Source organism: Croceitalea rosinachiae (assembly GCF_031846445.1).
Lineage (GTDB): Bacteria > Bacteroidota > Bacteroidia > Flavobacteriales > Flavobacteriaceae > Croceitalea > Croceitalea rosinachiae.
This window is the reverse complement of record NZ_JAVRHR010000002.1, coordinates 173,015-230,685: the sequence shown is the minus strand read 5'-3', so window position 1 is coordinate 230,685 and position 57,671 is coordinate 173,015. Positions and strand designations below refer to the sequence as shown.

Annotated in this window: 64 protein-coding genes (2 of these 64 running past the window's edge); 39 read left to right on the top strand and 25 right to left on the bottom strand. The window is 35.5% G+C overall.

The features are described 5' to 3' along the window. On the top strand, positions 1-576 hold the 3' portion of the coding sequence (locus RM706_RS08795; protein ID WP_311350686.1) for a superoxide dismutase family protein. The gene continues 9 nt to the left of window position 1, outside the view; 576 of the gene's 585 nt are visible here — the last part of the coding sequence; the start codon falls outside the window, past its left edge; its stop codon occupies positions 574-576. Between the two features lie 69 nt (positions 577-645). Here RM706_RS08795 and RM706_RS08790 read toward each other — a convergent pair whose 3' ends face one another. Together RM706_RS08790 and RM706_RS08785 are read right to left on the bottom strand one after the other, a co-directional pair. Next, positions 646-3,147 (bottom strand): ABC transporter permease, encoded by a 2,502-nt coding sequence (locus RM706_RS08790; protein ID WP_311352007.1) that lies wholly within the window; start codon positions 3,145-3,147, stop codon positions 646-648. Positions 3,148-3,197: 50 nt separating this feature from the next. After that, positions 3,198-3,887, bottom strand: a complete 690-nt coding sequence (locus RM706_RS08785) for an ABC transporter ATP-binding protein (RefSeq protein ID WP_311350685.1) — start codon at positions 3,885-3,887, stop codon at positions 3,198-3,200. A gap of 72 nt (positions 3,888-3,959) precedes the next feature. Here RM706_RS08785 and RM706_RS08780 point away from each other — a divergent pair, with 72 nt between their 5' ends. Genes RM706_RS08780 through RM706_RS08750 form a run of 7 tightly spaced genes read left to right on the top strand, consistent with a single transcriptional unit; the run spans position 3,960 to position 7,984 of the window. Then, positions 3,960-4,649, top strand: coding sequence for an arylesterase (locus RM706_RS08780; protein ID WP_311350684.1), 690 nt, complete (start codon positions 3,960-3,962; stop codon positions 4,647-4,649). A 50-nt stretch (positions 4,650-4,699) separates the two neighbouring features. Continuing rightward, on the top strand, positions 4,700-5,071 hold the full coding sequence (locus tag RM706_RS08775; protein ID WP_311350683.1) for a VOC family protein: 372 nt from the start codon (positions 4,700-4,702) through the stop codon (positions 5,069-5,071). A gap of 44 nt (positions 5,072-5,115) precedes the next feature. Then, a complete protein-coding gene (locus RM706_RS08770; RefSeq protein ID WP_311350682.1) occupies positions 5,116-5,646 on the top strand; it encodes an RNA polymerase sigma factor in 531 nt (176 codons plus the stop codon). Continuing rightward, the gene (locus RM706_RS08765) at positions 5,647-6,450 is read left to right on the top strand and encodes an anti-sigma factor (protein ID WP_311350681.1); all 804 of its coding nucleotides are present in this window, start codon (positions 5,647-5,649) and stop codon (positions 6,448-6,450) included. Between the two features lie 6 nt (positions 6,451-6,456). Beyond that, entirely contained in the window at positions 6,457-6,867 is a 411-nt protein-coding gene (locus RM706_RS08760; protein ID WP_311350680.1) for a GNAT family N-acetyltransferase, read from the top strand. After that, a complete protein-coding gene (locus RM706_RS08755; RefSeq protein ID WP_311350679.1) occupies positions 6,864-7,430 on the top strand; it encodes a cysteine hydrolase family protein in 567 nt (188 codons plus the stop codon). Before RM706_RS08760 ends, RM706_RS08755 begins: the two co-directional genes overlap by 4 nt. Then, a complete protein-coding gene (locus RM706_RS08750) occupies positions 7,427-7,984 on the top strand; it encodes a sugar O-acetyltransferase (protein ID WP_311350678.1) in 558 nt (185 codons plus the stop codon). The genes RM706_RS08755 and RM706_RS08750 overlap by 4 nt, the downstream gene beginning before the upstream one ends. Before the next feature lie 97 nt (positions 7,985-8,081). Here the strand turns inward: RM706_RS08750 and RM706_RS08745 are convergent, their stop codons facing one another. Both RM706_RS08745 and RM706_RS08740 read right to left on the bottom strand, forming a co-directional pair. Then, entirely contained in the window at positions 8,082-9,077 is a 996-nt protein-coding gene (locus RM706_RS08745) for a VOC family protein (RefSeq protein ID WP_311350677.1), read from the bottom strand. Further along, positions 9,074-9,793 carry a glycosyltransferase gene (locus RM706_RS08740; protein WP_311350676.1) on the bottom strand — a complete coding sequence of 240 codons (720 nt, stop codon included), beginning with the start codon at positions 9,791-9,793 and terminating at the stop codon, positions 9,074-9,076. Before RM706_RS08740 ends, RM706_RS08745 begins: the two co-directional genes overlap by 4 nt. A 134-nt stretch (positions 9,794-9,927) precedes the next feature. Here RM706_RS08740 and RM706_RS08735 point away from each other — a divergent pair, with 134 nt between their 5' ends. Beyond that, the gene (locus RM706_RS08735) at positions 9,928-10,686 is read left to right on the top strand and encodes a DUF547 domain-containing protein (RefSeq protein ID WP_311350675.1); all 759 of its coding nucleotides are present in this window, start codon (positions 9,928-9,930) and stop codon (positions 10,684-10,686) included. A gap of 456 nt (positions 10,687-11,142) precedes the next feature. Here RM706_RS08735 and RM706_RS08730 read toward each other — a convergent pair whose 3' ends face one another. From RM706_RS08730 to RM706_RS08720, 3 genes are all read right to left on the bottom strand, one after another. Continuing rightward, positions 11,143-12,420: a tetratricopeptide repeat protein gene (locus RM706_RS08730; RefSeq protein ID WP_311350674.1), complete on the bottom strand. Its 1,278-nt coding sequence runs from the start codon at positions 12,418-12,420 to the stop codon at positions 11,143-11,145. Positions 12,421-12,510: 90 nt separating this feature from the next. Continuing rightward, complete coding sequence (locus RM706_RS08725) at positions 12,511-13,293, bottom strand: DUF4331 family protein (protein ID WP_311350673.1); 783 nt, start codon at positions 13,291-13,293, stop codon at positions 12,511-12,513. 20 nt (positions 13,294-13,313) lie between these two features. Next, positions 13,314-13,997 (bottom strand): DUF4331 family protein, encoded by a 684-nt coding sequence (locus tag RM706_RS08720; RefSeq protein WP_311350672.1) that lies wholly within the window; start codon positions 13,995-13,997, stop codon positions 13,314-13,316. Between the two features lie 177 nt (positions 13,998-14,174). On the opposite strand from RM706_RS08720, the gene RM706_RS08715 reads away from it, so the two are divergent. After that, complete coding sequence (locus RM706_RS08715) at positions 14,175-15,368, top strand: LETM1-related biofilm-associated protein (RefSeq protein WP_311350671.1); 1,194 nt, start codon at positions 14,175-14,177, stop codon at positions 15,366-15,368. 76 nt (positions 15,369-15,444) lie between these two features. Here RM706_RS08715 and RM706_RS08710 read toward each other — a convergent pair whose 3' ends face one another. The 9 genes from RM706_RS08710 to RM706_RS08670 all read right to left on the bottom strand — a co-directional run bounded on the left by RM706_RS08710 (position 15,445) and on the right by RM706_RS08670 (position 22,264). Then, positions 15,445-16,200 (bottom strand): LytR/AlgR family response regulator transcription factor, encoded by a 756-nt coding sequence (locus tag RM706_RS08710; protein WP_311350670.1) that lies wholly within the window; start codon positions 16,198-16,200, stop codon positions 15,445-15,447. Between the two features lie 50 nt (positions 16,201-16,250). After that, positions 16,251-16,589 (bottom strand): 2TM domain-containing protein, encoded by a 339-nt coding sequence (locus RM706_RS08705; RefSeq protein ID WP_311350669.1) that lies wholly within the window; start codon positions 16,587-16,589, stop codon positions 16,251-16,253. 8 nt (positions 16,590-16,597) lie between these two features. Then, positions 16,598-16,945 (bottom strand): 2TM domain-containing protein, encoded by a 348-nt coding sequence (locus tag RM706_RS08700; RefSeq protein ID WP_311350668.1) that lies wholly within the window; start codon positions 16,943-16,945, stop codon positions 16,598-16,600. Continuing rightward, positions 16,942-17,265, bottom strand: coding sequence for a 2TM domain-containing protein (locus tag RM706_RS08695; protein WP_311350667.1), 324 nt, complete (start codon positions 17,263-17,265; stop codon positions 16,942-16,944). The genes RM706_RS08700 and RM706_RS08695 overlap by 4 nt, the downstream gene beginning before the upstream one ends. A 2-nt stretch (positions 17,266-17,267) precedes the next feature. After that, positions 17,268-17,570 (bottom strand): 2TM domain-containing protein, encoded by a 303-nt coding sequence (locus RM706_RS08690; protein WP_311350666.1) that lies wholly within the window; start codon positions 17,568-17,570, stop codon positions 17,268-17,270. Between the two features lie 34 nt (positions 17,571-17,604). Next, positions 17,605-17,883 carry a 2TM domain-containing protein gene (locus tag RM706_RS08685; protein WP_311350665.1) on the bottom strand — a complete coding sequence of 93 codons (279 nt, stop codon included), beginning with the start codon at positions 17,881-17,883 and terminating at the stop codon, positions 17,605-17,607. A gap of 172 nt (positions 17,884-18,055) precedes the next feature. Beyond that, positions 18,056-19,378 carry a 2TM domain-containing protein gene (locus RM706_RS08680; protein ID WP_311350664.1) on the bottom strand — a complete coding sequence of 441 codons (1,323 nt, stop codon included), beginning with the start codon at positions 19,376-19,378 and terminating at the stop codon, positions 18,056-18,058. Positions 19,379-19,381: 3 nt separating this feature from the next. Further along, positions 19,382-20,005, bottom strand: coding sequence for a tetratricopeptide repeat protein (locus RM706_RS08675; RefSeq protein ID WP_311350663.1), 624 nt, complete (start codon positions 20,003-20,005; stop codon positions 19,382-19,384). 99 nt (positions 20,006-20,104) lie between these two features. After that, on the bottom strand, positions 20,105-22,264 hold the full coding sequence (locus tag RM706_RS08670; protein ID WP_311350662.1) for a TonB-dependent receptor: 2,160 nt from the start codon (positions 22,262-22,264) through the stop codon (positions 20,105-20,107). 165 nt (positions 22,265-22,429) lie between these two features. Between RM706_RS08670 and RM706_RS08665 the strand changes: the two genes are divergently transcribed. From RM706_RS08665 to RM706_RS08605, 13 genes are all read left to right on the top strand, one after another. After that, positions 22,430-23,731, top strand: coding sequence for a DEAD/DEAH box helicase (locus RM706_RS08665; protein ID WP_311350661.1), 1,302 nt, complete (start codon positions 22,430-22,432; stop codon positions 23,729-23,731). A gap of 130 nt (positions 23,732-23,861) precedes the next feature. Continuing rightward, entirely contained in the window at positions 23,862-24,419 is a 558-nt protein-coding gene (locus RM706_RS08660; protein WP_311350660.1) for an HD domain-containing protein, read from the top strand. 65 nt (positions 24,420-24,484) lie between these two features. Beyond that, positions 24,485-25,081, top strand: a complete 597-nt coding sequence (locus RM706_RS08655) for a Pycsar system effector family protein (RefSeq protein ID WP_311350659.1) — start codon at positions 24,485-24,487, stop codon at positions 25,079-25,081. 111 nt (positions 25,082-25,192) lie between these two features. Next, on the top strand, positions 25,193-29,563 hold the full coding sequence (locus RM706_RS08650) for an ATP-binding protein (RefSeq protein WP_311350658.1): 4,371 nt from the start codon (positions 25,193-25,195) through the stop codon (positions 29,561-29,563). Positions 29,564-29,593: 30 nt separating this feature from the next. Beyond that, positions 29,594-29,971, top strand: a complete 378-nt coding sequence (locus RM706_RS08645) for a response regulator transcription factor (RefSeq protein WP_311350657.1) — start codon at positions 29,594-29,596, stop codon at positions 29,969-29,971. Positions 29,972-29,980: 9 nt separating this feature from the next. After that, positions 29,981-31,666, top strand: a complete 1,686-nt coding sequence (locus tag RM706_RS08640) for an adenylate/guanylate cyclase domain-containing protein (protein WP_311350656.1) — start codon at positions 29,981-29,983, stop codon at positions 31,664-31,666. A gap of 317 nt (positions 31,667-31,983) precedes the next feature. Next, positions 31,984-32,487, top strand: coding sequence for a nuclear transport factor 2 family protein (locus tag RM706_RS08635; RefSeq protein WP_311350655.1), 504 nt, complete (start codon positions 31,984-31,986; stop codon positions 32,485-32,487). A gap of 717 nt (positions 32,488-33,204) precedes the next feature. After that, entirely contained in the window at positions 33,205-34,257 is a 1,053-nt protein-coding gene (locus tag RM706_RS08630) for a glycoside hydrolase family 113 (protein WP_311350654.1), read from the top strand. A gap of 2 nt (positions 34,258-34,259) precedes the next feature. Further along, entirely contained in the window at positions 34,260-34,382 is a 123-nt protein-coding gene (locus RM706_RS08625; protein WP_311350653.1) for a hypothetical protein, read from the top strand. 32 nt (positions 34,383-34,414) lie between these two features. Next, complete coding sequence (locus RM706_RS08620; protein WP_311350652.1) at positions 34,415-35,026, top strand: FMN-binding negative transcriptional regulator; 612 nt, start codon at positions 34,415-34,417, stop codon at positions 35,024-35,026. After that, the gene (locus RM706_RS08615; protein ID WP_311350651.1) at positions 35,023-35,484 is read left to right on the top strand and encodes a GNAT family N-acetyltransferase; all 462 of its coding nucleotides are present in this window, start codon (positions 35,023-35,025) and stop codon (positions 35,482-35,484) included. Before RM706_RS08620 ends, RM706_RS08615 begins: the two co-directional genes overlap by 4 nt. A gap of 137 nt (positions 35,485-35,621) precedes the next feature. Next, positions 35,622-36,041: a DUF2141 domain-containing protein gene (locus tag RM706_RS08610; RefSeq protein ID WP_311350650.1), complete on the top strand. Its 420-nt coding sequence runs from the start codon at positions 35,622-35,624 to the stop codon at positions 36,039-36,041. Positions 36,042-36,179: 138 nt separating this feature from the next. Next, positions 36,180-37,118 (top strand): LysR substrate-binding domain-containing protein, encoded by a 939-nt coding sequence (locus RM706_RS08605; protein WP_311350649.1) that lies wholly within the window; start codon positions 36,180-36,182, stop codon positions 37,116-37,118. A 1-nt stretch (position 37,119) separates the two neighbouring features. On the opposite strand, the gene RM706_RS08600 is transcribed toward RM706_RS08605, so the two are convergent. After that, positions 37,120-37,539 carry a lipocalin-like domain-containing protein gene (locus RM706_RS08600; protein WP_311350648.1) on the bottom strand — a complete coding sequence of 140 codons (420 nt, stop codon included), beginning with the start codon at positions 37,537-37,539 and terminating at the stop codon, positions 37,120-37,122. Between the two features lie 85 nt (positions 37,540-37,624). Next, complete coding sequence (locus RM706_RS08595; RefSeq protein ID WP_311350647.1) at positions 37,625-37,822, bottom strand: hypothetical protein; 198 nt, start codon at positions 37,820-37,822, stop codon at positions 37,625-37,627. A gap of 86 nt (positions 37,823-37,908) precedes the next feature. Here RM706_RS08595 and RM706_RS08590 point away from each other — a divergent pair, with 86 nt between their 5' ends. Continuing rightward, on the top strand, positions 37,909-39,243 hold the full coding sequence (locus RM706_RS08590; RefSeq protein ID WP_311350646.1) for a D-alanyl-D-alanine carboxypeptidase: 1,335 nt from the start codon (positions 37,909-37,911) through the stop codon (positions 39,241-39,243). On the opposite strand, the gene RM706_RS08585 is transcribed toward RM706_RS08590, so the two are convergent. Beyond that, complete coding sequence (locus RM706_RS08585; protein ID WP_311350645.1) at positions 39,240-39,833, bottom strand: NUDIX domain-containing protein; 594 nt, start codon at positions 39,831-39,833, stop codon at positions 39,240-39,242. The two genes, RM706_RS08590 and RM706_RS08585, sit on opposite strands and share 4 nt — an antisense overlap. A 172-nt stretch (positions 39,834-40,005) precedes the next feature. Between RM706_RS08585 and RM706_RS08580 the strand changes: the two genes are divergently transcribed. Beyond that, on the top strand, positions 40,006-41,517 hold the full coding sequence (locus tag RM706_RS08580; protein WP_311350644.1) for a M81 family metallopeptidase: 1,512 nt from the start codon (positions 40,006-40,008) through the stop codon (positions 41,515-41,517). A 19-nt stretch (positions 41,518-41,536) separates the two neighbouring features. Here the strand turns inward: RM706_RS08580 and RM706_RS08575 are convergent, their stop codons facing one another. The 4 genes from RM706_RS08575 to RM706_RS08560 all read right to left on the bottom strand — a co-directional run bounded on the left by RM706_RS08575 (position 41,537) and on the right by RM706_RS08560 (position 43,975). Next, entirely contained in the window at positions 41,537-41,902 is a 366-nt protein-coding gene (locus tag RM706_RS08575; RefSeq protein WP_311350643.1) for a hypothetical protein, read from the bottom strand. A gap of 2 nt (positions 41,903-41,904) precedes the next feature. Continuing rightward, the gene (locus RM706_RS08570) at positions 41,905-42,558 is read right to left on the bottom strand and encodes a DUF2461 domain-containing protein (RefSeq protein WP_311350642.1); all 654 of its coding nucleotides are present in this window, start codon (positions 42,556-42,558) and stop codon (positions 41,905-41,907) included. Positions 42,559-42,643: 85 nt separating this feature from the next. Further along, positions 42,644-43,441: a TIGR00266 family protein gene (locus tag RM706_RS08565; protein ID WP_311350641.1), complete on the bottom strand. Its 798-nt coding sequence runs from the start codon at positions 43,439-43,441 to the stop codon at positions 42,644-42,646. A 78-nt stretch (positions 43,442-43,519) separates the two neighbouring features. Beyond that, positions 43,520-43,975 (bottom strand): DUF4442 domain-containing protein, encoded by a 456-nt coding sequence (locus RM706_RS08560; RefSeq protein ID WP_311350640.1) that lies wholly within the window; start codon positions 43,973-43,975, stop codon positions 43,520-43,522. A 169-nt stretch (positions 43,976-44,144) separates the two neighbouring features. Here RM706_RS08560 and RM706_RS08555 point away from each other — a divergent pair, with 169 nt between their 5' ends. The 5 genes from RM706_RS08555 to RM706_RS08535 all read left to right on the top strand — a co-directional run bounded on the left by RM706_RS08555 (position 44,145) and on the right by RM706_RS08535 (position 48,349). Next, positions 44,145-44,627 (top strand): DUF4870 domain-containing protein, encoded by a 483-nt coding sequence (locus tag RM706_RS08555; protein ID WP_311350639.1) that lies wholly within the window; start codon positions 44,145-44,147, stop codon positions 44,625-44,627. A gap of 174 nt (positions 44,628-44,801) precedes the next feature. Next, complete coding sequence (locus RM706_RS08550; RefSeq protein WP_109662348.1) at positions 44,802-45,131, top strand: PadR family transcriptional regulator; 330 nt, start codon at positions 44,802-44,804, stop codon at positions 45,129-45,131. A 10-nt stretch (positions 45,132-45,141) separates the two neighbouring features. Further along, a complete protein-coding gene (locus tag RM706_RS08545) occupies positions 45,142-46,935 on the top strand; it encodes a PspC domain-containing protein (protein ID WP_311350638.1) in 1,794 nt (597 codons plus the stop codon). A gap of 99 nt (positions 46,936-47,034) precedes the next feature. Further along, positions 47,035-47,757 (top strand): head GIN domain-containing protein, encoded by a 723-nt coding sequence (locus RM706_RS08540; RefSeq protein WP_311350637.1) that lies wholly within the window; start codon positions 47,035-47,037, stop codon positions 47,755-47,757. A gap of 142 nt (positions 47,758-47,899) precedes the next feature. Further along, positions 47,900-48,349, top strand: a complete 450-nt coding sequence (locus tag RM706_RS08535) for a hypothetical protein (protein ID WP_311350636.1) — start codon at positions 47,900-47,902, stop codon at positions 48,347-48,349. An 82-nt stretch (positions 48,350-48,431) separates the two neighbouring features. On the opposite strand, the gene trxB is transcribed toward RM706_RS08535, so the two are convergent. Continuing rightward, positions 48,432-49,400 (bottom strand): thioredoxin-disulfide reductase, encoded by a 969-nt coding sequence (gene trxB, locus RM706_RS08530; protein WP_311350635.1) that lies wholly within the window; start codon positions 49,398-49,400, stop codon positions 48,432-48,434. Between the two features lie 408 nt (positions 49,401-49,808). Between trxB and RM706_RS08525 the strand changes: the two genes are divergently transcribed. The 9 genes from RM706_RS08525 to RM706_RS08485 all read left to right on the top strand — a co-directional run bounded on the left by RM706_RS08525 (position 49,809) and on the right by RM706_RS08485 (position 57,261). Beyond that, positions 49,809-51,596, top strand: coding sequence for a helix-turn-helix domain-containing protein (locus tag RM706_RS08525; RefSeq protein ID WP_311350634.1), 1,788 nt, complete (start codon positions 49,809-49,811; stop codon positions 51,594-51,596). Between the two features lie 20 nt (positions 51,597-51,616). After that, positions 51,617-52,180: a Crp/Fnr family transcriptional regulator gene (locus RM706_RS08520; protein WP_311350633.1), complete on the top strand. Its 564-nt coding sequence runs from the start codon at positions 51,617-51,619 to the stop codon at positions 52,178-52,180. A gap of 126 nt (positions 52,181-52,306) precedes the next feature. Beyond that, on the top strand, positions 52,307-52,759 hold the full coding sequence (locus RM706_RS08515) for a carboxymuconolactone decarboxylase family protein (protein WP_311350632.1): 453 nt from the start codon (positions 52,307-52,309) through the stop codon (positions 52,757-52,759). Between the two features lie 177 nt (positions 52,760-52,936). Further along, the gene (locus RM706_RS08510; protein ID WP_311350631.1) at positions 52,937-53,335 is read left to right on the top strand and encodes a DoxX family protein; all 399 of its coding nucleotides are present in this window, start codon (positions 52,937-52,939) and stop codon (positions 53,333-53,335) included. Positions 53,336-53,353: 18 nt separating this feature from the next. Next, the gene (locus tag RM706_RS08505; RefSeq protein ID WP_311350630.1) at positions 53,354-54,214 is read left to right on the top strand and encodes a hypothetical protein; all 861 of its coding nucleotides are present in this window, start codon (positions 53,354-53,356) and stop codon (positions 54,212-54,214) included. A 111-nt stretch (positions 54,215-54,325) separates the two neighbouring features. Further along, positions 54,326-54,529 (top strand): tautomerase family protein, encoded by a 204-nt coding sequence (locus RM706_RS08500; protein ID WP_311350629.1) that lies wholly within the window; start codon positions 54,326-54,328, stop codon positions 54,527-54,529. Then, on the top strand, positions 54,526-55,269 hold the full coding sequence (locus RM706_RS08495) for an SDR family NAD(P)-dependent oxidoreductase (RefSeq protein ID WP_311350628.1): 744 nt from the start codon (positions 54,526-54,528) through the stop codon (positions 55,267-55,269). Before RM706_RS08500 ends, RM706_RS08495 begins: the two co-directional genes overlap by 4 nt. Before the next feature lie 10 nt (positions 55,270-55,279). Further along, positions 55,280-55,648 carry a nuclear transport factor 2 family protein gene (locus RM706_RS08490; RefSeq protein ID WP_311350627.1) on the top strand — a complete coding sequence of 123 codons (369 nt, stop codon included), beginning with the start codon at positions 55,280-55,282 and terminating at the stop codon, positions 55,646-55,648. Between the two features lie 53 nt (positions 55,649-55,701). Then, complete coding sequence (locus RM706_RS08485) at positions 55,702-57,261, top strand: amidohydrolase family protein (RefSeq protein ID WP_311350626.1); 1,560 nt, start codon at positions 55,702-55,704, stop codon at positions 57,259-57,261. A 37-nt stretch (positions 57,262-57,298) separates the two neighbouring features. On the opposite strand, the gene RM706_RS08480 is transcribed toward RM706_RS08485, so the two are convergent. Beyond that, positions 57,299-57,671, bottom strand: partial view of an adenylate/guanylate cyclase domain-containing protein gene (locus RM706_RS08480; protein WP_311350625.1) — the 3' end only. Its footprint extends 743 nt past the window's final position; 373 of the gene's 1,116 nt are visible here — the last part of the coding sequence; its start codon lies off the right edge, out of view — the gene reads right to left on this strand; its stop codon occupies positions 57,299-57,301.

Below are 57,671 nucleotides of genomic sequence, written 5' to 3'. Positions count from 1 at the left end.
ATACAAGCAACACTAATAGGTATTTTACTAGTGACTGCATTTAGCTGTAAAGAAGTAAAAAAAGATACTGACGCAGCCAAAGAAGAAATAGAAGAGGTAGAAACCGAAGTAGAAATGGCTAAAAACGAAGCCATTACTTTTAAGTTAGAACCCAAGAGCGATAGTAGTGTGTCTGGTGAAGTTACCTTTTCGGAAGAAGGTGGAACGGTCAGCATGTCTGCTTCTTTAACTGGTCTTACAGAGGGCGAACATGCAATTCATATTCATGAAAAAGCAGATTGCTCTTCAGCAGATGGAAAATCAACTGGTGGACATTGGAACCCCACTTTTCAACCCCATGCCAAATGGGGGGCAGAAGGAGGTTATCATAGAGGTGATATAGGTAATTTTAATGCAGATGAAAACGGTAATGCCTCTATATCGTTTGCTACAAATGAATGGTGTATTGGATGCGATGATGAAACTAAGAACATTATTGGTAAAGCAATTATTGTACATCAAGGTGTAGATGATTTTACCTCTCAACCAAGTGGTGCTGCAGGAGCACGTGTTGCTTGTACTGGTATTATCCAATAAATACATTAATGATTAATCAAAAAAGGGTTTCTAAAGAAACCCTTTTTTGATTTCCGAAAACAGTTTTATTTAACTAACCTCTTTTCGCAGAACCTCCAAGGGTGGGCTTTGGAGAACCGTTTTACTATTGAACAAACCGATAAGTAACACCAATAGAGTAATCATGGGCAATACGATGATAAACGGTGGCCATGATGGAATAAATGCAGTCTCAAAAACAAACCTGGCCAACAAAAAACTACCCAATAAGGCTAATACCAATCCAATTCCACTGCCTAAAAGCCCTAAGTACAAGTACTCCAATGCTGTAATACGTAATATTTGCTTACTTTTTGCACCTAGAGTTCGCAACAAAACGCTCTCTTTAATACGCTGATATTTACTGGTACGTACAGAACCTATCAATACAATAATTCCCGTAAGGATACTGAAAAATGCCATGAAGTTTATAACCCATGAAATCTTGTTCAAAATTCCTTCTATAACTGTCAATACCTGCCTTAAATCAATAATTGAAACTGTAGGGAACTGTTTGACTAGTTTTCGCTGTAATTTAGCTGAAGCGTTAGCATTAGCAACATTGGTCGTCAATACATGAAATTGTGGTGCATTCTCTAATACTCCAGAAGGAAAAAGAATAGAAAAATTAATTTGCATTCTTGCCCAATCCACAGTTCTAATATTGGCAACTATAGTTTCCATTAATACCCCTTGAACATTAAAAATCAATTTATCACCAATACCCACTTGTGCGTCATTGGCAACATTTTCTGCTAAGGAAATTGGTATTAATCCAGATTCGGTATTCTCAGATGGCCAACTACCATCTTCTGAAGTTTCTGATGCAATTAATTCATCACGATAAGTGACTCTAAATTCGTGGTGTAAAATCCATTGATTTATAGTGGAAGTAGTATCTAAAATGATTTCCCGAACAGGTCTATCTTTAATTTGTTGCACTCTCATAGTGATTATGGGAATGTTATTTAATACTGGCAAACCAGATGTAGCAATACTTTTAGCTGCAGCATCTCTTTGTTCTGTTTGCACATCCAACAAAATCAAATTAGGGGCCTGCTCAGTAGCATCTAATGAAGTTTTTGCCAACAAAACATCTTTAGTGAAATATAAAGTGCTTATTAAAAAAGTTCCCACCCCGATTGCTAAAATTAAAACAGCGGTTTGATTATTGGGTCTAAAAAGGTTTAATAGACTTTGACGGGCCGTGAATCCCCATGAAGTAGGGAAAAATCGTTTTACCAAACGCATGAATAAAATAGCTGTACCTCCTAAAATTGCGAACACAATAAGAATTCCCAATACAAACAATAATGAATACGTCCAATCACCGAGCAACCAAAATGCAAAACAGAATATGAATATCATTATAGCCAATAAGACCAGTAAACGAGACTTTAAAGATTGAGTTGTTTTATCTTCTTGAACACGCAATACTTGCAAGGGAGACACAAACCACGTGGATATTAAAGGGGTCAAAGCAAACAAAACCGACATTAATACACCAAGTACTAGGCCCACCAACATTGCCTGTGGTGCCAGACTTACCTCTACTTCAAATGGCAAGTACCCTTGTAACAATAAAGGAAAAGACTGTTGTAGCAGTAGTCCAGTTAGAACTCCTAAAATACCGCCAAAAAAACCCATTCCCGCAATTTGAATCAGATAAATTAAAAAACTTTGTTTTCGAGTAGCTCCAATACATTTAAGCACAGCAACTGAGCGCAATTTTTCTTTAATGTAGATGTGAACAGAACTGGCTATACCTACGCAACCCAAAAGAAGAGCTATAAAAGCTACTAGATTTAAGAATTTTCCAAAATTTTCATAACTGCGCCCCAATCGTTGACCAGTGGAGAGGTGGGTGTCTAAATCAGAATTTTCAATATCAAGTTGAGGGTCCACAACTCTGTCTAACTCCTCTAAGTCTTGGTCAGTTTTGGCGACAAAATAAAAATCATAGCCAACACGACTCCCGGTCTGAATTAAACCCGTTTCCTCAATTTTACCATAGGGAATCCAAACAGGAGGTGCAATTGAAGCACCAACACCTCCTGTACCTGGGACAGAAACCAACTCACCTGCTATAGGAAAAAGGGTATTTCCAATTTTTATGGAGTCGCCTACTTTAACTTCAAATTGAAGCATAAGCGTGGCATCGACCAAGGCTCCATTCATTTGCTGATAACTTGTTCCAGCATCAACTGGAATCGTTTCTAATTCTCCATAAAACGGATATCCACCTTCAACCCCTTTTACACCAACCAATTTGGTATCACCACTATTTGGAAAAACTGCCATTGACGGAAAACTAACCGCTTTTCCATCAGCACCTCCCAAGGAGTCAATAATCATTTGTACTCGTTCAGTAGGAGGTTGATTACTATCAATTAAAAAATCTGCTCCCATTAGAGCTTTAGATTGCAATGCAATATTCTCTTTGAGGTTGGCACTAAATGATTGAATGGAAACAACCGCAGCTATGCCCAAAATGATAGAGGCCATAAAAAGTAGCAAGCGTTTGCCACTAGCCCTACTATCGCGCCATGCCATTTTAAGCAACCAGCTAAACCCAGCTTTTGAACTTATAGTAGAATGTTTTTTCACGGTGCAGTCACAATTTCATTAGTAACCACTTTACCCCCTTTTAGCTTCAAAATTCTTTGGGTTTTTCGGGCAAGTTCCATATCATGGGTTACAATTACCAGAGTAGTGCCCGCTTCTTTGTTTAAGTCGAACAAGAGTTTTACTACTTTATCCCCGGTTTCTTCATCTAAATTTCCTGTAGGCTCATCTGCAAATAAAATTGATGGACGACTTGAAAAAGCCCTTGCAAGAGCCACACGTTGCTGTTCACCGCCCGATAATTGTGAAGGATAATGATGGAATCTATCTTGTAGCCCAACTTTATCCAACAAGTCCATCCCGGTCTTAGCTGCACTCTTATTCCCCTGTAACTCTAGGGGCACTATGACATTTTCAAGTGCGGTAAGTGTGGGTAATAATTGAAAGTTTTGAAAAATAAACCCAACTTCTTTATTCCGTAAAAGTGCTCTTTGATCTTCGTTCATATCGGACATATTTGTACCACAAAGTTCTACAGAACCCGTATTTGGTCGATCAAGCCCAGCGCAAAGCCCTAGCAATGTTGTTTTTCCGCTTCCAGAAGGTCCTACAATAGCAAAGGTTTCCCCTTCATTGATATCGAATGAAACATCATCTAAAACCGTTAACTTTTTACTACCACTAGTATAAGTTTTCCCTAGATGGCTCACGTTTAATATCTTTGACATATACCCTGTTGTGCTTTGATTTAGTTTAAATTGAAAAATAGGCAATTGAATTCATTTTTACACTTATTCATTATGCAGACCCTCTTAAAGTTTCGTTATTTTTTTATTTTTTGCTTTTTGTTTTCATGTGCGGACACGCCAAAAAAAAATAATGAACTTGAAACTTCTGACACCTCTAATACTGAGGTTGAAAAATTAACAGAGAATAAAAACAAGGTTATTTTATTTTTTGGTGATAGTCTAACCGCCGGTTATGGCCTTGAATTGGAAGAGGCTTTTCCGGCATTGATACAAAACCGATTAGATTCTTTAAATCTCAACTACACTACATTGAATTCAGGTTTAAGTGGAGAAACTACGGCTGGAGGTTTAAATCGTTTGAACTGGGTACTAAACCAAAAAGTAGATATTTTTATATTGGAGTTAGGGGCTAATGATGGATTAAGAGGAATTCCTTTAGACCAAACGCGTTCTAACTTGCAGTCCATTATTGATTTGGTTAAAAAGAAAAATTCTAACACAAAAATTATATTGGCAGGAATGCAAATTCCACCAAACATGGGACCGGAATATACCAAAGAATTCCGTAAAATATTTCCAGATTTAGCAGCTAAAAACAAGATACCATTGATTCCATTTCTTTTAGAAAATGTTGCAGGTATACCAAACTTGAATTTAGAAGACGGTATTCACCCCACTGCAGAAGGCCATCAAATAGTAATGGAGAATGTATGGAAAGCATTAGAAGGTATTGTCAAGTAAGAAACTAATCAAAATTTCATATTTTTAAATACAACTAAATCCGTACAAAAATGAAACTAGGTGCTTTTTCTATGAGTCTTTCTGTAAAAAACTTAGAGGTTTCTCGAACATTTTACGAAAAATTAGGTTTTGCTGTTTTCGCAGGAGGAATGGAACAAAACTATTTGATTATGAAGAATGGCAATGCTCTAATTGGGCTTTTTTATGGAATGTTTGAAAACAATATTTTGACTTTTAACCCAGGTTGGAATGAGAACGCGCAGAAAGTTAAGGGTTATGACGATGTCCGCGACATTCAAAAGCACCTAAAAGCAAATCAAGTGAAATTGGTCAAAGAAGCCGATGAAAACAGTTTAGGCCCTGCAAGCTTTGTGGTAATGGATCCAGATGGTAATACCATTCTAATTGACCAGCATGTTTAAAAAATAAGTTTAGTCGGCCGCTTTACTTATTTTTACACTTTATCATGGATTTAGACAACCTCATAAAACAGTTTCAAAAAAAGGACGAAAAAGCCTTTGAAACACTTTATGGAATGTACGCAGAAAACATATGTGGAGTTATCTATACCATTGTCAAAGACCAAGAAAGAGCACAGGAACTTTGTCAAGATGTTTTTGTGAAAATTTGGGATAAATCTGATACCTACAACCCTTCAAAAGGACGTTTTTTCACTTGGATACTCAATATTGCCAGAAATACCGCCATCGATGAACTGCGCTCTAAAGCCCACAAAAACAATAAGAAAAACCTACAGTTAGATTCTTTCGTAGGTATTCTCAAGCATGATAAAGACTTCAATAATAAAATAGATGTCATTGGTTTGGAGTCATTGCTCATAGGCCTAAAAGAAAAGTGCATTCTTTTAATAGATTTACTATACTTTAAAGGATATACCCAAAAAGAGGCTGCGGAAACATTAAAAAAACCAATTGGCACTATAAAAACCCGTATCAGGGCTTGTATTTCTGAAATCAGAAAAAACAGAAACTTGTAAATGGATATTAAAAAGTACATAGCATCCGGAATATTGGAACTCTACGTTGCAGGCACTTTAAGTGTTGAAGAAAACCTAGAGGTTCAACACTATGCTATTAAATATCCAGAAATACAAAAAGAAATTGAAACAATAGAGGCAGCCATACTTGAACTTACATCTGTTGTTTCTCCTGGTTTATCAAATGATAGCTTCAAAAAGGTAAAATCAGAACTAGATGATGTTATTCCTTTTGCTCCTACCCCATCGCCAAAGAGAACACCCTGGATAAGCTATTTGGGTTGGGCGGCCTCACTAATTTTCGCAATAGGTATGCTTTGGATGTATTTACAAAATGACAAACTTGAAAGCGAAATAAAAATTACTGAACAAGAAATACAAACTTTAGAAGAGCAAATTATTGATGGCGAGCAGATTCTGGTTGAGAAAGGCAAAACAGAAAAATTACTAAAAGAACTTCGCAATAAAAATGTTAATGTAGTTGCCTTGGCCGGTCAAAACGTTGCTCCAGAATCCTACGCAAAAGTATATTGGAATAAACCTGAGCAAAAAGTTTATGTAGATGCCCAGGGTCTACCAAAACCTCCAGCTGGGTTTACGTATCAAGTTTGGTCTCTTAAATTAGAGCCCCTCGCACCTACCAGTATTGGATTACTTGATGATTTTGCAAACAATGAAACCTCAGTTTTTGAATTGGAAAATGTGAATGAGTCAGAAGCTTTTGGCATAACCCTAGAACCAGAGGGAGGAAGTGAAAGCCCTAATTTAGATCAGTTGTACACCTTAGGAGCAGTTGGGCGATAAAACAAAATGAAAATTCAAATAAAAGAAATCTCATATTACGATACTTGGTCTATTCGGCACCAAGTAATGTGGCCGGATAAAAATATCAATTATATAAAACTGACCAACGATGATGAAGGAAAACATTTTGGATTATTTGTCGGCAAAAAATTAGTGTCCGTTATCTCTTTATTTACTAAACAAAGAAAAACTCAATTTAGAAAGTTTGCCACTTTAAGTGAGGAGCAAGGAAAAGGCTACGGAGCCCAACTATTAAACTACATCTTCTCAATAATTGAAAAATCGCCTGTTCAGGTATTGTGGTGCAATGCAAGAAAGGACAAAACCAGTTTTTATAAAACTTTTGGATTTATAGAAACTGATCAGAAATTCCATAAAGGGGGTATTGAATATATTATTATGAAAGTGAACTTATGAATATAGAAACTGAGAAACCTGCATTGCTACTGATTGATATTCAATATGGATTGGATGATTGGGACTTTTATGGAGGAAATAGAAACAATCTTCAAACAGAAGAAAATGCTGCCAGATTTCTCCAAAGATGGCGAGTATTAAAATTACCTATCTATCACATTCGTCATAGTTCTCAGAATCCAGAATCACCATTACATGCCTCAAAGCCAGGTTTTGCCATAAAAAAAGAGGTGTTACCTATTACTGGAGAGCCTGTCATAAGTAAAAATGTAAATAGTGCTTTTATTGGCACTAATTTAGAAAACCTATTAAAAGAAGCTGGTATTTCAGTTGTAGTGATTTTAGGCCTTACTACCAATCATTGTATTTCTACAAGTGTTAGAATGGCTTCAAATCTTGGGTTTAAGACCTATTTGATTTCCGATGCCACCGCAACTTTTGACCGTATGGGGCTAAATGGTGAAAAGTTTGACGCCGAACTTATTCATCAAACAACTTTGGCAAGTTTAAATGAAGAGTTTGCCACAGTTTTAGAAACCGATTCATTTCTTTCAAGCTTATGACCGAGAAAGAGAAAATGTTAGAAGGCGAATATTATAATCCTTTAGATAAAGAATTGGTTTCTGCAAGAATTGAAGCTCGGCTATTACAACAAAAATTAAATAATTGTTCTGCAGATAATGGAAAAGAACTAAAACGCTTATCAAAATTGCTCATTCCCAATCAGGGTAAAAGTTGTTTTATTCAACCTCCGTTTTATTGTGATTATGGTACTAACATCCATTTAGGGAAAAGAGTTTTCTTTAATTTTAATTGTGTTGTTCTTGATGTTACTCCAGTTAAGATTGGTGATAGAACCATGTTCGGACCCCATGTTCAAATATATACGGCATCACATCCTTTAGAAGCTTCACCTAGGGCTTCTGGCGCTGAATTCGGAAAGCCAATAACTATCGGTGAAGATGTTTGGATCGGTGGTAACGTTACTATTTGTCCTGGAATCACTATTGGTAATAGAAGCGTAATTGGCGCTGGAAGTGTTGTTACAAAAGATATCCCTGAAGACGTTTTTGCAGCAGGCAATCCTTGTAAAATGATTAAACCAATTGATAATTAAGTTTTTTTATTCTAGATATACTAAGAATATTAATCATAAATAATCTCAGAGTATTGTTCTTCTTTTCCGGCCTTCGCCCGATTAGAAAAACATAAATCTAAAGGTTTTTTCTTTTACGATGAATCCGCATTGCTTTTACAATCCAATTTGGAAGTGGTCTTTCTGGGTTTCGATTTTTTAAATTAATATGAATTCCTAATTTCTTTATTATTGGCACCTTATGGGTCTCAACCAATTCTATTAATGTGCCATCAGGGTCCTCAACATACCCAAATCTTCCAGCTGCATCACCCATGTCAAAACTATCCGCACTATCCACGGTAAGTGGATATCCCAGTCTACTAGCCTCCTGTTTTAAATAATTCATTCCAGAGATATCAAAACATAAATGGATATAACCCAAATCGCCCCAAATTCGATTTTGATATATTCTAGGTGGTGTTCTATCATGCACTTGAACAAGTTCAAGCTCCATTGGCCCTAAAAGTCTACCAAAACCCCCCATTCTTTTGTCACTTCTTGAAATGATTACCCTCCTAAGTTTTGAATTGCCACCAGGAATATCCTTCAAGTCTTCAAAAACACCTTCGACATCAGATTTTATTATATCAAACCCGATAAGGTCTTTATAAAAAGTTAATGATTTGGCCATATTCGAAACACCTATAACAGCACCCAATACACCTCCTTTACAACTATTGGTCTTACAAAATCTATATGGGTCATTCACTGATTGAATCCAATTACCCCAAGGGTCTTTGAAATATCTATTTGATTTGTTAGGATTTGTACTGCGCAACTTCATGATGTTAATTCCAATATCTCCCAGTAAAAATCTTGGTGCTTGATTTTGAGGCTTGCGATTTTTGAACTGCCAAATTTCTAGTCCGCCTCCTCCTTTCATATTCATTACCAATAAAGCATACCTACTCATTATCTTATGATTGGTATATTTTGTCATCAATTTGGCTTCAGCAATATCTTCAAACAATAGAATATCAAACCGCATTTGTTCTTTGTACCAGTTAAATACTGATTTAGCATCAGAGACTCCAATACCAATTTGTTGAATACCGTTTATAATGTAGCTCAAGTTCTTGAAGTATTATGTTGGTAAGGAAGACGCAATAAGGTATTGTGTAGTTTTTTGAGGTTTTCTGGAGAATAACCAAATTTAAAAAGAACTACTAAGAGAAAGTTTGTGATATTAACTCTCAAATATGAATTGTTTTCATATTTACGAGAAGATACGACCAAATCACTTTTTACAATCTTATAGGGTATTTTGTTAGATTTCATCCTTTTGAAAAACTCAAAATCTTCCATAATTACTTGCTTTTCATCAAAACCGTCCATATTATCAAAAACGTTTCGTTTTATAAAAAGGCATTGGTCTCCACCGCCAGTAAACAATCCATCTTTAGTTGTAAATGAGGCGTTAATTTTCAAAAAAAAGTCGTCTTTATCGAATTGATAGGAAAAAAAACCTGCATCGTACCCATCAATAATTGATGTTTTAATATCATCAAAAAAACTAACCGGTGGTTTCACATCAGCATGTAAAAAAGCCAAAACATCGCCTTTTGCCAATTGAGCAGCAGCATTCATTTGCAAAGCCCTCCCTTTGCCCTGACATTTGAGCACAGAAACATGATATTTGTCTTTTAAATCTTCATAACCATCACTATCAGAAAAAGATGAGGCTATAACAATCTCATTATCGTTCCCATGTTTTAAGTGTTTTAGATATGGAACTAAGGATTCTAAATTTTTCCGCTCATTATGGGCAGGTATGAGTACGCTAACCATGTAATTGATATTTATTTTACTTACGTAAATTAAGAGTATTAGGTTTGAAGCAAGGAAATTAGTTCTATTTCGACAAAACCCAAGTGTTCTTTTTTACGTACGTGCAATAGAATTCATCATTAAAACAAATTGCCATGAAATTTAAAGGTATTACCATTTTCTTTTTACTGATTTTCTCGCTATGCAAAGCACAGAAAACTGAACTGAATAGCCTTTCGGAGCATTTTTTGGAAAAAATCAAGAACGGAGAAAATACAGAACAACAACAACAACAATTGGCCAATATTGAACTTGAAGAACTAACTACGCAATTGAAGACAGACACACAAAAACTGGCTTTTTGGGTGAATATTTACAACGCCTACATACAGGTAATCTTAAACAAAAACCCAGAACTTTATGAAAATAGGGGGGATTTCTTTTCAAGAGACCAAATTACAATTGCCAAAAATGAGATTTCTTTTGACAAAATTGAACATGGTATTATTAGAAGGTCTCAATCGAAAATTGGATTGGGTTATGTAAAAAAGGGGTTTCCTGATAAATTTGAAAGATTATTGAGGGTGGAAAATCAAGATTACAGAATTCACTTTGCATTAAATTGTGGTGCAAAGGACTGTCCACCGGTTGGTATTTACTCTCCCATAAGGTTAAATGAACAGTTTGCGAAGAGTACAGAGCTATTTTTAAAACAATCTTCAAATTATGATTCTACAGAAAACAAAGTGTATGTCACATCATTATTTAGTTGGTTTAGAGGTGATTTTGGTGGTAAAGACGGTATACAGGAGATTCTTAAAAAACAAGGTGTGATTCCCACAACCGATGGAGTAGCTATTGATTATAAGGATTACAATTGGACATTGGCTCTGGATAATTTTATAGATCTATAGTCATAAGGCCTCGCATATTGTAAACTAAAGGTTTCCTCCTTCTTCAGATAAACCATAGTCAATTTGTGTTCTGACATCCTTTTTTCATTGATGGTATGATTCACTGCATTCCCATACCGCGAAGAAAACAAATTTCCAAAATTCGAAAGTTTCATTTTTATCGAAAAGTTCCGATATCTAATGCGCCATAACCCAATCGGGTTTCAGGAAGATAAAATAACACTGGTAGTGCAGTCAATTTAAAGTTTAAAAGGAAATCATTTTTTATACTATTCTCTACTTGAACAATACTTTTAAAAGAAAATATATATAGTAAAAGAATCAAAAAAACCTTACACCTCATTACTATTGCCATTTAACTTTACTAAATACATGATAAGGTTTCGAAAAAACAAAACGCCTTAACCATAAAGGTTAAGGCGTTTTTCTAAAAAACAATCAATCAACAACCTCAATTTATAAACTTGCTATTTTTTCTTTAGAGGCAGGGCCAAGTTCATAAATCGCATCAGCCAGTTCTAGTTTTATTTCTTTTACCTTTTCAAATTGATGGTTTGCCTTATATACTTCCGCAGCATTTAGTAATAATGCCGGCTCATAGGTTTTGCCTATAACATTGGCATTTACAATTTCAAGTGCACGGATGTAATCCTCTTTTTTTAGATATACATGAGCCAATAAGCTATAAGATTCGGGTGTTGCTCTATTATTTACTTCTTCAGATGCAATCTTTAGTGCCTTCTCAAACTGATCCGTGTTTTCTAAAATAAAATCCACGTTGTAAGCATTATACATAGCGCCATATGCCTTATTCGAAATAACAGCGTCATACAAATCGTGGTTTTTCCTTTTAAGAAATGTGTTGTTCATAAAGTCTGCTATCTCAGCTTTGAGCAAATAATAGTCTGGTGACTTGTAATCTTGCATAACCGAATCTAAAATTCGTAATGCCTCGGTTCCATTTTTCTCATGTGAAAAAACAATCCAAGCAATCCCTTTTTTTGCATATGCATTTTGATGATCAATAGCCAATGTTTTTAAATAGTGCTCATAAGAATCTTTGAACCGACCAGCATGACCATAGTAATCAGCAATATTAGAATATGACCAGACCAGCAGATCTTTATTTTTTGAAGCTTCGGCTTTGGCCATTGCCTTTTCCATGAATTCAATCGTTGTGTCTAAATCGCCTTTATAATCGTTCCATTTAGCAGCACGAATCAAATACCCAAATTCAGCAGGGTTTCTAATACTATCTAAATAAGCCTCAGCTTTTTGATAATTACCCAGTTCCATATGAACATCAAAAAGTAGACTTCTAGTTGCTTTTGATCCGGCGCCCATACTTATAGCTTCTTGGGCTAATATCAGTGCTTCTTTAAACCTATGCTGCGATATGTAATTACGTGCCAAAGCACGGCAGTATCCTTCTTTATTAATATTGGCTATTTCAACCGCTTTGGAAAGTGCTTGTTCAGCTTTTTTCAAAAACTGAAAATCTCCGGTATTCTTAAAATAGCGGTTATACTCTGATGCCACATTACCAAAACTTAATAATTGTGTACTATCTTTTGTAATCTTAGAGTTCCAGAGTGTATAATATTTTGATGTGTTTTTATGGGGTCTTGATTTCAAGTAAGCATTATAATCTTTGTAGGATGTTTCAAAATCTTTTGAGTTTTGAGAACAAGAAATAACGAGCACAACAGTGCACAGAATGACTAAATATTTCATCGGTATAATTTTAAATGTTGATTGTTGTTTTTAAAAAGTGGGAGAAGATTAAGAATAATCCTCTCCCTTTCTTTTTCATAGGGTTAAGCTTTACTCAGGTGCCCCGATATAGGGAAAAGTTGTGGTAATATTATCAGCAGTTAAACCAACGCCATCACTAACCAAGAGTGGTAGACCGCCCTCGCCATTAAAACGAGTACCATCACCGCCACCAAATAATAAAATCAATGATACATCGATAATATCATCTTGTAATGTTCTACCTGTAAGCCCTACTGCGCCATCATAATTAGGCGCTCCTGCACCAGGGTTAAAATACGTAGTTGGTAAATTGGGTGCTACCTCTAAGACATCAGTAGCCAAAACCGTGGTCAAAACAGTTGCGTTTACTGGGTTTTCAGTAAATCCATCATTATCTGGACCATTCAAAATATCGCCAAGAATGTTTGGCTGAAAATCTACATCATCAGCGGTCAGACCCAATGCAATGGCATATGCATCATGATAAGCTTCTAATTGAGTTTCAAAACCAGGTTGTAAGATTGCCCCCATCGTTGAAGGAATAGACTGATTATGCATATCTTTCACATCACTTGAACTTAAAACCGTATTAATACCTGGTCTCCCCATATAATCTACTTGGGAATAAGTACCACTAAAATCTGGGTCCATAGACATTACTTCACAGGCTTCACATGAACCTCCACAATCAATACCGGTCTCATCACCATTCATAATTCCGTCATCACAAGTGACCATGGCCATAACATCGTCATCTTGCATCATTTGTGTATCGTCATCATCACTACACCCTACTGATGTAACTAAAAGTATTATGGCAAAAAACAAATACTTTATATTATTTAATTTCATTTTTCTATGTTTTTGATTTGTTATTGTTTTCTATTCGTGGTTACCCAGGTTTTATAAACCGGTAGTCCTAATACATTCGTGGCTGTTGTTTCGCCAAGAAGACTATTGGGAACCTCAACTGCAATTGACATTGTGTTTGCACCATCAAAAGTGTCTATCCCTGGGTTATCGAATCCTGAATTATCATCCATTGAGGGGGACACAACTTCATTAAATCTGAAAAAATCAAAGAAGAAAGGGTCTTGTCTTGGTCCCGCAAACAAGGATACTCCATTAGCCATAGTTTCAACAATAGCAGTTGAACCTGAAATTTCAACATCACCCATAGGTGATTCTATGGCAACTTGACTCGTTAGGCCAGTACTGCTTGGTGCTACTGGACCAAAAAAATACATTCTACCATCTCTAGCAATTGCCTGTATAACAAGATTTTCAATTAAATCCCCATCAGTATCAATATTTATTTCTGTCAATACATCTTCGTCGAAAGTACCATACGCTAAATCTGGTAATACATTTGATTGTAGGTCCACTATAAAAGCGGTATTGTCAGAACCCTCTGTAGGTTCAAAAGCAAAATAGTCCGCAATATCTGCCGTTGTTCCCATCGTAGCGGGAGCATCAATATGATCTGCAGCCACAAAAACTAGGCTTGCCACTATTAATGTGCCAATCCCAAGTGCATACTTAGTTGTTTTTTTCATTTTTAATTGTTTTAAGAGATTAATTCAGCCCTACCTACGGAGGCATAATCAAGTGGGTTTGGTTTTAAATGTTAAAATATTCTTAACAAAACTATAATGATGCTATCTCAAATTTCGGTAAGAACATAGTGGTCAAAGTCTTATAATTTGTGTTTCTTTGATATTGAAAAATGAGTTATGAACCCATCTTCCCCAGGTTGGATTAATAAATTTGGATCTCTTCTAAAAACAAAAGAAGTACCATTTTTAACCTATGAAGAGCTATACCTAGAGCTTTTGAACCATGGGTTTATTTATGGTATTCATCTAGACATTCCTTCTTTTATTACTACTGAACATAGGCTCTCCGAAGATGAGATAGCGAAAATAAATCTATTAGCAGGACTGTATTTTTCATATAGGTTTGAAGTGGACAATTCAAATTTTGAAGAGTTTGTAGAAACTGTTTTTACCTTTTATCAAGAAATGGAGGTAGGTAGAATATCTTTTCTGAACAAAATACTGTCTGGTAATAAAACAATGACCCAACTTGAAAAGTTGTTAGATTCACGCATTTATCTTAACGGTAATGTATTTAATAAAGCATTTGGCAATAGTTTGACCAATTCATTACTGTATATAGATGTATTGATCTTTAAGGCCTATTTGTCCAATACCCCTTCGCTTACTATGCATGCTCAACTATTGGAATATGTTACCATAAATATTGCATATCAAGCATTAAATTCAAAAGAAGCAAATGAAAGTGATGCTAAACTAATGCAGCTTTTGGCTTCATCATTGACCTACGTAGATTTGAAAAATGCAAATTTTGAAGGTACCTATGCAGACTTACTACAACAGAATTTTAGTGATAGCGAAAAAGATTATTTGTTAGATATTGCCTGTCTTACGGTCTGGGAAGATTCCAATCTTGATCATTCAGAATCAGAGTTTATTTTTGCCATTTCAGATGCTTTGAACAAGACAAAAAACAAGGCCAAAAATGCATTGGAAAATGTCAAAAAATTCTTTGAAAAAAATCACCAGAAAATACCTTATTTGCAAGACACCAACTTAGCCTCAAAATTCTATGATGGAATGACCAAAAACGTCAGTAAATTGATTTTGAGAAATAGTAAACGCTTGAAAAAAGAATTATCAGAAAGTAGGGAACTTGTTCAACTTTTGGCAAAGTCAGCTTCTAAAGATTTAAATGAAGGGGAACGAAAAAAAGTACAAGGCCAGTTGCTTGATATTTTCAAATCAATACCTTCATTAGCAATTTTCATGTTACCTGGGGGAGCAGTTTTATTGCCTATATTTATAAAATTAATACCTAAATTGTTACCATCGGCTTTTGATGATAATAGGGTTGAAGAAAATCAGTGAATTTTACAAAAAAACTCAGTATAATAAAAATCTATTATAGCATTTAATGTGTTATTATTCAGTATTTTAATAATACTTATTCCAACCATAACTTGAAATCTTTTACTCTTTCTCTACTGACAATAATTTCTTGCTCTTTATAGCTATTTAGCTTGATTTGCAGTCTAGAATTGGTATACGAAATGATATCTTTTATATGATTGATGTTCACATAGAACTTGCGACTCACCCGAAAGAACAACTTTGGCGAAAGCTCTTCTTCAAGATTTTCCAAAGTATTATCCAATAAATAATTTCGACCATCTGTTGTTGCCGCATAAGTACCCTTATTTTCACTATAAAAGCATTCGACCTCGTCAGCATTTATGATTTTTATATGTTGACCGACCTTAGCAGTAAAACGTTTTTTAAATTCTCTTTCGAGGGGGTTGACCAAGAGTTTTTTTATGTCTTCAAAATCAACGGAAATTTTCTCCTTTTCAGGTTGTAATTCCTTGAACTGTTTTACTGCTTTTTCAAGCTCTTCATCATCTATTGGTTTTAACAAATAATCTATGCTATTCAACTTAAAAGCTTGCAAGGCATATTCATCGTAAGCTGTTGTGAAAATGATGGCACTTTTGACTTCTATGATGTCAAAAATCTCAAAGGAAAGGCCGTCTGAAAGTTGAATGTCTAGAAATATCAAATCTGGATGCTCATTATTCTGAAACCACTCAATAGCTTCTTCAACAGAATGTAGCATTGTTGAAACTTCGACATTCAAATCATTGAGTAACCTAGCCAATCGTCGGGCAGCAGGTTTTTCATCTTCTATTATTATTATGTTCATTTGCTATTACTTAAATTCAAAAATAGTGTTAGCTCAAATACCTATATCTATTAATATTCTTTATATCGCTTTGTTTCATCACTTTCTTTTTCCATGAACTTTTGAATCTGCTTTTCTTCCCACTTTTTGGAAAACGCCCATTTATTGCGATGTAGAAGTATAAAGTGAACCATCAAAATCAGAAGCCAGATGAGCACATTAGCATTTATCCAATCAAAATAATAGCCTGCCGTAGGAAAACCTTCAGGAAGCCATAAATGTAACCAGCCGCTTTTCAACAAAAACAATGTTCCATTAACTATTAAAAAGATTTTAAGGTGATTGTAAAATCCTTTTAGCTCTTTTACCCTTTTGATTGCCCGTTCGTACTTACTCTCTTCTTTTTTCATCGATTTCCTTAAACAAACTTATCCGTTTTGCTTCTTTCCTCATCCATATATGCCTTAATTTTCTTCTCCTCCCATTTCTTAAATGGACTGGGTACAAAAACATAAAGAGCGTGAATGATTAATGCAACCCCCCAAATTATGGGTGTGCCATAAACATTCCAATTAATCCATTCTAAAAATCCTGGGTTACCGAGAGCTTCTTTACTTAACAAAATAAAGGTCATCCTTTTTGCAAATAAAAATAAGGCAGCATTTACAAAAATATATGTAGTCAGATGGTTGTGAAATCCCTTGATTTGATTTACCCTTGCTTGCGCTCTTTCTAATTGCGTTGTTTCATTGAATTCTCTTTTCATTGTTTAGTATATTTTTCAGCTTCTTCCCTATCCTTTTCCATATATTTTTCAATTTGCCTCTTCTCCCAGCCTTTATTGAACAAAGGATTAAAATTAAAAACCTTTGAAGCATGAAACAAGAGCCCTATTCCCCAAAAGAAAGGGGCAAGAAAATGTCCAAACTGCCAGAAACTCTCACCATCATAACCACTTCTAATGAATACATTAACTAAAATGAAGGTGTTAATAACCGTATAGATTGCAGCATGAATATAAAATCCTTTTAATTCATCAACTTTCTTCTTAGCTCGATTTAACTTATCGATATTGAAATTTTCCATTTTTATTGCCATTTTCTTTGGTCGTTCTCTTTCTCCATATACTCTTTAATCTTACGTTGCTCCCAGTTTTTTCCAAAAAATGGGTTCAAGTTAAAAGTTCCTATCGCATGGGCTGCGATACCTATACCCCAACCAAAGGCTGCCCATAAAAACCACATATATCGCCATCCATCTACCCAGTAGTTCAATGCAGCTAGACCACCAATGACTAAGATGTATGATGTAAGATGCCCATAGAACTTTTTTAGATCTTCAACGCGTTCTTTAGCCCTTAAATATTTATTGTTATTATTCTTGTCTTCCATGATACAATACTAATCGCTTATTAAAGATAAAAGTTTAAAAATTGTCGTTGTTCATTAATTCTTTGATTTTGCGCTCTTCCCAATCTTTACCAAATATAGGGTTGTAGCCGAAAGCATGTAACCCATTAGCTATAAGTCCAAAACCCCATCCTACAGCCGGGAACAATACCCAAAGAAAACTTGTAGTTCTATAATTAATATAGGCTAAAACTGAAATGACAATTAGGTATGCAATCAAGTTTCCATAAAATCCTTTTATACACTTTACGCGTTTCTTAGCCCTGTTATACTTGTACTCGTTTATAGTATCCATAATGATATGCTTTATAAGTTATTCTTTAATTACATACCAAATTTGAGAATAATGATGCTCTTTAGAAAAAATGAAAGACCGAGTTGTGGTTTTTTGAGGATGGATTGCAGTTAAGGGCTTAGCATTATATTTTTTTGCAGAAATCACAACTTATTAATACTTGAAGACTGCATTAAAAATCCTCGTTATCCATTAATTCTTGAATCTTCTTTTCTTCCCATCGCTTACCCCAGATAGGATTATAACCAAATGCTTCCAAAGCATGCATAGTAAGTCCGAAACCCCAGCCCAAAGTCGGAAAAATCGCCCATATAAAACTAGTAGTTCTCGAGTTGAGCCACCATAAAAATGGTATTACAATTAAGTAGGCAATTAAATTACCATAAAAACCTTTAAGTGCCTCAACACGCTCTTTGGCTTTCAGGTACCGTTTTTCTTCGATATGTTCTTCTTGTGTTTCCATAACGGAAATCTGCCTAGATAGCATGGGCAAAGAAACGCTGAAATCAGATTTGGTCTTATCGATAATGACTTGCTTATCCGTTAAGATTTCATAGCGTTGACGTATATTCTGCAAACCCACACCACTACTCTTTTTAACCACTTGTTTTTCTTGCAGATTGTTTTCGACAACAAGGTTTCCATTCTTCTCGAAAACTTTAATGTGAAGTGGTTTTGCAGAAGTAACTACATTATGCTTTACCGCATTTTCTAATAACAATTGTAATGAAAGTGGAACTATTTTAGCTTCTGGTTGAGCAGATTGTTCAGGTACTTCAAACACAATACTATCTTCAAAACGCATCTTTAACAGTCTAACGTAGGTACGAGCAAAATTGAGCTCTTCATTGACGGTGACTAAGTCTTTATTTTTTTGTTCCAAAACATAGCGATACACCTTGGAAAGTGAAGTCGTAAATTTTTGAGCTTGGTGAGGATCCTCCTCAATCAAACTAGTAAGTACATTAAGGCTATTGAAAAGAAAGTGAGGGTCCAACTGATTTTTCAAAGCATCAAATCGGGCAGAGGCAGTGCCTGCAATTATTTTTTGCTCTTTGACCTCTCTTTTTTGAAGTGCCCTATAAAAGTAAAAAGCATGTGTAAACAGAGAAGCAATCAATGTAACTATTAAAGCAAAGATGTACGAAGAAGCCTCTTCGTTTCGTATGAATGTTATGAAAGAATCGCCCGTGAAATAAAAGTTAACTAAAAAACGTAACAGCGCAAAAGTGAGAAGCGTTAAAATAAAAGAGCCTATTGCACCTATCCATAGTCGCTTTTGCGGGTCTGTTTCCCATTTATAGCGAATATTCATACCATCATAATACATGGAATTGACCAAAGTCAAACCAAAAGAAAAAACAAAGGCAATAATCACATTTCGGGTAATACTTTCAAAGGAGTAATCGCCATCTCCAAAAATGAAAATGCTGAAGATGGCGACAAAAACCGTGATCAGTAAAGAAATCTTAACTACTTTTATAAAACTCCACATTCACTATGCTTTACATTCTGCTAAAACCTGCTCCGCTCTTTCTTTACCCCAGCTTGGATAAAAAGGGATATCTGATTTAAAGGTAGCAAAAAGTTCTAAAGCTCGTTCTACATCTTTGCAATAGGGTGTAGTGTCTTTACCAAAATAACGGGCAGACCCCATATCCCATTCCGCCTTTGAAAGAATAACCCTAGGATTTTCTGGAGCTAATTGCAGTGCTTTTTGGTATAGTTGCATATTTTTTGGAGATAATGTCGGGCCATAAGTTGCACCGTCAAAAGCCATCCAGGCAGTATTGATCATAGCATCTTGCACCAGCAGCTCTGCATTATCTGGTGAAAGTCTTTTGGCGATATCTAAAAACTCTTTTGCCTTTTCTAATTGCTGTGTTAGTTTTTGTTCATCTTTCTCTCCAAATGATGCCGTAGTATTCACTACAGAAATGTAAAAATAAGGCAGCCAATTGTCATCTTCTGCCATAGCAATGCGTTCAAATAGATTGGACGCTTCTGTTATTTTTTGTTCTGACCAAAGCTGCATTGCTTTTTCCATGCCTTTTGAATATTGATCTTGGGCATTGATAAATGTAGCGGTGAAAAAAATAAGTAATAAGAAAGTGTTTTTCATGACTGTTTATTTTTGATTATTGTACAAATATGGCACGCCCATCTTGCATCATTAATTGTGTTTTACTGAACTGTTGAATTTTAAGGATGAATTGTAGTCCTAAAGATTATCCAATTGATTACTCTTATTATCAGTACTTATTGTCCAAAAGAAACCAACAAAAAAGAAACTATCTGCGGAAGGACGAACGGTCTGTCGATCAAAAATTCCATCAACATTCGGGGTATTCGCATATTGATAATTATTGATATTATTAAATCCGAGAACATTATTGACCGAGAAATAAAGAATTTTCTGTTGATCAATTAAATAAGCCCAATTAAAACTAAGATTATTGAAGGACTTGGTTTTTTCAGCCAAAAAGTCCGAGGTATTTGGGTTATCATAAGGCCGCCCTGAACCATAGTTATACGAAAGGCCAACCTGCGAACGTAATTTATCAACCCAATATTTAGTTACAATCGATAGGCTATTCTTTGGCGCGAAATTGGGAGTTGCTTGCTCTCTAAAATTTCGATAATCACGCTCTGTATCCAAATAAGAATAAGATATCCAGTAATCTAAATTTTCAATACTCTTATTATCCCGCCAAAAAATATCAAGTCCAGTAGCATATCCACCACCCAGATTATTGAACTGAGAATCAAACTGTGGCAATTCCGTATCAAATTTCACCAAATTATCATAGTCCTTATAATAAGCTTCTGCCCGAAACGTCTTTCCATTATCTAGATACTGATAATTAAAGATATAATGAGAAGTCTTTTCAGAATCCAAGGTTTGATCATATCGTAATACCTCCGTTAAAGGATTTTGATAAAAACCTCCGTAAGCTAAAGAAAATTGACCCTTCTCACTGCTCTGATAGGCTAATGAAACCCTTGGGGAAATTGTAAATTTATCGATAACCGATGTGTTCTCTACCCTCGCCCCTAACTTCATCGCGAACTTATTACTGAAAAAGACATCACTTTCTACAAAAGCCCCAAATAATTGATCATTATAAGCACTTTCAGATTGAAAACCATCCGGAGCTTCAAAAATTTCTTCATAATCAACATTGAAAAGCTCAGCTCCGAAGTATAGGTTAAAACGGCTACTAAATCCCTTCTTTACCTTAAGTTTCAAATGAGACCCTGTTTCTTTAGCATCAATTTTGTTTTCAAAAATTCCAATATCATTTGAATCCCAAGAAATACTTGCACCTGAAGTGACCGTCCAATCATTATCAAAGAAATACTTATATGAAGAATTAAAGTATAGATTATTGTTTGTTAATTGAAACCGAACAAAGTCTTCAAAATTGATGTCTTCTTGATTAATATCTAATTCGGCATGGTTAAAGCCCGTATATAATTTGAACATACTTTTATCAGCCTTATTTCTAAAAACAGCTTCACCAGAAATTGATTCATATGGACTATTCCAACTGATACCTTGAGTGGAAGGAATTAAAGCTTCATACGGAGATAAATTGATGTACTGTGTATTTATGCTTAGCGATTGGTCTCCCCATATCTCGGTATGCCCAAGTCCACCACCAACTGACATGACCTGAATATCTGTTTTTTCTTGATCTGGCGTGTCTGTTGTATTCAATAATAAAACACTAGAAAGAGCCTGTCCGTATTCAGCCGAATATCCACCTGTACTAAAGGTAATTCCCTTAAATAGAAAGGGAGAAAAACGACCCCTGGTTGGAATATTGTTAGCAGTGGCATTAAAAGGCTGAAAAACTCGCAGTCCGTCAATAAAAACCTGTGTTTCACCCGCTGCACCACCCCTAACAAACAACCTGCCATCTTCATTGACTGCAGCAGTACCTGGCAAGGTTTGTAATGCGGCAACAAAATCGCCGGCAGCACCAGCGGTAGTAACAATATCTAAAGGCTTTAAAACAGAAACCTTAGAATTATCGCCTGCTTCAAAAGTGCCCGCGGATAGGGTAACTCCTGTTAATTGATTAATCGCTTCTACCAGCTGTACATTAAGATTTTTTAGATAGGTGACATCCCCAACTTCATAATGCGGTTCATAAGAAAGCATTGAAATGACTAAGGTCTGGGTGTCAGTTTCAGTAGTTTCAAAAGAAAATTTACCATCTTCAATTGTCGAGGCACCATCATAAGTGCCCTCTAAATAGACATTAGCTCCTACTATTGGATTGTTCGATTGGTCGGTTACAGTTCCACTAATTGTGGTTTGAGCTGATGAAACCCAAATAATACTTAGAAATAGAATGGTCAAAAAGTTTTTCATGATTATCGTTTTTGCCCAGCTTGACTGCGCATTGTTCATTATTGATTAATTGATGAAGCAAATATCTGGTTGGGGCCGCAGTGAATTAAATTAGAAGTACCGAACTGTAAGTTTCTGCGACTGGATTGTAATAAATTGAATTACCTTCGCCGCTTATTACCAATTATGACATTTAAAGAACTTGGCCTGGTCGAACCTGTATTGAGAGCATTAAAAGACGAAGGATATTCCAACCCAACACCAATACAAGAAAAAGCTATTCCAATTCTACTCCGAGAAAAAGACTTATTAGGGGTTGCCCAAACTGGTACCGGTAAAACGGCAGCTTTCGGGATTCCAATTTTGCATCATCTTTATAAAGCAGGTCGACAACAGGGGAAAAGAAAAATAAAAGCCTTAGTTGTGACACCAACTCGAGAATTGGCCATTCAAATTGGGGAAAGCTTTACAGCCTATGGTAAGTATACGGGATTACGCAATACCGTAATTTTTGGTGGGGTGAAACAAGGAAAACAAGTTAACGTTCTCAGAAATGGCATTGATATCTTGATAGCTACTCCAGGTCGTCTTTTAGATTTAATGAACCAAGGCTTTATTTCACTTCATGATATCGAATATGCGGTTTTGGATGAAGCCGACCAGATGTTGGATATGGGCTTTATTCATGACATCAAAAAAATAATTGCCAAGCTCCCACAAAAACGACAATCACTGTTCTTTTCGGCGACTATGCCCAAAACTATTGTAGAGCTATCTCGAAAAATACTGGGTGATTTTGAACAGGTAACCATTAAACCACAGCAGGCAACAGCAGAACGCGTAGAACAAGGTGTTCTTTTCGTTTCAAAAACCAATAAACCCAAACTCTTGGTGCACTTGCTCCAAGACCGACTTAATGATTCCGTTTTGGTTTTTTCAAGAACCAAACACGGCGCCAATAAAATTGTAAAAAAACTAGGTCAAGCACATATTGAAGCTGCGGCCATACATGGCAACAAATCGCAGACGGCACGTCAAAAAGCTCTAGGTGCTTTCAAAGATGGAAAACTAAAAGTTTTGGTCGCCACAGATATTGCCGCAAGAGGAATTGATGTGGAAGAACTGGCTTTAGTAGTTAACTATGATTTGCCCAATGTGCCTGAAACTTATGTACACCGCATAGGCAGAACGGGACGCGCAAGTGCCAGCGGTATAGCTATTTCGTTTTGCGATGCTGAGGAACGCGCCTATTTGCGTGATATTGAAAAATTAATCAAGCAGTCTGTTCCGAGGCTAGCTAACCATCCTTTTATGGATGATGTACCAGCCGAAAGTGAACCCTTAAAACCAAAACCTAAGGGTGGCGGAAACCGAAACAACCAAAATCGGAATCATAATAGAAATAGAAACAGGAATCGTTCTAACAGATTTGGAAATTCTGGAAATAGAAGGCATAGTTCGGGCAGAAATTCAAAAAGTGATGACTAGAAAAGTCATGAACTTATTCTCCTATTAATTGTAATTTGCAGAAGAATCAGTTAATTGCCTACCAATAATGGTTGCATCATTAAAAGACAAAGAACATTATCCATCAATATGTTTGGATATTTTATCTTATATGAAAAAAAGATGGCCTTCCCACCTTACTTATCACTCGCTGAGCCATACCATAGATGTAGCTAATGTTTGTAATGATTATATCACCTATTATAACATTGACAAAGACAATGCCGACTTAATACGCATCGCAGCAATTAGTCATGATATAGGATATTTGATTTCACCAACTGATCACGAAGAATTGGGAATAAAAGAAGTAGCTCCTTTTCTCAAAAAAGTACTGAACGATAAACAAATTGAATCCATCAATGGTATGATAAGAGCTACCAAGGTACCTCAAGATCCTACCACGTTTTATGAAGAAATTTTAGCAGATGCCGATTTAGATTATTTAGGTCGCGAAGATTATGATATACATAGCGAAAAACTAAAACAAGAATTTTTATACTACAAGGTGATTAAGAATGAAGAAGATTGGCTAAAACTTCAAATAACATTTTTGCAAGGCCATAGGTACCATACCTCACTTGCCAAAAAAATTAGGCAACCTAAAAAAATAGCCAAATTAGAAGCGTTAAAAAACAAAGCAAAGCCCAATTCCAACAGCATCCACTAACTTTTTGTATATTAAGAGCTTAAAGTTTTAGAGCAACCAACCAAGTCTAAAACTGACCAAAACCTATGAAAAAATCACCCAAAACACATAAAGAGGTTAATAAACCCATTGTAGGTGCTTTAATCAAAGGCAGAAGTTCACATACTGAAGAACTGGTAGATCATTATTGGGGCAGTATCAATTATGTATTTAGCCTTATCAAAGCATCTGAAATAAAAGCAGGTCTAATACTTTCTTTTTATGGTATTTTATTAAATATTATTTATCAGAATATTGCCATGGTATTAGAAGATGAAGTCAGTAATATATTAATTTTCATGCTTTTGGGCGGTTGGGTTATATGCACGGTAATTTCTATTTATTACAGTGTACGCTGCTTTATCCCTAAAATTGAAGCTGAATATGATCGTAATATTTTCTTTTTCGGTGATATCATCTCAAAATTTGGAACCATTCGCGAGTTTTCTCAAACCTTTTACGATATCAGTTTAAAAGAAGAAGAATTATTTGATCACTTAGGGCAACAAATCTTCATCATCTCAAAAATATCGGCCTATAAATTTAAGTGCGTCAATTTAGCCATACGATTTTTAGCATTAGGGTTATTTGCATTGCTTGGAGCAAGTATAGCCTATACCTTATTAAAGTTTGTTATTGCTTAAAGAATTTTTGGCTTAACTGTTAAAATTTAAATGCTATTCACTATTTTTAAAGGGTTGAAAATAAACGTCTTCCCCTTATTTATTCTCAATGTACCAAACCAAACACGTATCATGAATAACTTTTTCTATTCTCTACTGCAACAACTTGTGGTTTTTATCCTTGTTTTTGCTCTAAGTGCTTCATTCTATTCAGTTCAGGCTCAAGAACAGGTTGGCAGACCTTTAATAACCAATTACTCCTATCAAGAGTATGAGGCTGCTCCAATAAATTGGAATGCCATAGAGGATGTTAACGGTATCATGTACTTCGCCAATATTGCTGGCGTACTTCAGTTTGATGGTGTCAACTGGAAATTAATTGAAATTCCCGGTATAGGAACCAGGAGTTTAGCCAAAGATGAAAAAGGTACAATTTATGTTGGAGGTTCAGGAGAATTGGGTTATTTATCAACTTCTAGTAATGGTGAAATAACCTATGTTTCACTTTTGGATAAAATTCCGGAAGAACATAAACCATTTGCGGATGTATGGGAAATCGATTTTTACAGGGGAAGAATCATTTTTCGAACAGAATTTAAACTTTTCTGTTGGGATGGCAAAACGATAAAAGTTGTTACCTCAGAAAATGGACTGCATGTAGGAGGTGTTATAAAAGGAACATATTATCAAAGAATATGGGATGTCGGACTTTGTACTCTCAAAGATGACGATACCTTTGAATTGGTGCCCAATGGAGAGAAATTTTCAAGCGAACGTATTTATACTATTTTACCCTATGACGACAAGTTGCTAATCGGAACTAGAAATGAAGGTTTCTATATCTATGACGGTAAAGACTTTACACCATTTAAAACAGAAATCGATGAATTTGTAAAAGGAAGTCTTTACTTACCCGGAGTAGCTCTCAATGATGGCCGTTATGTTTTTAACACCAATAGCGATGGTGCGTATTTAATAGACAAAAAAGGAAAATTGCTACAAAGATACGCCCCTTCAAATGGTTTAGGTGATGGTGCCGTAAATCATACCTATATAGACTCAAGAGGTGTTTTATGGATGTCTCTATTCAAAGGTTTGTCCAGCACAAATCTCAACTCCAGTTTAACTTTTTTAGATGCCGACGTGGGGGTTACATCGGTTGTGTATACGGTTTACCGACATAATGGTGTACTATATTTTAGCACTAATAATGGTATTTCTTACTTAGATGAAACTACGAATAGGGTTAAACCAATTGAAGGTACGTTTGGTCAAGGAAATAATTTTTTCGAGTTCAAAAACCGATTGTACAACGGCTCGAATGGTATGGGTTTTATAGAAATTAAGGATAAAACCTTTGAATACGTTCGGAAAAACATCAATTATGATTTTAGGTCCAATATATCAACTCAGTCTAAAATAGATAGTAATAGAATTTTCATAGGGCACCAACAAGGTTTAATGAGTTTATATTTCAATGAAGCTAAAAACCAGTTTGAAGAAGAATCGAATATTAACACCGTTATTCCAAATAGTTCAATACGAGAAACAAATGATGGAAACCTGTGGTTTGATACTAGGTCAGATTCGGAGGTTTTTAAAATCATACCGGAGTATATTGATGGTAAACTTGATTTAAACAAATCTGAAATGATTCGTTATGGACTTGATGATGGATTGCCTGAATCCAATATAGGGATAATTTTGGATGATGATAATCAACTTGGTGTTTTTGCATCAACTGTTGAAAAAACGTATGTTTTTGATAAAGACAGTAATCGGTTTAAAGAAGAGAAATTCTGGTTCGATACTTATATTAATTGGGAAAATCCTGGTTCAAGAACTCAACGAACAGCAGATGGTAAAGTTTGGTTCAATGCAGGTTCAGGAATCATGGTTGCTGAGAAAAACAGCAATGGAGAATATGAGGTGAACACAGACGTCTTTAAAGAACTTCAAAAGACACAGATATATACTATTTACCCAGAAGATCCCAAAGAAGATGGCTCCAGAGTTGTTTGGTTGTCAGGTCCTGATGGTGTTTTTAGATATGAGGGAAAACTGAATAAGCCAGATATTCCAGATTTTCATGTGGACGTTAGAAGTTTTAGTATTGGTGGGGATTCCTTAGTATATGAGGGGAATATAGACTTTCCGAAAGACTTAAAAATAACTTTTGACAAAAATACTGTTAACATTGGGTATGCTGCACCACTTTACATTGGTCAAAAAGAAATACAATATAGGACTCAATTAATGGGTCTAGACGACAAATGGTCGGAGTGGGGTTCACAAACCTCTAGAGAATACATTAACCTTCCGGCGGGCAGCTATGAATTTAAGGTTAAGGCGAAGAATGTTTATGGAGATGTTTCTGAAGAGGCTCTAGTCTCCTTTGCCATAGTACCACCGTGGTATAAAATGTGGTGGGCTTATGCCCTATATGCGCTAGGTATTTTAGGGTTCATCTACTTTTCGGTCAAAGCACGAACCAAAATTCTGTTAAACCAACAAAAAGTGTTAGAGGATACTGTTGAAGAGCGCACAGCCCAGGCAAATCAACGTTTAACTGAGCTAGCGACAGTTAATGAAGTAAGTAAAGCCCTCAACGACAAATTAGAGCTTGATGAATTGATACAGTTGGTGGGCAATCAAATGAAAGATGTCTTTAAATCAGACATTACTTACCTCGCAGTTTTAGATGAAAAAGCCAATATGATCAACTTTCCCTATCAAGATGGTGATGATATGCCTCCATTTAAATTAGGCGAAGGCTTAACTTCTAAAATCATTCAAACGGGTGAGCCATTATTAATTAATAAGGATACAGACATTGCTGCTGAGTATTCTAAAAGCGGAATTGAACAAACAGGTAAGCAAGCGATATCTTATTTAGGGGTTCCCATTCCCGTAGAAAATACTGTAATAGGGGTTTTAAGTGTTCAAAGTACAGAACAAGAAAGTAGGTTCAATGATAATGATAAAAAACTTTTGAATACTATTGCGATTAACGTTGGGGTTGCCCTGCACAATGCAGAGCTGTATGAAGAAGCCAAAATAGCCAAGGCAAAAGCTGAAGATGCCAACGAAGCTAAAAGTGCCTTTTTGTCGACAGTAAGTCATGAGTTGCGTACGCCACTGACCTCAGTTTTGGGCTTTGCAAAAATCATTCGTAAACGTTTAGAAGATAAAATCTTTCCGGCAGTTACCGTTGAAGACCAAAAAATAAAGCGCACGATGAAACAGGTTAGTGAAAACTTAAATGTGGTGGTTTCAGAAGGTGAGCGCTTAACGACTTTAATCAATGATGTACTTGACTTAGCCAAAATTGAATCGGGTAGAATGGAATGGAACTTAAAGCCCGTATTCTTACAAGATGTTATTAGCAGAGCGGTATCGGCAACTTCCTCCCTATTTGAACAAAAGAGCCTTAGTTTAAAAAAGAATGTTCCTGAAAACCTGCCATTGATAAGTGGTGATGAAGATAAATTGATTCAGGTGGTCATTAATCTACTATCGAATTCGGTCAAATTCACAGATAAAGGCAGCGTTTCTATTGAGGCCTATGAAGATAAGGGGCAATTAATCGTCGAAGTTCAAGATACCGGCATTGGTATTGCAGAAGAAGATAAGCACAAGATTTTTGAACGTTTTAGACAAGCTGGCGATACCCTTACGGACAAACCCCAAGGCACGGGCTTGGGTCTTCCTATTTGTAGGGAAATTATCGAACATCATGGTGGAATCATATGGATGAATAGCGAGCCAAATGTTGGAAGCACGTTCTTTGTTTCTATTCCAACCATTGGCGACAATAAAGAACAGCCTATTGAGTTAGAACGTATTTTGAAAAGTCTGAAAAAACAGATTAAACATTCTTCGCATAAAACTCTTGAAGATGTGCCAACCATTCTAGTAGTTGATGATGATACTCCAATTAGGTCATTATTGCGACAAGAATTGACAGATGCCGGTTATCAAGTGAAAGAAGCTGCAAACGGAAAAGCTGCTTTGGATATGGTGCGAATTGCAAAACCAGATTTGATCATCTTAGATGTCATGATGCCTGAAATCAATGGTTTTGATGTTGCCGCAGTGCTTAAAAATGATCCTGCGACTATGGATATACCCATCATTATACTTTCTATTGTTCAAGATAAAGAACGAGGTTTTCGAATAGGGGTTGATCGTTATCTTACAAAACCCATAGATACCGAAAAACTTTTTCATGAAGTAGAGGATCTTTTAGAACAAGGGGTATCTAAAAAAAGAGTTTTGGTTGTTGATGAAGATGCATCCGCAGTAAAATCATTAACCGATGTATTGACAGCTAGAGGTTATAAGGTAATGGAAGCAAATCCTGATAATCTTTTGGAAACCGCATCTGAAATAAAGCCAGATATCATTATGCTAAACTCCATTCACAAACAAGACGAAAACACCATCAAGAAACTCAAGTTTCAAAAGGGTATGGAAAACGTCATGTTCTTTGTTTATCAATAAAAATCCCACTAACTAAATCAACAAAATCAAATGGATAAAAAATTGCTGATAGTAGACGACGAGGCCCATATACGCATGTTAATTGAACAAACACTGGAAGACCTTGAAGACGAAGGTGTCGAACTACTTTTCGCTGAAAATGGCGAAGAAGCGTTAAATATCATACAGAAAAAAAAACCTAATTTAGTTTTTTTAGATGTAATGATGCCTAAAATGAACGGCATGGAGGTTTGTCAAAAAGTAAAAAAAGAACTCCATTTAGATGAAGTTTATATTATTCTGTTAACCGCTAAAGGACAAGAAGTAGATCGACAAAAAGGATTGGACATGGGCGCAAATAAGTACATGACCAAACCCTTTGATCCAGATGAAATGCTATCCATTGCAGAAGGTATCTTAAAAAACTAGTACTAATAAATGAATAGCAAAACCTCTTTTAAAGCTCTCAGGCAAATTTTGCAACGTGATGCGACTACAAAAGCTTTGATAGAAGATTTGAGTAAGAAAATCGAGGCGGCTTTTTGTATTGAAGCAAATAATGAAACAATTCTTTGGGGCAACAAGGGTTCTTTTAAATCTACAATTGATTTAGAGCATGAAAATGAAATTTTAGCTACATTTCACTATAATGAATCGAGAGCCCTTAGCATATTTGAAACAATTAAAATTTTGTTTCAAAAAGAATGGGAGAAGAAAAAGATTGGGAAAGAGGTTCTTGGCCTTTATCGTGAAATCAATATGATTTACGGATTGAGCGAGATGATTTCTGAAAAAATTGATGCCACATCTATCGCAGAAGTTGCATTAAATGAAGCAACTCAAATTATTAATACGACACATGGGTTGTTTTTAATGTATGATGCTGAAACAGATAATGTTGTTCAAATTGCACAGTTTGGAGACAATCCCAGCAGCCAAGAAAATATTAACAAACAAAAAGAGGTATTAAAAGAGCTTATTAAAAGGGGTACATCTGCAATTGTACCTACTGAAAGGGTTTCTAAAAACCCAGCTCTAAGTCATTTAAAAACAGTAATGTATGCCCCCTTAAAGGTCAAACACCGCACCTTGGGAATGGTCATTCTTGGTCATGAAGACGAAATAGAATATACCGCGGCGGAGCTAAAATTATTAACCACAATTGCCTTACAGTCATCTTCTGCAATAGAAAGTGCCCATTTATACCAAAAAGGGCTCCAAGAGGTTCAAGCTAGAGAAGAAGCCATTCGCAAAATTCATGATGCTAGCCAAAAATTTGTTCCTTCCGAATTTATCAAATCTCTTGGTAAAGCTCAAATCACCGAAGTGGTTTTAGGAGATTTAGCAGAAAAAGAAGTGACCGTAGTTTTCGCTGATATACGAGACTTCACCACTATATCAGAAAACCTTGACCCAAAAGACAATTTTTTATTTGTAAACGGCTTTAACAACCGCATGGGTCCTATCATTCGAAAAAATGGCGGTTTCATTATGCAATATTTAGGTGACGGTTTTATGGCCTTGTTCCCTGAAGGACCTCAAGGAGCATTAAATGCTTCTGTAGAGATGCATCAAGTACTTCATGACTACAACCAAGAGCGTGCCGCTAAAAAACGATTGCCAGTAAAAATTGGGATTGGAATGCAAAATGGAAAGCTGATTATGGGCATAACAGGGGATACCAATCGGTTAGATGCCGCAATTATATCTGACACCGTGAATACTGCTTCTAGAATTGAAGGACTTTCAAAACATTATGGAGCTTCAATCCTACTGACGGATAGCTGTAAAGCAAAATTGAAGAGTCCTGAACATTTTAATTTTAGATATCTAGGCGCCGTAATGGTCAAAGGAAAGCAAAAACCCATTGACCTGTACGAATGTATCAATGGAGATTCTCCCAAACTATTGTCACATAAGTTGGATACGAGTGCAACCTTTCAAAAAGGTTTGGACCTGTATTTGAATAAAGAATTCGCCATGGCAGCAGTAACTTTCCAAAGAATTTTTAAACTGAACAAACAAGACGCGACGGCCAAGCTTTTCTTGAATAAATCTGCACATTTGATTACTCAAGAATTGGGAGAAGATTGGAAGGGAATCCATTCCATGTCCACAAAATAAACCACGATCAACACTAAAGACGAGTAACTCTTTTGCTTTGGTCTAAAAGGCTTTTTCAATTACTATTTTAGGGGTGAATAGCCGTCAAATCTTCCTTTAAATAGTATTATTTTACATTTAATAATGCATTTAAACCATTTATAATCAGTTTTTTAGTACCTTACTAGTGTAGACGAAAATAACGCTACACACATTTCAGCTTGTTCCCCATTTTTAAGAGTAACTAAATTACTTGCATCTGCAGATTGATTATATGTAGTTGGCTTGGCAAGTGCACTATTCCAATTAGAATATTAACCAATAAATATAATCAACAGATGAAAAAAGTAATTTTTGCACTATTATTAGTGCCATTTTTTAATGCACAGGCACAGACCTCTACACTCGAATTCGACAACGCTGAAATTGCGCAAAACCTTATTACTGAATATGTAAAAGCATTGCAAAACGGCGACGCGGATACCATGAATGCACAATTGTCAGATAACGCTATGATTTACAATCTTGGTGGGGCTCCAGATTCCATGAATGTAAAGCAACACCATGACTATTACAAAAACAGTATAGCAAATTTCAAACATGAGATTTCAAGGGACCTCTATCTACCTGTGAAAGTTACAGATAGCTGGAATGAAGGTGAATGGGTGCTTTCTTGGGGTACAAATACCATAACCAATAAAAACAGTGGCAATCAGACCCCAATCCCCTACCATACGGCATCTATGGTTGCTGATGGAAAAATAATTGCGATTTATTATTTCTACGACGTAATGAATGTTATGGAAAATCAAGGATACAAGCTTGTCCCTCCTTCCGAATAAAGTAAATAAGGTACGTTATGTTGCTTTGACAGCATGTTAAGGGTGGCTAGACAATTATTAATTGTTCATCTCTGTTTTAGAATGTTCCAATAAAATTTTGGTTTAGTTACCCTTATTCTATTTATTACGATACATAGTTTGCATTTTGCCACACGAAAATGATTTTAATATTATCGGCATATTCTGAGATTAGTTACAAGAAAACGAACTTAAAAAGCAAGCTGGTAGTGTGAAAGAAAGAGTCGAGAACTCGAAAATGAACTTGCCTAGACTAAAATCCTTCTAAAAAAACATTTCAAGCTCTAGAAGAGCACCTGAATAAAGATATTGATGGTAATGGAAAGACGAGCTGAAAGTTAATTTCAGTATATTTAGTAATCCATGCATCAATCATCAATCAAAAAAGAAATCCGCAACATACTCATTGTTTACTTGTTCACCTGGTTGCTTGTTTTCATAGCGGTCACAGGGAGAATAGCGATAGGAAAAAGAACTTTCTCCGAAGCTGCCAATCTATTTTTTGAATTCTTATCAAACACAGGCTTTCTTATTGCTATTCATATACTCTTTGGAATCTTTTTGCTTCTATTTTTAATTACAAGGTATTTCGTCAGGGTATATAAGAAAAGGGGTATAAAAAAACTTATCAAACAACTTTTTTATAGATTAATTACACCCACTATATGCTTTTTTATCCTTTTCAAAAGTATCATCTATGTGAATGCAAACGAGAACTATAATTTCTCATGGGATGATACTTTGATGAATGCTGACCTCATCTCCAACGATTTCTATAAACTAGATCAAATGCATCGAGGAATGAGTGTTTTTGGTTGGGATAGCACAACCAATGATGCCGCTATTGACTCCCTTATAAAAGCTAATATCGAGTGGGTTGCCGTAATTCCGTTTATCGACCAAGAAGATGAAACTTCAAAAACAGTACGCCGGCCTATTCAAGCTAATGCTGAATGGTCATCAAGGGATTCCACTTTTATCGAAACTATTAAAACAATACACAAAAAAGGGCTTCATGTTCAGTTAAAACCGCACTTATGGACTTTTGAAGGATGGCGTGCAAACCTCAATTTAGATTCAGATGTGGAATGGGATACTTGGTTTGATTCTTATGAGGCGTATATACTTTACTATGCTCGAATGGCAGAATTGACCAATGCGGAATTATTTTGTATTGGTACCGAGCTTAAAACATCCATTAAAAGGCAACCTAAAAGATGGATAGCTTTAATCAAAAAAGTAAGAAATATATATTCTGGAAAATTGACCTATGCGGCCAATTGGCATGATGAATATGAATTTATAAAATTCTGGAATGAACTGGATTTCATTGGGATTCAAGCTTATTTTCCGCTCACAAAAAATAAAAATCCAGATTTAGAAACCATTGAAAAAGGATGGCCAAAACATATTACCAAACTTGAAAAGCTTTATCAGACCTATAAAAAACCTATTTTATTCACTGAAATTGGTTACAAAAGTGACGCTAGGGCAACAATCAAACCATGGGAGTGGGGTTCTTACCTCAGTGTGTTATCAGAAAAAAAATCAGACAGAACACAACGATTGGCCTATGAGGCTTTCTTTAAACAACTATGGCATAAAAACTGGTTTGCTGGAGCTTATTTTTGGCAATGGCATACATATAGTGAAATTGGGGATGCTGACCTAAATTTAGATTTTTCACCTCGATTTAAACCAGCTGAGAACACCATGGCCAAATGGTATGGAAAACTTGCTGAAAAAGAATAACGATGAATACTATAAATATTATCACCTTAGTTGCTATAATTCTTTTTGCCAGACTTGGGGTACGGTTATACACGAGATATCAGAAGCAGAAAGAAGAAGATGATGATGACCATAAAATTGTTTAAGAAAATTAGACCACAATAAATTAAAAACTAAAATGTATATCCCTCACTACTATAAAAACGAAAACCTTGAGGAAGTCAAGGAGTTTATCAAGCAAAATAGTTTTGGTGTTTTGGTTAATCAAGTTGATGGCAAACCTTGGGCAACCCACATTCCCTTAGAACTTGATACTGATGAAAAGGGAAATGCTATTTTGATAAGCCATATTTCAAAGGCGAATCCGCAATGGAAATTCTTTGAAAACCATCCTGAAGTACTCTGTATTTTTAATGGCCCCCATTCATATATTTCCTCATCATGGTATAAAGAAGAAGAGGTGCCCACTTGGGATTATATTGCAGTACATGTTTATGGAAAGCTAGCTGTTTTAGACGAAGAAGCGGTAATGCAATCCCTACACAAATTGGTTGCTAAGTATGAAGTAAATTCAAAAAATCCAATTTCACTAAATGATATGTCACCCAAAACATTGCGTCAGGTAAAAGGTGTGGTGGGATTCAAAATTGAAATATCAGACATCCAAGCAGCCTACAAACTGTCTCAGACCAGACCAGAAGACCATGCCAAAATCATTTCAGAACTAAAAGATAAAAATAATCCCGGGAGTGTTGCAATAGCCTCTGAAATTTCTAAATTCAAAAAATGATTGAAATCGTTGCATATCATGACCATTTTAAAGATGCTTTTAAGGCTTTAAATCAATGGTGGATTGAAAAGTATTTTAAAATGGAAAAAATGGACTATCAATCACTTGACCATCCGAAGGAATATATTTTGGATAAGGGCGGTCATATTCTCTTTGCATTATTAAATAAAGAACCAGTAGGTGTCTGTGCACTTATACCTACATCCCTTCAAGGGTATGATTATGAGTTGGCAAAAATGGGCGTTTCCCCTAAAGCTCAAGGAAAAGGTATTGGTCTTCTATTAGGTCAAGCTATACTCGAAAAGGCAAAATCTTCTGGAGCCAAAAAAATTTATTTGGAAAGTAGTACAGTTTTAGGACCTGCTATTTTTCTTTATAAAAAACTTGGCTTTAAAGAAGTACTTGGAATACCAAGTCCCTATTCGCGCTGTAATATTCAAATGGAGCTGGAACTATAAGTATTGCTTCTCTACACACATCAAAATTTCTCCTATATACAATTCGGCATTCAAAATTTACAGTTCGGTAGACTTACTTTTTATTTTGTCAAATCTCATTGCACTTTTGAATCATCATTAACAATTAAACAAAAATCATGATGAAAAAAGCAGCACTTATTTTAGGAATATTCTTAATTGGTTTCACAGCACAAGCACAGGAGGAAACCGTAACTGTAAAAGTGACCATTGAAAATGTATTGAACGACAATGGTACTATTCTAGCATCATTGCATAGTAATGATACTTTTATGAAAGGCACTGGTATTATTGACTTAGTTGACAAGGCAAAAAAAGGTTCGGTTACAATGACCTTTGAGGATGTGAAACCCGGCACCTATGCTATAATGGTATTACATGACGAAAACGATAACATGCGTATGGACTTTGATGCAGATGGAAGACCAAAAGAAAGCTATGGAATGTCAGGTAATGCTATGGTAATGGGACCTCCAACATTTAATGATGCTAAGTTTGAAGTAACTAAAGAAGACTTAGAGTTCAATATCAGGTTTTAGAAAAACATCAGTCAATCAATTAATATGCCCCATGTTTTCATGGGGTTTTTTATTATATATAAGATTTACCAATCTAAACTGGTAAAAATCATCGATTATTCTGATGGTTTTGTAACTTTATATTTCAAATTTTATTTAATGACAATAACACAATTACAATACGTTCTCGCAGTTGCTGAATATCAAAATTTTACATTAGCTGCTGAAAAAAGTTTTGTAACTCAGCCAACATTAAGCATGCAAGTTCAAAAATTGGAAGATGAACTTGATATATTAATTTTTGACCGAAGCAAAAAGCCTATTTCAATTACCGAAGTTGGTAAAAAGATTGTTGCGCAGGCAAAAAACATTGTTGCCGAAGCGGGTCGTATTAAAGATATTGTAGATCAAGATAAGGGTTTTATTGGAGGTGATTTTACATTGGGCATCATACCTACCGTAATGCCAACCCTCCTGCCAATGTTTCTATCTACTTTTATCAAAAAATACCCCAAAGTAAATCTTATCATCAAAGAACAACCGACCAATACCTTGATTAAGAATATTCAAGATGGTCATTTAGATGCAGCTATAGCCGCTACCCCTTTAGAAGTAGAATTTATCAAAGAACGACCTCTGTATTACGAGCCTTTTGTTGGTTATATTCCTAATAATCATAGACTTGCAAATAATAAAGAAATTTCGACAGCGGATTTAGACATTAGCGATGTTCTTCTTTTACAAGATGGCCACTGTTTTAGGGATGGAGTCATTAATCTTTGTAAATCTCCAAAAAACCAATCTGATGAGCATTTCAAGATTGAGAGTGGTAGTTTTGAAACCTTGGTGAATCTTTCTAATGAAGGAATGGGTATGACACTATTACCCTTCTTGAACACTTTAGAACTAGATGATAGTAAAAAACAAAATCTAAGGCATTTTGAAAAGCCCTCACCAGCAAGGGAAATTAGTTTAATTTATCACAAAAGCGAACTTAAGATACAGATTACCGAAGCACTTAAAGAAGTTATCTCTGGGGTTGTCAGAGGAGCAATTGCTTTTCAAGATGTTCAAATAATTAGCCCATTGAGCAAATAAGTTAATCTAACTTTATATAGCGATATAAACAACCTTCAATACAAAGTATGGGGCCAGATGGAGATAAGACCATTTCGTTTTCGCGCATAGTGACAATATAACTAGACTCCTCTTCAATTTCTCCATTTTGAGGGCTTATTATTAAACTATCTTCATTATAAACAAATGTTCCCTCGCTAATTATATGCTGATTATTGGAAACCAAGCGATATGTTGAATTTAATTCAAAACTAAAAATGGGGCCATCACTTATTTCTTGAAAATCATCCGGTAAAGGTCCTCCTATACTTACTTTACTTCCATTAAGTTGCCAATTACCCAATATTAATCGGAACTCTAAGGGGGCATCATCAATGGTTATTTTTTCTTCTTCAGTACAGGCCAAAGCCAATAAACTGAAACATATAACCAATAATCTCATAGCCTCTTTTTTAGGCAAGATGCAAAGTTATATGGAAAGTTGCGGGAAGAACAAAAATTAAATCCCGCCTTTTGGGCGGGATTGGTTATGCTTTTAAATACAATAGACTGTGATGTAATTCTGGCTTATCATTAATAAACTGTTGTAACCAGACTTTGAGTTCCTCAATTTCATCGGGCAAAAGCCTTGAAACTGCCTTTTTAACTTCTTTTGCGAATAATCTCGCATCAAAACTAACTTTTTGCAATACAGTTTTAGTGTACTCCAACATAGCTCTAGCCATATGTCAAATACTATTTATTGGGTTAATAGGTTGTTTACTAAGTTACTCAGAAAAAGTATATCTTGTTTAAATCAAAGCGTTAAAAATTGGATAATTCCGTGTTAAATTCTATAAAAAGCACCTCTCAAGGCCTTTTAAATCAATTGCTTAACCCTAATTTGGTTTTAGTGCTATTTATGTCTAGTGTTTTGTTTAGCTGTTCCACTACAAGAGTTAGAAGCGTTAAAAGGCAAGTAAGCACTGCTCTCAATAGTAAGTTTTACAACAACCAATTTACGGGAGTTTTAGTGGTCGACCACCTAAAAAAAGATACGCTAATTTGTATTAATAGTGATAAGTATTTCACCCCCGCCAGTAATGTGAAAATCTTTACACTATATTCGGGGCTACAACTGATTCCTAATAAAATACCAAGTCTTAAATACCTTGTCCAAAACGACACTTTGTATTTTGAAGGCACAGGCGACCCAAGCTGGCTTCACCCTTATTTTCAAGATAGTACCGCATTAGAATTTTTAGAGGGATTTAAAAACCTTGCTTTTTCAGTCGAAAATTATAGGGATACTAAGTTTGGACCTGGTTGGGCCTGGGAAGATTATGAGTTTTACTTTTCTCCTGAGCGTGGTTCGATTCCTACGTATGGAAATGTTATAAAGTTATTTGAGAAAGACTCCTTAGTTATTTCTCCAAACTTTTTTAAAAATTCAATTCATAGAAAAAAGCGTGAAAATCTTCGAGATTTAGCCGAAAACAAATTCTTCATTCCTGAAAATTTAAAAGACACTTTGGAAATTCCTTTTAAGACATCTAAGGAATTTACCAAAACAATACTCCAAAATCAGTTAGCAAAGAAACTGCGCTACATAGCTAATTTTCCGAAAGGTGAAAAAACGGTTTTGTATGGAATTGAAACTGATTCCATCTACAAAAGAATGTTATATGAAAGTGATAACTTTTTGGCAGAGCAATTGATGCTGGTAGCTACTTCTACCCTATCAGATACCTTAAATTTTAAAACCTCGCGAGATTACATTTTGCAAAGCACTCTTTCGGGTTTAAAACAACCTCCAAGATGGGCAGATGGCTCTGGGTTATCTCGTTACAACTTATTTACACCTGAATCATTTGTGCAGGTCTTAACACTGCTTAAAGAAGAGATAAATGAACAACGTTTATTTCACCTTTTTCCGAGCTGGAATGCCTCTGGTACTATTACTAAATCTAAAAATGTAAACGAAATTCCATTTATTTACGCAAAATCTGGTGGCATGGGTAATGTGTATAATTTGAGTGGTTACCTAAAAACAAAATCTGATAGGATTTTGATTTTTAGCTTTATGAATAATCACTTTAGAAGTCCAAGTAGAGAAGTGCGTCAAAATATGTACACTATTTTAAAAAAGATACATGATGCGTATTAAGGGAGGCAATCAAATAATTGTTGAATTTGAGCCCATTGTAAGAGCATAATGGTTTTAGCATCCTTTATTTGACCATTAGTCATCATCTGCAAAGCATCTTCAAAAGTCATTTCTAACACTTCAATATTCTCAGTTTCATCATCTGCGCCGCCACCCTCACTTACTTTCATTTTAGATTCATACTCTCCAATAAAAAAGTATAAAATTTCGGTAACGGAACCTGGTGACATATAAGATTCGAAAACCTTTTGGACCTTCTCAATTTGGTAACCTGTTTCCTCTTCTACCTCCATTTTAATAGTCTCTTCGGCATTCCCTTTTTCTAAGATTCCAGCACAAGCTTCTATCATCATCCCATCTTCATTACCATTGACATATGTTGGCATTCGAAACTGACGGGTTAAAACCACAGTTCTTTTTCCCTTGTTATAAAGTAAAATGACCGCTCCATTACCGCGGTCATATGCTTCTCTATGTTGAATTTCCCAAGTACCGTCTTCTTTCAGGTATTCAAAGCTATACTTGTTTAAGGTATACCAATTATCAGACAGCAATTCTTTTTTAATATTTCTGAGCTTATCGTTTTTCAATTCCTTTGCTTTGTGGTTTTAAAATTTAAAGTTACCTATTTCTTGTATTTTCAGGTGCAGTAATCAATACTTTGCATGCGAAGCGGTAATTAGTACCTTTAAACAAACTTCTTATTGCAACTATATCATGGCCAAAAAAGCTAGCATTTTTATTTTAGTTATTTCTTTATTAATGGCATGTACCCCAAATGCCAAAGAAAAAAGACTCCCCCGCATTGCAATTGCCGGTATTGGTATTGAATCGAGTACTTTTTCACCTGCAAGAACCCATGAAGAAGCTTTTCATGCTAGAATTGGAGATTCTATTTTTGGGCGCTACTCCTTTTTTAATGAAGATACCGATTTGAGAAAACGAGCAGATTGGGTTCCTACTTTATTGGGTAAAGCGCTTCCTGGTGGTACCGTCACTAAAGAAGCTTATGAATCAATGGTACGTAAAACCTTAAAAATGCTCAAAGAAAGTGGACCATATGACGGGCTTTGGTTTGACATTCACGGAGCAATGAGTGTCGAAGGGCTCATAGATGCAGAGGGAGACTTAATCAACCGAATAAGAGAAGTAGTTGGTACGGACGTTTTAATATCTACTTCGATGGATTTGCATGGTAATGTATCAGAAAAACTGGCAAGGCATAGTGATTTAATAACCTGCTATAGAATGGCACCTCATGAGGATGCCTTAGAATCTAAAGAACGTTCAATTACGAATTTGCTAGACCGTTTAGAGAGTAGTAAAGGAAAACCAAAATACAAAGCCTGGATACCTGTACCCATTCTTTTACCTGGCGAAAAAACCAGTACACGCATAGAGCCTGGGAAAAGTCTTTATGCTGAGATACCCGCAATTGAAGCCGAAGAAGGCGTTATTGATGCTGCAATTTGGATTGGATATGCTTGGGCCGACGAACCACGAAATCATGCCGTAGTGATGGTTACCGGAGATGACAAAGAACAGGTTACTCAAGGTGCTGAAAAATTAGCGCAAAGCTTTTGGAATGTCAGAAGCGAATTTGAATTCGTAGCACCTACCACCTCTTTTGAAGAGAGCATGCAAATGGCTTTAAAAAGTGATAAGCAACCCTTCATTGTAAGTGATATGGGTGACAATCCAACCGCAGGAGGAGCTGGTGATGTTACATGGACCCTGAGAGAAATATTATCAAAAGAAGAATTTAAAAATGAAGATGGACCATCATTGATCTATGCCTCAATACCTGGTCCAGAATTAATTACAGAAGCTTTAAAAGTTGGTGTTGGGGGAAAAGTAAAGGCTATGGCCGGTGCAATGGTCGATGATAGGTTCGCGCCTCCTCTAGAGTTAGAAGGTATTGTGACCGCAATAAAGAATGGAGATCGAGATGCAGAGACCGAAGTAGTGGTCAAAACAGGCAATGTTAACGTTATTGTTACTAAAAAAAGAAAACCATACCACCATGAAAGTGATTTTACAGACTTAGATTTAAGCCCAAAAACAACGGATATATTAGTGGTTAAAATTGGTTATTTAGTACCTGAGTTATATGACTTACGAGGTGGATGGGTTATGGCGCTTACACCTGGCGGCGTGGACCAAGACTTGAACCGCTTAGGTCATAAAAATATTAAAAGGCCTATGTTTCCTATAGATTCTGATATGAAGAACCCTGATTTGAGCGCTAGGTTGATACCATTATCAAATGAATGATTTTAATTATTTCTATGTTTTACTTATTTTGGTAAATATCATTCTTACTTTTTGAATAATGTAAAACAGCTCCAGCTAAAGCAAGAATCAACCATAAATACTCAATAAGCACTACTGAATCTTGTCCTTTAAAAATTGGAACTAAAGTAAAAGCGATTATAGCCCCGGTTGCTAGAAAAAGAGAAGCATGAATTAATTCAGCGCTTTTTTTATTTGAAAGTGAGATTATATTTATCAAGAGAATTAAAGGAACTAAAAATATCCAGGTTTTTATAGAAATATTGGGATCCATTTTTAATACGTGCCATTTCACCAGTTGTATCACCAATGCCGTAAAATTTAACGCAATCAAAATGCCGTTTTTTGTTTTCCTAGATAAATCCAAAATTAAACTGTTACCGCTTTATTAAGGTATCGCCTAAATGGGAGCATTTCTCTATAAACATTTATCAAATAGTCTTCAAAATTATCCTTTAAAACTAAATCAGATGAAAACTCGCAGGCAACTGCAAATGTCTTATTCCGCAATACATCAATATGAGGATGTTCATTAGAAAACCCTTTGGGGGCATTGGTTAATTTGACATCTTCGTACAATCCGCCAAAAAGTTTTTTAAAAGATTTCTTGTTCAGAATCTTTACTAATTCTTCTCCATCGTAGTCAATAGCATCACGCAGGCTTCTTAATCGTTTGGGGTCAGGTCGCCATAATCCGCCTGCAAACATAGAGCGTTCAATACCAACTTCTATATAAAAATCACCTGTATTGGGTCTTTTGTCAAATCCTGCGCCAAAATGGTCTTTATAAATAGGCTTGTTCGGATGAAACATCAAATTGTTATTGATTCTATTGATTCCTTTTTTACCGGGCGTATCATAATACTCATCATCAATATCCGCGAGCCTAGAATTCATTTTATCTAACCATGTGATATAATCATCTCGAACTTCTTTATACCATTTTCGATTGGCATCCATCCATTCTTTAGAGTTGTTCTTTTGTAACGCTTTTAAAAAATTAATTTGGTTTTGGAAATCCATTCTTAAGATGGTAGATTTTAGAGGTTAGATATTAGAATTTGAGATAAGTCCCCTATCCCTACAGGGAAGGGATTTGGGATGGGGATTAAAATCCGCGGTCACCGCCAACGATATCACCAAGAGTGCCTAGAATACTTCCTTCACCTTTATCTTTTCCACCTCTAGGTATGGCGGCAAGTACGCGACCTGCCAACCTACTAAAAGGTAAAGACTGTACATAAACCGTTCCTGGTCCTCTTAAGGTTGCAAAGAACAAACCTTCACCTCCAAAAACTGTATTCTTGATTCCGCCAACAAATTCGATGTCGTAATCTACAGTTTGAGAAAAGCCCACAATACAACCTGTATCTACCTTTAAGACTTCGCCTGCAGCCAATTCTTTTTTTGCCATGGTTCCACCGGCATGAACAAAGGCCATACCATCACCTTCTAACTTTTGCATAATAAAACCTTCACCGCCAAAAAGACCACGACCCAATTTCTTTGAAAACTCAATCCCTACAGAAACTCCTTTTGCGGCACATAGAAAAGCATCTTTTTGACAGATGAACTTTCCCCCTTTTTCAGATAAATCAATAGGTAATATTTTACCAGGATATGGCGAGGCAAAACTTACTTTCTTTTTTCCTTGCCCAATATTTAAAAAAGCGGTCATAAAAAGGCTTTCGCCAGTCAACATCCTTTTACCAGCAGAAAATATCTTACCCAATACACTACTATCTTGATTGGAGCCATCACCAAAAATGGTATCCATTTTAATATCAGTATTCATCATCATAAAACTGCCAGCTTCTGCTACAACAGCTTCTTGGGGGTCGAGTTCAATCTCGACATACTGCATTTCTTCCCCATAAATTTCATAATCAATTTCGTGTGCATTCATATACTTTAGTTTTTTATTGATATTAATTAGTTATCGATTATGATATTTTGTTACAACCTACTTCTTTAATATAGTCTCCTATTTTTTAAGTCGTACTGTCCATTCAAAGTTGAATGTAGACACCACTACCCCATCTTTATTTACCCCAACAGATTTCATCCAAAATTTTTGGCCTTCACCCGTCTCGATTGTTTTTTGAATAGCATTGGCAATTAAATGTCCATCTTCACAAGTAAACGTAATCTTACCATTGGCCTTTTTAGAGAAATTGGCATTATTATTTTGCACCAACATCGATATTTTTTTTCCACTTTGCCTAATCTGATCAATGACCATGGCTCCGGTGCTTAGCTCCGCTGCCATACCTTGGACGGCCCAAAACATACTTTTAAATGGGTTTTGATTCACCCACTTATGAGTAACCGTGGTAATAGCTTTGCTTTTATCTAAATGCCGTAATCGCACTCCACACCACCATGCCGAGGGTAATTTAAAGAAAGTGAACGTATTGAATTTACTGGTACTAGTAGCCATATCTTAAGTTTAGTTTTGCTAAAAATAACTAAAATACCTATTATCTCAATATGTTAATAAAAAGTTAATTTTTAGTACTATGTGTTGCACAGTACCTTCTTTTGGATATATATTTGCATGGTAAGCTAATAGGTAAACTAAATTGTTTGCATAAACATCAATCAAAATCATGACAGAATCATTAACCAAACACGAGCGAAATTTATCTGCTATTATTCATGCTTCTACCTTCTCGAAGTACTTTATTCCATTTGGTAATTTCATTTTACCATTAATATTATGGACGGCAAATAAAAGGGAATATAAATTTGTAGACTATAATGGTAAGCAAGCATTGAACTTTCAAATAAGTATGTTACTTTATTCTATTATTGCAGGTTTAATTAGTATTCCATTTTTCATCGGTTTTTTACCAGACTTATTTAATGGAGATTTTTTCGGTTTTCATAGGTTAAGTGATTTCAACAACCTCAACATTCATATAAGCAGTGACGACTTCCGGTTTGGTCGTTGGTTATGGCCCGCTGGTATTACTGGTGTGCTACAGGCCGGACTCGTCATTGTGAATGTTGTGTATACCATTTTAGCAACCATAAGGACAAATGAGGGCGAAACCTTTAAATATCCTTTCACCATAAAATTCATCAAATAATATAAACAATCAAAAAACAGGAGTTTAATCATCAATCAAAAAACGAAATAACATCAATCAACCAAAAAACGTTTCCGTGCCCGCTTCTCATCAAAGCGGGACGGCGCGGAAACAAATGCTGAAACGAGCTCAGCACAAGAAACGAACAGTTAATTTAATACGAATCCTTACATTATGAATATAGAAAATACAAAAGCACAAATGCGTAAAGGGGTTCTAGAGTATTGCATTCTTTCTATCTTAAGAGATAAAGACAAATATGCATCAGAAATTCTGGGAGCTTTAAAAGATGCTAAGATGCTAGTGGTCGAGGGTACTATTTACCCTTTATTGACCCGTTTAAAAAATGCAGGGCTGCTCAATTATCGTTGGGAAGAATCAACCTCTGGTCCGCCTCGCAAATATTACGCACTTACCGAAACAGGGCAATTGTTTTTAAAAGAACTCAACGGTACCTGGGATGAACTTAGAAATGCAGTCAACTTGGTAACCAACACAAAATAAGTATCAAAAAATGAACAAGACAGTAAATATAAATTTAGCAAATACCCTCTTTCATATTGATGATGAGGCGTATAACAAGCTTAGACGTTATCTTGAATCGATTAAAAGGTCATTTTCAGGTACCGCCGGAAGCGACGAAATTATAGCAGATATTGAGGCTAGAGTAGCCGAACTTTTTCTTGAGAAAATGGAAAATGAGCGACAAGTAATTACTCAAAAAGAAGTCGATGTCGTAATAAATATAATGGGCCAACCAGAAGACTATATGGTCGACGAAGATATTTTTGAGGACGAGCCAAAATCTTCGTATACCAAGTCCACTTCAACCACAATGGTCAAAAAATTATATCGTGACACCGACCAAAAATATATTGGTGGTGTATGCTCAGGGCTTGAACACTATTTAGGTTTTGATGCCCTTTGGATTCGTCTAATATTCTTGTTATTAGGTGTTTTTACCGGGTTTGGATTCATAGCATACATTCTACTTTGGATATTAGTACCTGAAGCAACGACAACTTCCCAGAAATTGGATATGACGGGAAAGCCAATCAACATCAGCAATATAGAACGCAAAGTCAAAGAGGGGTTTGATGATGTTGCCGACAAAGTAAAAAGTGTCGATTATGATAAAATGGGCGACAAGGTCAAAAGCGGCTCCAAGACCTTTTTCGATACCATAGGGGATATCATTATGTTCCTGTTCAAAATCTTTGGTAAATTCATTGGTATTTTATTGATTATCATTGGTGCTTCAACCTTAATAGGGCTTTTTATAGGGCTTTTTACCGTTGGCATTATTGATGCAGTACATTTACCAGGAGTTGACTTTTACGATATTGTAAATACCTCAGGCGCACCGGTATGGGTAGTTTCCCTTCTATTGTTCTTTGCTATTGGTATTCCGTTTTTCTTCTTGCTGTATTTAGGCTTAAAGATTCTTGTCAACAACCTAAAATCCATTGGTAACATTGCCAAATTTTCATTGCTAGGTCTTTGGTTGGTTACCATAGGAGTTTTGATAGTCTTAACCGTTAAACAAGCGGCAGAGTTCGCTACGGTGGGTAGTATAAGTGTAAAAGAAGAATGGGCAATGACAGATAATGATACTATTCACATTCAAATGACCAGTAGCGATTATGATCATACTATGGACCGTGTTCACTTCGGAAGAATGATGCTTGCCTATGATGAGAATGATAATGCAGTATTAGTATCAGATGACGTGCGTTTTGACATCAAAAAATCAAAAGACACTATGGCTAGATTAAACATCAGAAAAGATAGTCATGGCCCTACTTTTGAAAAGGCTCGTGAACGTGCCAAAATGGTTGACTATGGATATAGTGTTGATGGAAATGTTATCACACTTGACGATTATTTAACAACTGTTTCGGAAAACAAAGCACGACAACAAGAAATAAGAACTACGATACTGATTCCTGAAGGCAAAGTAATTTCTTTTGGAGAATATGTTAGTGGTCATGTTGGTAGAAGCACCAGAAATGACCGTGATTACTACCGAAGCGATATAGTTGATTACTTATGGGTCATGGGCAGTGATGGCGAATTAAAATGTCAGAATTGCCCTATTGATTCTTATGGAGGTAGTGATGATGATGGAGACGGAAAAATTATAATCAATGAAGATGGTATTGATATCAAAATCAACGATAGAGATGAACAAGGAAAAATTATTATTAACGAGGACGGAATAGATATCGATGTAAAGGACAGAAACGATTCTTTTAAAATGAAAATAGATGAGGATGGTGTAGAAATTAAAACTGAGGATGATAACTAAAACTTACAGTTCAGTCCTAATTCTTAACAATTGGGAAATGATTAATAGAAGAAAACAATCATAAACACGAATTTTAATCAATCATTAAAAACAACAATCATGACAACACTAGCACGAATGGCAATAGCCGCATTATTAGCATTATTTATGACCTCATGCGCCTTTGATATCAACTTTGGCGATGGAAAAAGAGGAAACGGAGAAGTAGTTGAAGAATCTCGCAGTGTCTCGGAAGACTTTACAGCAGTTTATGCATCTGAAGGGCTTGATGTTTTTGTAACTCAAGGAAACAAATTCAAAATTTTAGTAGAGGCAGATGAGAACATCATCGACCTTATCGGAACTGATATTAGAGATGGCCGACTTAAAATTCATGCCATTGAAAATATTGGGAGAGCCACAAAAAATATTTATGTAACCCTTCCTGATGTTACCACTTTGCAAAGTTCTAGTGGTGCAGATCTAATCGCCCAAAATGTGATTAAATCGGATAAAATAGAGTTAGATGCGAGTAGTGGTTCAGACATCGAAGTTCAAGTAAATGCCAATGAAGTTGTTGCTGAATCAAGTAGCGGAGCGGATATAAAAGTTTCCGGCCGTACAGATGTGCTGTATGCAGATGCGAGCAGTGGCTCAGATATAAAGGCACGAGGATTGGAAGCAAAACGCTGCAATGCAGATGCTAGTAGTGGGGCGGACATTTCGGTTAATGTTTCAGAATCTCTAACAGCTGATGCCAGTAGTGGAGCAGATATCTCATATTCCGGAGACGCAAATGTTACCAAAAAGAAATCCGTTTCAGGCAGTGTTCGTAAATACTAAATTAATCCCTTCACATAATCACATAAAGATTTAAAATGGCATTCAGTTTTGAATACAATAATTTTTTAACCAAACAATTAAGTATTTAACATTTTTTCGTACCTTAAATGAAGAATTAAACACTTCACTAAAACATTGGGCCATGAAAAAATTTCTGACATTGGTTTCGTTGATGTTTGTATTGATGTTTGCCGCAATACTTACTTCATCTAAACCCGAAAACTATCATTCAATTGAAGGAACATGGGAACTTGAAAGTTTTCACCATTACGATGACGGCATTAATATATCAAGCACAGAACCAAAATCAGAAGGCTATCGCCAAGTAAAAATGTATTATAACGGCAGAGTCATGTGGTCTCGTTATGTACCAAATGAACCAAAAGGTAGATTTGGTTATGGTTCATACTATATCACTGATGATGAATTACATGAAACCATTATTTATGGTGATGATGAGATGATGAAAGCTTTAGACACCCTTACGGAGTTCATCTTTGAACTAGATCTACAAAATGATAAGTATAGCCAGATTAATTTAGATGAAGAAGGAAACCGAACTTTCTCAGAAAATTATAAGCGTTTGAATTAGCAATCAAAAAACGTCAAAAAAACGCTGCATTACCAAAAATGCAGTGTTTTTTATTAGTTTAAGTTATCTATTTTATTATTAATTAAACCGAGACCTCTTCCTTGGATTCTACAGCTGCCAAATAACGTTCGGCATCTAAAGCGGCCATACATCCAGTACCAGCAGCTGTAACCGCTTGGCGATATTCTTTATCTTGAACATCTCCACTTGCAAATACCCCAGGTTTATTAGTCTTTGTTGATTTACCTTCCGTAATGATATAACCAGTATCATCCATATCTAATTGCCCCTTAAATATGTCGGTATTTGGTTTGTGGCCAATGGCTATAAATAAACCGGTAATTGCTATATCTTCTTTCTCACCTGTTTGGTTATTGACCATACGTAAACCTTCAACAACCTGTTCACCAATAACCTCATCTACTTCGGTATTATAGCGAACATCTATATTATCTAGACTATTTACACGGTGCTGCATCGCCTTTGAGGCCCGCATATGATCCTTACGGACTAACATGGTCACTTTATTACATATATTGGCTAAATAAGAAGCTTCTTCAGCAGCGGTATCCCCTGCACCAACAATCGCAACATCTTGACCTTTGTAGAAAAAACCATCGCAAACCGCACAGGCGGAAACTCCACCACCTCTTAAACGTTGCTCACTTGGAATGTTCAAATATTTAGCTGTAGCCCCCGTAGAAATAATTACACTTTCTGCTTCAATAACTTTATTATCATCCACAGTAACCTTGTGAATTCCGCCAGCCTCATTGTTAAAATCAACAGCGGTAACCATACCAATACGAACCTCCGTACCAAAACGTTCAGCCTGTTGCTGCAGTTGAACCATCATTGTAGGGCCATCTATACCCTCTGGGTATCCTGGAAAATTATCTACCTCGGTTGTTGTTGTTAGCTGTCCACCTGGTTCCATGCCCGTATACATCACTGGTTTTAAATCAGCTCTTGATGCGTAAATTGCTGCAGTATATCCTGCAGGTCCTGAACCAATAATCAATGTTTTTAATCGCTCTACTTGTTCTGACATAATAAAAATATCCTCTTAATTGTGTACTTACAAAAGTAGTTTTTTTGACCAAAAACTTACAAAAATCTATAAGAGCTTATGAACAAAAAATCCGAACAATGTTCGGATTTTGTAAGTCGGGATGACAGAGTTAAATAAACAACTCTATCATTTTGATTTTCAATATTTTACCTTGCTAATTTAAAGCTGCACACCTCTTTGCAATTTCTACGACAAATAGACACAAATGATGTAATTCTTTATCCCATAAAGTTAATAAAACTAATCGTAGAAATTAAATCTTGTCAAATAGTTATTTCTATGCTAAATTAGTATTTTAAATTCTTCATTTCCAAGCGCCTTCAATATTTTTAGGCTTTCAAGATATTAATCCATTATTTATCTTAGTAAAAATCAATTGTTTGAAATTTGTCCAACCAAGCTGCATTAGTAACAGAAAAGTCTTTGGTAGTATTACCATTTAAGAATCTAAGTGGAGACCATAACAATGACTATTTTTCAGATGGTATTACAGTAGAAATCATTAATGCACTTACCAAAATCGATGGTTTAAAAGTTACCGCTCGTACTTCTTCTTTCGCCTTTAAAAACAAACCAACAGATATTCGAATTATTGGTAACGAGCTTGGGGTTACTAATGCTGTGGAAGGCAGTATTCGCATTGTCAAAGAGCGTATTCGGATTTCAGCGCAATTAACTCGAACAGATACCGGTTTTTTATTGTGGTCTGAAAAATTTGACCGAAAGTTAGATGATGTTTTTGCACTACAAGATGAAATAAGTCTTTTGATTGCTGATAAAATTCGTGAGAATTTTGGGCATATTGAGATTGACGATTCTCTTGCAGAAGTGCAAACAGAAAACCTTACTTCGTATCAATGGTATTTAAGAGGACGCTATTACCAGCTTACTTGGAACTTGGATAATATGGAAAGGGCTATAGTATTTTTTGAAAAAGCAACAGATTTTGATAGTTCCTATGCTGACCCAGTTGTATCTATTGGATGGTGTTATGCTATTATTGCAAGTTGGGGGCATATCGATAGAAAAGAAGGCCTGGAAAAAGCCAATCTATACCTTGATAAAGGGTTGAAGATGAATCCCAACTCTTACACTGGGTACTTTGGTAAAGCAACTATAAGTTTTTGGGGGAATTGGCAATTTGAAAAAGGTTTTCAGGAATTGCAACTATGTTTAAATGAAAACCCACATTTTTCAGAAGGAAGAGAAGGACTTGCCGAACTTCTAACTGCAACAGGTTTTTTTGAAAAAGCAGCTGAGGAAACAGAACAGATTTTAAAAATCAATCCGCTTTCGCCAAATCATTATTATACCAAAGGCAACCTACATTATTTGCAGGGTGATTATCAAACTGCGCTCTCATGTTTTAAAAGTTCCTTGAAGCTCGACAACAGTTTTGATTTAAGTAGACACCTGAGAGTAGCCTGCTTATTGTTCCTTGGAGATAAACAAGAAACATTGAGTTATGCTAAATCTTTCCTAGATGATAAATTGGTGACGATTATTGAGGCCATTTTTAATTCCGTGAATAAGAACCAAGTTCCTGAGTATGACAAAAGTTTACTATCAGAAAATCTAAATCTAATGGTGTATTGGGATTTCTATTATCTGGTGCATTGTCAAAAAACAGAGATAGCTTTAGAACGTCTCAAAGAAATGGTGGAACAACGTATTGGGCAAATCATAAACTTTCAATTCGACCCATTTTTAGAGCCATTAAGAAATACAAAAGTTTTCAAAGAGCTACAAAATGCTGTTTTTGGAAGTATTCAACCATCAACCTTTGATATTGAAGCAAACAAAACAATTGAACTTCCAACTTTTACGCAAAAAGAATCTGATGAACTTATAAGTGCTTTAGACCAAGTTCTTAGTCGTGAAGAAGCGTTTCTTCGTGCAGATTTATCGCTTCGGTCGTTGGCTGAAGAACTAGTCATACATCCTAATCGCTTATCAAAATTTATCAATGATTACCTCCAAACTAATTTTACAGAAATGGTAAATGGAAAGCGCCTTGAGCATTTTCAAAAGATAGCAGTATCACCTAAGAATAATCATTTGACTTTGTTAGGCTTAGCTTATGAAAGTGGTTTTAATTCTAAGACTGTGTTTAATACGTATTTTAAAAAGATGACAGGAATGACTCCCAAGCAGTGGATAAAAGCAAATCAGTAGTTAAATAATTTATTTTAATAATGAAACACCTTTTAAGACAACATATAGAAGAAATAATTGACTTAACTGACGAAGAATTTGATTTTGTTCTGAGTCATTTTGAGCCGGTCAATAAGCGTAAACATCAATATATTGTTCAAGAAGGAGAGGTAGTCAAAAAGGAATATTGGATTACCAAGGGATGTGTTAAGAGTTACTTTCTTAATGATGATGGTAAAGAACACATATTACGTTTTGCAATGGAACATTGGTGGATTACAGATTATGAGTCTTTTGTAAAACAAATCCCTTCGAAAATATATATTGATTGCTTAGAAGACTGCGAATTCTTATATATCTCTTTTGAAAATAGGGATAAGCTTACAGCCGAAATGCATAAAATGGAGCGATTCTGGGCGAAGAAAAGTAAGTTTGGGCGTATAGCTTTGCAAAAAAGAATTCTTTCCCTTTTAAAAAATTCAGCAAAAGAACGTTATGATTTACTGCTGGAACAATATCCTCAGTTGTTTCAAAGAGTTCCCAAAAAATTGATAGCTTCTTATCTAGGCGTTTCAAGAGAAACATTGAGCAGGCTTGGTTCCTGAACCACCTCAATTCTACGATTTCAATTTTCAAAAATGTGATTTACATCACTATAAATTAGTGATTTCCCTCCTTAAAAAGGCATTTGATTCATCTCAACTTTGTTCCGAATTTAAAATAAAATAGAAATGGAACGAATATCATTTACAGAAATCCCTCAAGAAATGATGGGGAAATTGATTGATTTAGAAAATTACATCAACAATTCGGAAATCAATATTAATTTATTGGAATTGATGCGTTTAAGGGTTGCCCAAATCAATGGATGTGCCTATTGCGTTGATATGCACTACAAAGAGCTAAATCACCTTGGAGAAACTGACTTGCGGTTGTCCTCACTTATAGTTTGGGAAGAGACTAATTATTTTACGAACAAAGAAAGAGCCGTTCTGCACTTTGCCGAGAAACTCACAAAACTAAACGGAAAACCAATAGCGGACAACGACTACGAGGTCATTAAAAAGCATTTTGAAAAAAAAGAAATAGTAATCTTAACCTTAGCAATTGGCCAGATAAATACATGGACACGTTTAATGAAAACTTTTCAAATTGAAGCTGGAAATTATAAAGTGAAGGGTTAAACACTGCGTACAATGCAATATAAGAGAAATAGCGGTTTGGGTTCTTCCCGAGCCGTTTTTTAATCCAAATCTTCATCTAATTGTGTGATATATATCACTCTAAAGTAGTGATGTAAGTCCTTCATATACAGTTCTATTAATTTCAACTTTGTAGTATAAATTTTAAACTACAAAGAGATGAAAACAATCGAAAAAAACACAGACATCGGAATTTTAATTCTAAGAGTATTAGTAGCAGGGTTACTAATTTTTCATGGATTCGGCAACCTTCTTAGCGGCTATGAATTCATTAAAAGTATGATGGCACAATCTGGTTTGCCAGAATTTATAGGCTATGGCGCATTTATAGGTGAAATCGTTGCGCCACTATTAATCATCCTTGGATATAAGGAGCGTTTAGCAAGTCTATTGGTGGCCTCAACTATGTTGGTTGCTATTTTAACAACACATGCAAATGAAATTTTGGCATTGAATCAATTTGGTGGTTGGGCAATAGAATTACAGGCCTTTTATCTATTTGGTGCTATAGCAATCTTCTTTACAGGTGGAGGGAAGTATGTTATAAGTGACAAATAAAAGTTGTTTGATAGAACGATGTCTCTAACTAGAAACATAATATATGTTCAGAACCTGATTTTTCTGATACTATTCTTAACAACCATAGGAGTTACCGCTCAAATTGAGAATATAACAATAAGTAAGGAGGTCGAAATAGATAAAATTTATGCTGGTCTTCTTGCTTATTCAAACTTTTCAAATAAGCCTAATCAGAATAATTTATCTTCAGTACAATTTGGTGCACGGGTGCTGCTTACATTAGTACCCAAAGCACTTCAAGTTAGAACATTTGGTGTTTTTAAGTCGACTCCATCAATAGCAGGTCAGTTTTTTAAAAGCTATGAAGCCATTTTTACTCCTAATAATGACTTGACAATTCAATTAGGGGTTATGGCTACTCCCACGACAGAACTCCGACCTAATCCGACAACTTGGCAAAGTCAAGTAGAAACAAATTCTGAAAGTAATATTCTTGGTGGTCGAAAAGGGATAAAGATTAAGTATAATCTTAGTCAAAATCTCAATTTATCATATGGGTTGCATTATCACGATACTAACCCTGCTCATCATGTAAAAGTTACCTATAAACGAGTCATAGTTTCTTCATATTTGGATAATGGGAGTTTATTTTTTGCCACTAAATGGAAGTATTCTAATGGTAACGTAATAGCGACCAGGTTTAAAAATATTAGCTCAATCTCATCCATAATCCCGATTTCAGAATATTACAAGATATATGCCGATATAGAATATGATGACTCAATCCAGGATATAACCTATTTAGAGTTGGGCATACGAAGAAGTTTTCTTGAAAACCATTTGATAAAAGGCTTTCTGTCTTTTAGTTATAACCATCATTTAAAAAATGTTCAGGGTGGGCTTTTCATTCATATCTGATAATTGATGAATCAAAAATGTGACCTACATCACATCAAAGTAGTGATATAGCTCCTTAAAATTTAATCCCTTCTAAAAGAACTTTGTAGTGTTAATTTAAAACTATAAAAGATGCCATATGTAAACATCAAAGTTACCGACGAACAGGTAACAAAAGAACAAAAGCGTCAGCTAATTGAAGGTACAACCCAATTGGTTGTAGACGTGTTAAACAAGAATCCTAAGACTACTCATGTAGTTATTGAAGAAATCCCTATCGATAATTGGGGAGTAGATGCGAAACAATATTCAAATTCAAAAAAATTTAAATCATGAAAAACAAAACAGTAATTATTACTGGAGCCTCAACAGGCATAGGTAAAGCTATTGCAACTTACTTTATAGAAAGAGACAGTAACGTTGTTATGAATTCTTCTAATGAAGAAAACCTAAAGAATACTTATTTAGAACTTGGTTCACCAAGTAATGCCGTTTATTTAGCTGGTGATATAAGCAGTCAAAATACAGGAAAGGAGTTGGTACGTTTAGCTTTAGAAACATTCAATTCTGTAGACGTGCTTATCAACAATGCAGGTGTCTTTGCCCCAAAACCATTTTTAGATGTTGAAGAAGAAGATTTAGAACTGTATTGGAATGTAAATCTCAAGGGAACCTATTTTACAACACAAGCTGCCATTCCGGAAATGATACAACAACAAAAGGGTTCTATTATAAATATTGGGACTGTATTAGTTGACCATGCCATTGGTGGTTTTCCAGCAACAGCACCAATAACGAGTAAAGGCGCTATACACTCATTAACCAGACAACTAGCAGCAGAATTTGGAAAGAGCAATATTAAAGTCAATACCATTGCACCAGGAATTATTCGAAGTCCTTTACAGGAAAAGATAGGAATTGAAGATGCCGATAGCCTTGCGGGATTACATCTATTAAATCGAATTGGAGAGGCCAATGAGATAGCAGAGGCTGCCTATTATTTGGCTGCCTCAGATTTTATAACAGGTGAAACTATTAATGTAGCGGGAGGACATACAGTTGGCCACGCTATCTAAAACTAAAATTATGTACAAAGAGAATAGTAAAGAAATAGAAAAAGTAATCACGAATTACTTTGAAGGTATCTTTTATGGAGATGCAAACAAGCTCGAATCTTGTTTTACTGACAATGCGATTATCTATGGCGACATCAATGGCGTACCATATAAGAAAAGTAGAGATGAGTATATAGACGGAGTTAAAAATAGACAAAGTCCAAATGACTTAAACGAAGCTTTTAAGATGGAAACTATTGGTATAGATATCCTAGGCAATATTGCAATGGCTAAGGTTCATTTGCCAATGCTGGGCTATAACTATTATGATTACTTATCGTTAACAAAAATCGATAATCATTGGAAAATCGTAAACAAGATATTTTCTAATGTATCATAGAGGTTGGATACAATTAGTAATGTAAATCGTCATGATAACTAAACCCAACTAAGATGAAGAAGCTATTTAAAACTCTTAAGATTATTCTACTGACCCTTTCATTTCTAATCTTAACTATAGCCATAGGTATAATCTGGCCCATGCCAAAATTAGTTCCACCTGTAAAATACGATACAGTACTTATAAAGTCAATAAACATTGTTGAAGTAAAAACAGGTCATGTATTAGAAAAGAGAGATGTATTCATTAGAGAGAATATCATTACGAAAATAGATAGTTCAGAAATTTTAATCGAAGATGCTAATACATTAGTAATTGACGGTACAGGTAAATATTTAATCCCAGGACTCTGGGATATGCATACGCATTCAAATCAGCATTCTCCGTGGTTACATCACCCACTCTACATCGCTAATGGTGTTACTGGAATTAGGGATATGTCTGGGCAACTAGACCGTAGAGACAGTTATTGGGTGGGTAGTAAAGAACGACTACAATGGAATGCTGAATTGAATATGCATAAGCGAATAACACCAAGGTACGTTTTGCAAAGCAGCTATCAAATAGATGGAGTATCGAGTATACCTGATGGGTTTCCAAGTTTTTTTAAAATTGAGAAGCCCGAACAGGTAGACTCGCTGTTACAGTTTTATAAAGGTGAAGAAGTAGATTTTATTAAAATATACCAGCAAATACCAGAAGTCTCTTATCGTAAGCTAGCAAGAAGGGCTGAAAGCTACGGATTACATATTGCTGGGCATAAACCAATGTTTCTTAGTTTAGAAGAAGCTGTAAAATTAGGACAGCGCAGTTTTGAACATGGGCGAATTTTTATGTTTGAAGCATTTCCTGGGGCTGATAGTCTAAAGAACCCCAATAATTGGAAAAACGCTTTCAAAAAATCAAAGAAATCTATGGTGCAAGATTTTAACCCAAAAAAGGCTGTTTACATAATGGAGCTTATGAAGGAAAAAAATGCGTATTGGGTTCCTACTTTGCAAACACTCAAATTTGAAGCTTTTGCAGATAACAAATCATTTTTAAGTAATCCAAACTTAAAGTATGTTTCTTGGGCAAGAAAGAAACTTTGGTGGAGTTTCGATATAAAGAATAATAAAGAGAAAAACGTATCACCAGAAAGTCAAGGTTTAAGTTTGGCATTTTATGAAGCAGCAAAAGAACAGGTAAAAATGGCCCACGACATAGGTGTGCCGATTATGACCGGTACAGACATTACAGATACTCATACCTTTGCAGGATTTAGTATACATAACGAATTAATAGATTTAACAGAAAGCGGCCTCTCTAATCTTGAAGCACTACAGAGTGCGACCATAGTTTCAGCTGAGTATACCAAATTAGACATGCAGTACGGCAGTGTAGAAAACGGAAAAGCCGCCGATTTGGTTTTGTTAAATCAAAACCCACTAGAAGATATTTCCCATACAAGTAAAATTCATAGTGTGATAATGAATGGTGTTTATTATGATTCGAATAAAATAGAAGAACTGAAAACGTTTACAGAATCGATTTCATCAAAATTTCACATGAACGTTAAAGTTCTATATAGTTTTCTCAATAGCCCTCTCATAAGAGTACAGTTCGCAGATTAATAGTATTTCAAAATAGACAGTTAGGAATTGAGTAAATCTAAAAATCAGTATCAACTTTCTTCATATGATGTATTGCAAAAATCTTAATGGATTGTGTTTTACCTTTCAAGGCTTTTGTGCCCAAATCTTTTATGGAGTAATTATCTGAAAATTCAAGCTTCCGCGAAAGCGGTTCAGAAATCAATAGGTCTTCTTTCAGTTCAGTAGTCAGTCCGAGTATTCTTGCTGTTGTATTAAGTACATCACCTGTAAAGAAAATATCTTTTTTTAAGGCTCCTATTTCACCAGTAGTGACTTGACCGAAATGTAACGCTGCTTTAAAATCTGGTAAACTGTTATATTTTCTATTGAAGGTGTCTTCCTGTTTTTTCAACGCATCTTTCATTTCAAAAAAGCATTGAATACATCGG

Coding starts and splice junctions, on each gene's coding strand:
- RM706_RS08540 (WP_311350637.1), top strand. CDS start 47,035: ATGACAACACTAGCACGAATGGCAATAGCCGCATTATTAGCATTATTT.
- RM706_RS08550 (WP_109662348.1), top strand. CDS start 44,802: ATGAATATAGAAAATACAAAAGCACAAATGCGTAAAGGGGTTCTAGAG.
- RM706_RS08770 (WP_311350682.1), top strand. CDS start 5,116: ATGGATTTAGACAACCTCATAAAACAGTTTCAAAAAAAGGACGAAAAA.
- RM706_RS08715 (WP_311350671.1), top strand. CDS start 14,175: ATGAACCCATCTTCCCCAGGTTGGATTAATAAATTTGGATCTCTTCTA.
- RM706_RS08720 (WP_311350672.1), bottom strand. CDS start 13,997: ATGAAAAAAACAACTAAGTATGCACTTGGGATTGGCACATTAATAGTG.
- RM706_RS08505 (WP_311350630.1), top strand. CDS start 53,354: ATGTCTCTAACTAGAAACATAATATATGTTCAGAACCTGATTTTTCTG.
- RM706_RS08610 (WP_311350650.1), top strand. CDS start 35,622: ATGATGAAAAAAGCAGCACTTATTTTAGGAATATTCTTAATTGGTTTC.
- RM706_RS08750 (WP_311350678.1), top strand. CDS start 7,427: ATGACCGAGAAAGAGAAAATGTTAGAAGGCGAATATTATAATCCTTTA.
- RM706_RS08755 (WP_311350679.1), top strand. CDS start 6,864: ATGAATATAGAAACTGAGAAACCTGCATTGCTACTGATTGATATTCAA.
- RM706_RS08620 (WP_311350652.1), top strand. CDS start 34,415: ATGTATATCCCTCACTACTATAAAAACGAAAACCTTGAGGAAGTCAAG.
- RM706_RS08725 (WP_311350673.1), bottom strand. CDS start 13,293: ATGAAATTAAATAATATAAAGTATTTGTTTTTTGCCATAATACTTTTA.
- RM706_RS08640 (WP_311350656.1), top strand. CDS start 29,981: ATGAATAGCAAAACCTCTTTTAAAGCTCTCAGGCAAATTTTGCAACGT.
- RM706_RS08685 (WP_311350665.1), bottom strand. CDS start 17,883: ATGGATACTATAAACGAGTACAAGTATAACAGGGCTAAGAAACGCGTA.
- RM706_RS08605 (WP_311350649.1), top strand. CDS start 36,180: ATGACAATAACACAATTACAATACGTTCTCGCAGTTGCTGAATATCAA.
- RM706_RS08615 (WP_311350651.1), top strand. CDS start 35,023: ATGATTGAAATCGTTGCATATCATGACCATTTTAAAGATGCTTTTAAG.
- RM706_RS08670 (WP_311350662.1), bottom strand. CDS start 22,264: ATGAAAAACTTTTTGACCATTCTATTTCTAAGTATTATTTGGGTTTCA.
- RM706_RS08545 (WP_311350638.1), top strand. CDS start 45,142: ATGAACAAGACAGTAAATATAAATTTAGCAAATACCCTCTTTCATATT.
- RM706_RS08735 (WP_311350675.1), top strand. CDS start 9,928: ATGAAATTTAAAGGTATTACCATTTTCTTTTTACTGATTTTCTCGCTA.
- RM706_RS08500 (WP_311350629.1), top strand. CDS start 54,326: ATGCCATATGTAAACATCAAAGTTACCGACGAACAGGTAACAAAAGAA.
- RM706_RS08740 (WP_311350676.1), bottom strand. CDS start 9,793: ATGGTTAGCGTACTCATACCTGCCCATAATGAGCGGAAAAATTTAGAA.
- trxB (WP_311350635.1), bottom strand. CDS start 49,400: ATGTCAGAACAAGTAGAGCGATTAAAAACATTGATTATTGGTTCAGGA.
- RM706_RS08790 (WP_311352007.1), bottom strand. CDS start 3,147: ATGGCATGGCGCGATAGTAGGGCTAGTGGCAAACGCTTGCTACTTTTT.
- RM706_RS08580 (WP_311350644.1), top strand. CDS start 40,006: ATGGCATGTACCCCAAATGCCAAAGAAAAAAGACTCCCCCGCATTGCA.
- RM706_RS08515 (WP_311350632.1), top strand. CDS start 52,307: ATGGAACGAATATCATTTACAGAAATCCCTCAAGAAATGATGGGGAAA.
- RM706_RS08600 (WP_311350648.1), bottom strand. CDS start 37,539: ATGAGATTATTGGTTATATGTTTCAGTTTATTGGCTTTGGCCTGTACT.
- RM706_RS08675 (WP_311350663.1), bottom strand. CDS start 20,005: ATGAAAAACACTTTCTTATTACTTATTTTTTTCACCGCTACATTTATC.
- RM706_RS08625 (WP_311350653.1), top strand. CDS start 34,260: ATGAATACTATAAATATTATCACCTTAGTTGCTATAATTCTTTTTGCC.
- RM706_RS08535 (WP_311350636.1), top strand. CDS start 47,900: ATGAAAAAATTTCTGACATTGGTTTCGTTGATGTTTGTATTGATGTTT.
- RM706_RS08760 (WP_311350680.1), top strand. CDS start 6,457: ATGAAAATTCAAATAAAAGAAATCTCATATTACGATACTTGGTCTATT.
- RM706_RS08520 (WP_311350633.1), top strand. CDS start 51,617: ATGAAACACCTTTTAAGACAACATATAGAAGAAATAATTGACTTAACT.
- RM706_RS08785 (WP_311350685.1), bottom strand. CDS start 3,887: ATGTCAAAGATATTAAACGTGAGCCATCTAGGGAAAACTTATACTAGT.
- RM706_RS08700 (WP_311350668.1), bottom strand. CDS start 16,945: ATGAAAAGAGAATTCAATGAAACAACGCAATTAGAAAGAGCGCAAGCA.
- RM706_RS08660 (WP_311350660.1), top strand. CDS start 23,862: ATGAAAAAAAGATGGCCTTCCCACCTTACTTATCACTCGCTGAGCCAT.
- RM706_RS08680 (WP_311350664.1), bottom strand. CDS start 19,378: ATGTGGAGTTTTATAAAAGTAGTTAAGATTTCTTTACTGATCACGGTT.
- RM706_RS08655 (WP_311350659.1), top strand. CDS start 24,485: ATGAAAAAATCACCCAAAACACATAAAGAGGTTAATAAACCCATTGTA.
- RM706_RS08645 (WP_311350657.1), top strand. CDS start 29,594: ATGGATAAAAAATTGCTGATAGTAGACGACGAGGCCCATATACGCATG.
- RM706_RS08510 (WP_311350631.1), top strand. CDS start 52,937: ATGAAAACAATCGAAAAAAACACAGACATCGGAATTTTAATTCTAAGA.
- RM706_RS08495 (WP_311350628.1), top strand. CDS start 54,526: ATGAAAAACAAAACAGTAATTATTACTGGAGCCTCAACAGGCATAGGT.
- RM706_RS08765 (WP_311350681.1), top strand. CDS start 5,647: ATGGATATTAAAAAGTACATAGCATCCGGAATATTGGAACTCTACGTT.
- RM706_RS08730 (WP_311350674.1), bottom strand. CDS start 12,420: ATGAAATATTTAGTCATTCTGTGCACTGTTGTGCTCGTTATTTCTTGT.
- RM706_RS08775 (WP_311350683.1), top strand. CDS start 4,700: ATGAAACTAGGTGCTTTTTCTATGAGTCTTTCTGTAAAAAACTTAGAG.
- RM706_RS08650 (WP_311350658.1), top strand. CDS start 25,193: ATGAATAACTTTTTCTATTCTCTACTGCAACAACTTGTGGTTTTTATC.
- RM706_RS08490 (WP_311350627.1), top strand. CDS start 55,280: ATGTACAAAGAGAATAGTAAAGAAATAGAAAAAGTAATCACGAATTAC.
- RM706_RS08710 (WP_311350670.1), bottom strand. CDS start 16,200: ATGAACATAATAATAATAGAAGATGAAAAACCTGCTGCCCGACGATTG.
- RM706_RS08595 (WP_311350647.1), bottom strand. CDS start 37,822: ATGGCTAGAGCTATGTTGGAGTACACTAAAACTGTATTGCAAAAAGTT.
- RM706_RS08690 (WP_311350666.1), bottom strand. CDS start 17,570: ATGGAAGACAAGAATAATAACAATAAATATTTAAGGGCTAAAGAACGC.
- RM706_RS08570 (WP_311350642.1), bottom strand. CDS start 42,558: ATGGATTTCCAAAACCAAATTAATTTTTTAAAAGCGTTACAAAAGAAC.
- RM706_RS08780 (WP_311350684.1), top strand. CDS start 3,960: ATGCAGACCCTCTTAAAGTTTCGTTATTTTTTTATTTTTTGCTTTTTG.
- RM706_RS08485 (WP_311350626.1), top strand. CDS start 55,702: ATGAAGAAGCTATTTAAAACTCTTAAGATTATTCTACTGACCCTTTCA.
- RM706_RS08560 (WP_311350640.1), bottom strand. CDS start 43,975: ATGGCTACTAGTACCAGTAAATTCAATACGTTCACTTTCTTTAAATTA.
- RM706_RS08555 (WP_311350639.1), top strand. CDS start 44,145: ATGACAGAATCATTAACCAAACACGAGCGAAATTTATCTGCTATTATT.
- RM706_RS08705 (WP_311350669.1), bottom strand. CDS start 16,589: ATGAAAAAAGAAGAGAGTAAGTACGAACGGGCAATCAAAAGGGTAAAA.
- RM706_RS08665 (WP_311350661.1), top strand. CDS start 22,430: ATGACATTTAAAGAACTTGGCCTGGTCGAACCTGTATTGAGAGCATTA.
- RM706_RS08565 (WP_311350641.1), bottom strand. CDS start 43,441: ATGAATGCACACGAAATTGATTATGAAATTTATGGGGAAGAAATGCAG.
- RM706_RS08695 (WP_311350667.1), bottom strand. CDS start 17,265: ATGGAAAATTTCAATATCGATAAGTTAAATCGAGCTAAGAAGAAAGTT.
- RM706_RS08635 (WP_311350655.1), top strand. CDS start 31,984: ATGAAAAAAGTAATTTTTGCACTATTATTAGTGCCATTTTTTAATGCA.